This is a genomic window from Butyrivibrio sp. NC2002, assembly GCF_000702265.1.
Taxonomy (GTDB): Bacteria; Bacillota; Clostridia; order Lachnospirales; family Lachnospiraceae; genus Butyrivibrio.
Window position 1 is genome coordinate 373,146 of sequence record NZ_KL370881.1, and the last position, 57,671, is coordinate 430,816.

A 57,671-nucleotide genomic window follows, 5' to 3' on the forward strand; every position below is an offset into this window, starting at 1 on the left:
CTTGTGTTCTTCAAAAAGGTGATGAGCTATGCTAAGTTTTGGCAGATGATCGGACGTGGAACCAGGCTTTGTCCGGGACTTATCGACGGGGAAGACAAGAGTAAGTTTTACATTTTTGATTTCTGCGGTAACTTTGAGTTTTTCCGCATGAGCAAGGGAAAACCTACTGCTAATATGATTGCGCTTCAAGGAGCAATCTTTAACTTGCAGTTCGAGATTACATATAAGCTACAGGATCTGGAATATCAGGTGGATAAGTTTATAACGTATCGTAATGCGCTTGTAGAGATGATGACCGGTAAGGTACAGGAACTTCCACGTGAAAATTTTGCGGTAAGGCAGCACTTGAAATATGTTGACTTGTATTCTAACGAAGCAAATTATCAGACGTTGACATATGAAGATACATTGATCGTTCGTGAGGAACTTGCTCCGCTGATTCTTCCGAACGATGACGAGGCAAGTGCGGTTCGCTTTGACGCCCTTATGTACGGTATAGAACTTGCATACCTTGTTGGTAAGAAATACGGAAAAGCCCGCAGTGATTTGTTTAAGCGTGTTAGGGGTATTGCCAGCGTTGCAAACATACCGGAAATAAAGGTGCAGGCAGAACTAATCGATAAGATCCTTCATACGGATTATATCGATAACTGCGGCATAAACGAGTTTGAGGAAATCAGAGAAAAACTTCGTAATCTTATGAAGTATATTCCTCATAATAAGCTTCGTTATGATACGAACTTTGAGGATGATATCCTTGATGTTTCATGGAATGAGTCGGAGCTTGAGAATGATGATCTGAAGAATTACAAGGCAAAAGCTGAGTACTACATCCGTGAACATCAGGATAACGAGGCAATTAAAAAACTTAAGTCCAACATACCGTTATCCCACGATGATATTGAAGCATTGGAAAAAGTTCTCTGGTCTGAGCTTGGCACAAAGGAAGAATATGAGCAGGAGTACGGTTCTAAGCCTTTGGGTGAGCTCGTGCGTGAGATCGTTGGACTTGATATGAATGCAGCCAAGGCTGCTTTTTCAGAGTATTTGGATGGCGCCAACCTTGATAGCAGGCAGATATACTTTGTTAACCAGATAGTTGAGTATATCGTACATAACGGTATGATGAAGGATCTGTCCGTGCTTCAAGAATCTCCGTTTACGGATCAGGGAAGCGTGGTCGAGATATTTACAGATCTTAATATCTGGATGGGAATTCGGAAGATTATAGAAAGCATAAATGATAACGCAATAGTAGCGTAAGAATACAGAGCGGATTTGAATGGAAAAACGTACTGGTTTTTGCGAAAATTCTATTCCAGTACATTTGACTTTAATGAGAGATGATGCTAGCATAATATAAAGAATATTGATAGTAGGGCAGAAACAATCTGCCACGGTAAGGAAATCCATAATCCAAGAGGGTTATGGATTTTTTTGTTGAATAGGTAATTTCTCCGAAATTCCTATTCAACAAAAACGCTCCGCTAAGGATGCGCACTCGCGCACATGGTAATTGTTGCATAAATGCAACCGCGCTCGGCGCGAGCATGTTGCAAGCAACATGCTTTTTTAGAAAAGATAATTATAGGAAGGATTATATAATGGAGAACGAATTATTTGAAAAAGCACCAATACCGAAGGCATATATGAAGATGGCGCTACCGGTTGTAATGGGTATGATAGTAACACTGGTTTATAACCTTGTTGATACGTATTTTATAGCCCTTACAGGCAATACAAATCTTATTGCAGGAATATCTATCTGTGCGCCGCTTTTTACGCTCCTTTTGGCTATAGGAGACATATTTGGCCTGGGCGGAAGCTCTGTAATATCGAGACTTCTTGGAGCACACAATTTGGATGAGGCGAAAAAGAAAAGTGCCTTTTGCTTTTACACAGCTATTATAGTGGGTGTGATCTTTACAGTATTTATGCTCTTATTCAGTAGGCAGATATTAAATATTCTCGGAGCTACAGAGCAGACTTATGAATATGCAGCGCAGTATTACTTTTTTCTGATACTTGGCTCGGCCTTTGTTATTTTTTCGCTTGTTCCAACTAATCTACTCAGATCTGAAGGAATGGCAATGGAGGCCATGACAGGCTCTGTACTTGGTACTGTGGTGAATATCATACTGGACCCGGTATTTATCTTTGGACTGAGACTTGGGGCTGCGGGAGCCGCTATTGCGACAGTAATAGGATACATTAGTACCTGCGCTTTCTATGTTTATTGTATATGTAAAAAAAGTAAAGTTTTGTCACTTGATCTGAAGCTGTTTAGCTTTGATGCAGCTACTGTGGCGGGTGTTTTGTCTATAGGACTTCCTTCAAGCATCACTAATCTGATGCAGACAATAGGCATAACAGTGACGAACAGGTTCCTTCAGCCTTATGGTGATGAGAGTATAGCAATCATGGGAATTGTACTAAAGATTGTTAATATATCACTTCTTGTGATAATAGGTCTTAGTTTTGGTGGACAGCCCCTCATTGGATACAATTACGGAGCGGGATTAAAAGACAGATTTAAGAAGATAATCGGCTTCGGAATGGCTCTTACAGGTCTTACCGGTGTGGGATTTTTGGTAATACTGTCACTGTTTGCAAATGCAATTATTTCAAGATTTCTTACGGATCCGGAAATGATAAGTTCAGGGGTAACAATGCTGAGATTTCAGCTTCTTGGAGCACCGTTTATGGCTGTATGCCTTATAATCATCTGTACATTTCAGTCAACAGGAAAAGCTACAGGAGCCTTTATTCTCTCGGCCTGCAGACAGGGAATCGTATTTCTTCCTGTCATAGTGATATTGTCAAAAACTATGGGATATACAGGCGTAATAACTGCTCAGTTTGCATCAGATATAGTTACAACAGTTGTCGCCTTTATACTTTTGAGAATCTTTCTGTGGAACGATATTTTTGAAAAATGAAGAAATGACCATAGAAATAAAAAGGATGTCACTCCGGACTATGACCGGAGGACATCCTTGTATTTTTATTCTTTAGCGGCTTCTTTTAAGGTAGCTACTATTTCTTCTTCTGTGGCAAGGCTCATGACTTTTTCGGTAAGTGCATCAGCCTCTTGTTTGGTCCACTTGGAGATGATGCAGCGGGCGGTAAGTACGAGTACCGGATTTACGCTGTATTCGTCGAGACCAAAGGACATAAGAAGCGGTATCATAAGAGGATCGGCAGCGGCTTCTCCGCACATTCCTACGGGGATTCCTGCGGCTTTTCCGCACTCAATAATATGCTTGATGGAGCGAAGCACTGAGGGCTGATATGATGAATAGAGATAGGCTACTTTCGGATTACCTCTGTCTACGCTCATTGTGTACTGTGTAAGGTCGTTGGTTCCGATTGAGAAAAAGTCTGCTTCTTTTGCAAGAAGATCAGCGATCAGGGAAGCAGAAGCAGTCTCTATCATGCATCCAACTTCGATATCACTGTCATAGCCGATACCTTCGCTATCCAGATCTTTCTTTATTTCAGAAACAAGTTCTTTGACTTTCCTTACTTCGTCAACTGTAGTAACAAGAGGGATCATTATCTTTACTTTACCAAAAGCGCTGGCTCTGATGATCGCTCTAAGCTGTGTTTTATAGATGTCAGGATTACCAAGGCAATATCTGACAGCTCTGTATCCAAGGAAGGGGTTGTCTTCTTTTTCAAGACCTAGATAAGGTATATCCTTGTCGCCGCCAATATCAAGAGTTCTTATGATGACGGTCTTTCCTTCCATAGTCTCCACAGCCTCTTTATATGCCTCATATTGCTCATCTTCTGAAGGAAGACGGGTGTTGTCCATAAAGAGGAATTCGGAGCGGAAAAGGCCTATTCCTTCGCCGTCACAGGCAGCTGCTTTTTTGGCATCCTTGGGAGTTCCTATATTACAGAAGAGTTCCTTCTTATCGCCGTCAGCAGTTAATGTCTCTTTGCCGATAAATCCATCAAGTTCAGCCTGCTTGCGGATGAATTCTTCGCGCTTTAGCATGTACTTTGAGAGAACTTCTCCATCAGGATTGATATAAACATCGCCTTCAGTTCCGTCGATGATGGCAGTATCTTTATCTTTTACCTCATCAACGATTCCGGAAACAGAGAGAACAGCGGGAATTTCAAGTGCTCTGGCAAGGATTGCAGAGTGCGAAGTTTTGCCGCCAATCTCTGTGATTATTCCTGTAACATTCTCTTTGATGATCTGAGATGTCATTGAGGGAGTAAGGTCCTTGCAGACAAGGACAGTACCGGGTGCAACTTTGCTGATATCTACGTCTTCAATGCCAAGGAGCTTTTTTAATACGCTTACTTTGACATCTGCTATATCAGAGGCGCGCTGCTTCATCATTTCATCATCCATCTTGGAAAACATACCGATGAACATGTCGCATACAGCGGTGAGAGCAGCCTCAGCGCATTGACCCTGATCGATCATCTTATCCATTTCGCCGGACATGGCAGGATCCTGCATCATAACAGAATGGCCCATGAGGATTTCTGCTTCCTTGGGACCTATTCTATTTCTGATATCCTCAGCCATCGCATTTGTTTCTTCTACAAATTCGTCGATCGCTTTATGAAACCTTGCTTTTTCAGCTTCGGGATCATCTATTTTTTTAGCTTCAAAGGAGAGGTCATGTTCTATGATACGGCAAATACTTCCGATGCCGATTCCCCTTGATGCGGCTATTCCTTTATACATATGTTTTCCTCCAAGGTTGGGCAAATGGTGAAATTATTATTGTTGTGGCTTATACAATCGTAACGTATCAGTCGCCCATACCTGATTCAATGAACTCTGAAAGCTCAGCAAGTGCTTTCTCTTCATCAGGACCTTCGCATACGAGTTCAATCTCAGAACCACACTTGATGCATGCGCTCATAAGGAACATAACGCTCTTGCAGTCATAGCTATTACCGTTGAAATTGATCTTTACATTGCTCTCAAAAGGAGTTGCCTTCTGAGAAAGAAGACTTGCGGGTCTCATGTGCATACCCTGCTCGTTCTTAATTGTAATTGTCTTAGATACCATATTTTATTACCTCATTTCTTTTAAATACTTGCCGCAAATTGCGATTTATAAACCATTATGTGCCCGCCATTTTGCAGGCGGGCAACATATGTTTTAACAATAATTATTTTTCTACAGGCTTCTTGAGCATTCCGAGCATAACTGCTGTGATGATTGAACCAACGAGCCATGCAACGATGTAGAGAAGCGGATGACCTACTGTAGCGAATACGAAAATACCGCCATGAGGTGCCATAAGTGTACATTTGAATAATGCAGAGAGGAGTCCGGCTACACCTGAACCTACAAGTGTGCAGGGGATTACGTGAAGCGGATCTGCTGCTGCAAAAGGTATTGCACCTTCTGTGATAAATGAACTACCCATTACGATGTTTGAAAGCCATGAAGCTCTTTCAGCTTCTGTGAAGCGGTTAGGGAATATTTTGCAGGCAATCGCTATTCCTACAGGAGGAACCATACCTCCGACCATGATAGATGCCATTGCAATGTAGCATGCCTGTACGTTAGGATCTGTAGCCTGAGCACCTGCTTCCATAAGTGTAGCTGCTGTACCAAGCATACCTGTACCGAATACATAAGCTGCCTTGTTGATCGGGCCACCCATGTCGATAGCCATCATAGCTCCGAGGATAAGACCAAGGAGAGCAAGCATGTTGGCTGCACTGAGTGCTGAAAGCATAGCTGAAAGGCCTGTGTTGATAACACCGATGATAGGATTGAGTACAAAGCACATTGCTACGCCGATAATAAATACACCGCAAAGAGGATATATAAGTGTAGGCTTGATTCCTTCGAGTGACTTCGGGAATCCTGATGTTATCTTCTTAAGCCAGAGAACAACAGCACCTGCAAGGAAACCTGCTGCGATACCGCCAAGGAAACCTGATACTGTAGCACCTGTTCCCTGGAAAGCGAATTTTGCAATGAATCCCTGGAATCCGGAGAGTGATGAGAGGGCAGCTTCATCTGCACCCCATACGAATCCGGAAATTGCTGCGTTACCGTTAGCTGCAAGGAGACCACCTGCAAAACCTACTGCAAGACCGGGACGATCTGCGATTGATTCTGCGATATAACCTGCAAGTACGGGAACCATAAGTCCCATTGCAAGGCCTCCGACATATTTAAAGAAGGATGAAAGTGGTGTCATGCTACCGAAGTTTCCGCCACCTGTAGCACCGTAACCTGCAAGTGTATCGATAAGGAATGCAAGAGCAACCATGATACCACCACCGATTACGAAAGGAAGCATGTGTGAAACACCGTTCATCAGATGCTTGTAAAACTTACGACCAAGGCTCTCGTTATCATCAAAGCGGTCTGTTGTAGCTGTAGCGGCTCCTGAATGATGATAAACAGGAACATTACCTGAAACAGCTTTACTTATAAGATCAGATGCGTGATGGATGGCATCTGCTGTAGAAGCTTTTAATACTTTCTTGCCGTCAAAACGTGACATCTCGACGTTCTTGTCAGCTGCAATGATGATCACATCAGCTTCTGCGATTTCTGAACTTGTAAGAACATTTTTTGCACCGCCTGAACCATCGGTTTCAACCTTGATAGAGTAGTTCTGGTCCTTGGCAGTTTTATCAAGTGCTTCAGCTGCCATGTATGTATGTGCGATACCTGTAGGACAAGCTGTTACAGCGAGGATCTTAAATACATCCTTTGAAGGAGCAGGAGCTTTGCCTTCTGATTTGGCCTTATTTTTTTCATCCCTTTCTGATTCCTGTTTATCGATCAGTGAAAGGAATTCGTCAGGTGTCCCTGCTGCAAGAAGCTTTGAGCAAAAACTCTGATCCATAAGCATGGTCATGAGCTTTGAAAGAACTTCAAGGTGTGTGTCTGCAGCTCCGTCGGGCGCAGCGATCATGAACAGGAGATTACTGTCCTTCTTATCAAGAGACTTGTAATCTACACCATCCGGAACAGTGATTGCAACGAGGCCGGCCTGTTTAACGGCTGAAGACTTTGCATGCGGAACAGCTATCCCCATACCTACCGCAGTGGAGCCTTTTTTCTCTCTCTCCTCGATTGCCTTTTTGAATTCGTCTTTGTTTGCAAGGTTGCCAACCTTGTCATGAAGTGAAACCATGAGATCGATTGCTGCATTCTGATCAGCAAGCTTTACTCCCAGGTTGACCCCTTCGGGTTTGAGTAAATCTGTTATTTTCATATTTCTCCCTTTCCGTGCTTATAGCACTTGTTTTGGGATCAGAACCCCAATACATTAGTTTTTATATTTTCGAAACAGTTATTATTTGAGTGTTTCGTAAATACTGTTTATAAGCTCGCCTGTCGCGAGGTCATCTGAAAAAGCAGTAGCGCTTCCTGCAGCGGTACCCATGTTGAGGGCAACTCTATAATCCTTTGTCTTCATGTAGCCTGCGACAAAGCCTGCTACCATTGAATCTCCTGCGCCTACGGAGTTTTTTACAGTTCCCTTGGGAACGCCTACGCGGAAACACTCGCCAGTTTCTGTTACAAGCATTGCACCGTCTCCGGCCATGGAAATAAGAACATTTCTTGCACCCATTTCCTGGAGCTTTTTAGCATGAGCTTCAATCTCATCGTCTGTTTTAAGTACAGTATCGAACATCTCGCCAAGCTCGTGGTTGTTGGGTTTTATAAGGAAAGGATGATACTTAAGTACATTCTTAAGAAGATCCTTGGTTGCATCAACAACGAAAGTCACATCCTTGTCTTTTAGTCTGTCCAATATGATCTCATATACATCACTTGGGAGAGTACTCGGGATACTTCCTGCAAGGATAAGTACATCACCGGCTGTAAGTTTATCGAGCTTTTGAAGCAGCTCTTCAAAGGCTTCTTTGCTTATCTTGGGTCCCTGAGCATTTATCTCTGTCTCTTCATCAGATTTCAACTTAACATTGATTCTGGAAATTCCTTTCTTAAGCTTGATGAAATCAGCGATGATCCCTTTCTTCTGAACACTTTCAACTATTGCATCTCCCGTGAAACCGGCTGTAAAACCAAGTGCTGTGTTTTCAATTCCCAGATTCTTTAAAATCGTGGAAACATTGATTCCTTTTCCTCCGAAGAAACAATCCTCAGATACGGATCTATTGGTCATTCCGATATCGATGGGCTTGTCCATTCGGACTATGTAGTCGATTGCCGGATTGAAAGTTACAGTGTAAATCATTTTGTTCTCCCTTCTTTTAGACAAGTGAACGGTTTTATTTTTCGCTAACAGCTTTGATTATTGTCTGGTCGGAATATTTTTTGTCCGGGTTTTTATCGGTAATAATGCAGCAGCTTCTAAGGTCTGAAAAAGTAACGCTGCTTACTACACCGAATTTACTGCTGTCAGCAAGTATATAAGACAGGTAAGTATGCTTGATTGCTTCTGCCTTTACAAGTGCTTCATCTACGTCCGGAGTAGTGAATCCGGCTGTGATCGAGATGCCGTTTGTTCCCATAAAAGCTTTTGTGAAATGGAATTTACTAAGTGATTCCACGCACTCAGGACCTACAACAGCTTCGGTGACCGGCTTTATTCGTCCGCCTATGATCATGGTTGAGAGACCTCTCTCGAGCATTCGCTTGGCATGAACAATTCCGTTAGTAATGTATTTTGCTTTTTTGTTGGTTATATGGTCGATCAGGTGAAGTGTTGTAGTTCCTGAATCGATATAAACAAAATCATTATCATTGATAAGCGAAGCTGCATATTCGGAAATAATACTTTTTTCTGCTGTATTGTGAAGCGCTTTCTCTGCAACGGAAGGCTCAATGGTATTTACATCCTTGGCATTAAGTGAAGTTGCACCGCCAAAAACCTTGATGATCCTTCGTTCGTCGCTTAGCGCGATCAGATCACGCCTGATAGTAGCAGCTGATGTATCAAGAAAATCGACAAGTTCCTGAACAGTTACAGCTTTGTGCTCTTCTATATAAGATACGATTGCATTCCTGCGTTCTTCTGTGAGCATATTTGATTATCTCCCTCAAATGGCATATTATGTCTGGATTTATTAGCAATTTATTACCAATCTATGAAAAGAATATCATCACAAATAATCAAAGTCAATCACAAACGAGCAATATCAGGGTGAAAAAATACACAAATATAATCAAAATAATTAGCGAATAGTCATAAAAAGTCAAAAATGATAAAAGAAAATGCCAAATTCGATCACTCTTTGATCACCTGATCGAAATGAACAGACGTCCTTTCAAAAAGTTGTTCATAAAAAACTATTAAAATAGTAAAAAACACATAGAAAATAGCTTTTTATTTATAGTACATTTATAGTGGCTTTTTAAATGAGATTTCTGAAATCCGCATATATTGCTGATTTTTAGAGAATATGTTACAGGAGGTTTTAACAGATATGAGTGAACTTAACTGGGCAAGAGAAGCTCTTGATAAGGTTATAAAAAAAGAGAAAAAGGTGCTTGAAAGAAACAAGGGGAAAATTCCTTATACTGCAGTAGATCATGTTTTTGACGATAAGTCGGGGGACAATATCTGCTGGTGGACGAACGGTTTTTACGGCGGACTTCTCTGGCAATTATATAAGGAAACAGGGGATGCTGAGTATAAAGAATCTGCGGAAGTAATAGAAGAAAAGCTTGATGCTAACTTTCTTGATTACAACGGAATGGATCATGACAGCGGATTTAAATGGCTTTTGACAGCAGTTGCGGATTACAAATTTACAGGAAATAAGAAATCAAGAAACAGAGCGCTTCTTGCTGCAGCAAATCTTGCCGGAAGATATAACATAGAAGGTGAGTTTATAAGAGCGTGGAATGACTGGGGAGATGACAGGGATACCAGAGGCTGGGCGATTATCGACTGCATGATGAATCTTCCTCTTTTATATTGGGCAAGTAAGGAACTCGATGATCCCAGATTCAAGCATATTGCGGTAAAGCATGCAAATACAGCTATGGAATCATTTATTAGAGAGGATGGTTCTGCAAGACACATAGTTGAGTTCGACTTAAATGAGAAGAAGTTTGTGAGAGAATATGGCGGTCAGGGCTACGGCGAAGGCACAGCCTGGACTAGAGGACAGACCTGGGCTATATACGGCTTTGTCATGAGCTATATTCACACAGGGGATATAAGGTATCTTGAGGCATCGATGAGAGTTGCTGATTTCTTTGTTGACCATATTCCGGATACGAATCTTATACCGGTTGACTTTTTGCAGCCCGCTGAACCTGCCTATGAGGATTCAACTGCAGCAGCGATCGCAGGATGCGGACTTTTGCATCTTGCAGATGAACTTAAGAAATTAAAAGAAAAGCAGATAAAAACAGGTGAAAATGAGCAGGAGCTTTTGGATAAGCTTACTTCAAGCGCTCCTGTAAAATACAGTGAAGCAGCGCTCAGAATATTAAAAACTCTTACAGAATCAAGATGCGATTTTGATCCTGAACATGATGATCTTGTTATTAACTGCACGGCTGCTTACCATGATAAGGACCATCATTTCCCTATCATATATGGTGACTATTACTATATAGAAGCCCTTTTGTATGTGCTTGGAAAAGGCGAATATCTTTGGTGAAATGAGCGCAAAAAAATAAAAAGACGAGGAATGATTATGGGTGAAAAAAACGTATTTGTTGTAGAAGATCCTGACTATGATCTTAGCCCTTATACAGGTATGACAAGGCGCCATTTCGTAGATGCAGGAATATATTTGCTAAAAGGCTTATTTGAAAATCTAGGCAGCATCGATGATGCGCCGCTTGTTCCGAGAACTGAAACAGAGGTTACATATCCTCATCTTGGAGCATCCCCGGAGCAGATAGAAACTGAGAGAAAGGCTGAGATTTTTGAAGGGCTTACCAGAACATTTTTCATAGGATCGGTCCTTATCCACGATGATCCTGAGCTTGTGATAGGTGGCATAAAATTAAGGGACTACTACAAACTCCATATTTTAAGGGCACTTTCTGATAAAACAAGCAGAGAGTATATAGGAACTTTTGAGGAATTAAAGGAACTCGTTGGAAAAGATGATCCTACAAGGTGCTACCAGCAAACGGTAGAAACCTGCGCACTTGTTATCGGGCTATGGGCATGCAGGGATGAAATCTGGGATACTTATACCAAAGAAGAAAAGGATAAGATAGCGCTTTTTCTAAAGGGCTATGCGCATACAGCGACGGTGCCTCAGAACTGGCGCCTTTTCAATATGCTTGATATGGCTTTTCTTCACATGGAAGGATATGAGATAGATGAGCATGTAATGAGAGAGCATGCACAGGCAATCCTTCATTATTATGCAGGTGATGGCTGGTATCGCGACGGACAGAGCTTTGACTATTATTCGTGCTGGGCATTTAATATGTATGCTCCGATATGGAACGTTTGGTATGGCTATGAAAATGAGCCATATCTTGCAGGAAAATTCGAGGAAGCTTCTAATGAGCTCATGAAGACTTATCCCGATTTCTTTGACGGCGACGGATATACCATGATGTTTGGAAGAAGCTGCATCTACAGATTTGCTGCAACTTCAGCATTTGACGGTAATTTTCTACTTAAAAACAGTGTGATGGATCCGGGAAGAGCCAGAAGGATTACGGCAGGTTCTATCCTTCAGTTCCTTGAAAGAGATGATTTTCTTGAAAATATGGTACCAAGTCTAGGCTTTTACAGGCGGTTCATGCCGCTTGTTCAGGGATACTCCTGTGCTGAATCTGTCTATTGGCTGGGAAAGGCTTTTTTGTGTCTGCACCTTCCAAAAGATCACCCCTTCTGGACAGAAAAGGAAAATAACGGTGACTGGGGAAATGACAGCTTTTACCTGAAAAATCATCCAAAGGCAAAAGAGGAAGATAAATATATAAAGCATATCAATACCGAAGTAAAAAAGGTAAGTCTGGATGGCCCCGCGATCAGTATTTCTAATCATAAGGCCAACAGGTCAACTGTGATAAGAACCGGCAAGGTTGTGAAAAACACAGGTGATGAGCATGGTATGTGGAATTACAGCAAGATATCCTTCAATTCCAAGTATCCCTGGGAAGGCGGCCTTATCGATCCCGAAAGCGGTGAGAGAATAAAAGACATAGAGTCAATGCAATATGTTTTATATGATGAAATAGCTGATGAATATCAGAAAGCAAACGTGACCTTCTGGCACGGAGAAAAGGACAATGTTCTATACAGGCGTCAGTACTTCAATTACAGGCTAAGCGATGAAACTCATTGGATAAATGCTGTGAACCTTGCGGATATTCCTGTTTCATACGGAATACTTAGATTTGATAAGCTTAGACTTTTCAGACCGAAGATGAAAATAACCCTTGGTTCTTACGGATTTCCCGATAATGGAAAAACCACTGTTGAGAAGAAGGAAAAGAATGGAGCAAAGGCTATCATCCTTAAGGGCTATGATTCTCAGGGAAGAGAAAAACAACTTGCCATGACTGTGTTCTTTGGCTTTTCATCAATTGATGTTGTAAAGAGCAAAGGCTCTAACCCTGACTCCGATAATTCAATGATCATCTATGGAACATACAATAAGAACAATCTTTATGACAGTAGCGAAGACTACATGCTTATATCGCAGGTCATAACAAAAGAAAATCATGAAGATTTTTCTGATGAAGAGCTGTTTTGCATAAAGAAGCTTGAGTTTTCGGATGCGGATAAGACAGGAGCATACGGCGATATAAATGTAAAGCTCAGCCCTGCTGTTTGCGCTGTAAAAACTTACCGCATAAATTTTGAGCAAATTGAAGGAAAACTCATGCTTTGATTTTGCGTTACAAAACTTTTAGATTTTCGTTAAGGAAACTTTCTTTACACCTCACTTTTCATAGAATAAAATATAATTAGCTGTTTGCAGATTCATTCTGTATGCGGCTAATTAGTCAAAACACATCTTATTTTTATTCTGTCTATATTGGAAATGAGGGCTTATATGGAACAGGTACTTACAAATGATCAAGTTGATATCTTAGGTGAAATCGCAAATATCAGTATGGGCAATTCAGCAACCACATTGAGTATGATGGTAAACAGGAAGGTTGATATCACAACCCCGAACGTATCCATTGTAAAAAGAAGTGAAACCCTGGATGACTACGAGAGAACATGTATTTTTGTTCAGATTCATTATGTAAAAGGGCTGACCGGTAATAACGTCCTGATCCTGAAGGAACATGATGTAAAATGTATGACAGATCTGATGATGGGCGGCGACGGAACCAACACTTCAGGCGATATTTCAGACCTTCATTTGAGTGCTGCATCAGAAGCTATGAACCAGATGATGGGTGCAAGTGCTACTTCGCTTTCTATGATGCTGGGTGTTCCAACCGATATAAGTACTCCCGTTGTTAATCAGATTGATGTAGACAGTATTAAAATCTTTGAGAAGAGCTTTGAAACAGGCTATGACAGCTTTGTAAAAATTGCATTCAGGATCACTATCGCAGATCTTATCGATTCTGTGATGGTTCAGCTGTATCCTGTTCAGTTTGCAAGGGAGATGTGTCAAAAATTTGTTGCAAAGGATTAAGTTAGTGGAGAGGTATGAATAAGGCAGAAGTATTAGAGATCAGAAAACAGTTTACCCCGGACAGATGTACAATTGACCATATCTGCGGGTGTTATGTAGATTACGAAAAAAACAAAAGACTTACTTTCAGGAAAGCATTCGGAAGTATTCCGGAGGAAGAGATGTTTAAATACCTTGATATTTTCAAGCATACTCTTTCAGGCGTTTTTGGAAGAAGTCTTATTAATTTGGAATTTCCCATGGATCAGGAGGAAGAGGGCGGAACTCAGGAATTTCTTCTTCGTCTTCGCGATTCTCATCTTGAGGATGATGCCCTTGTTGATGAGTTCTATGACAAGATCATTGCCAATTATGTAAATCCAGAGAATTATTATATTATCCTGGTACATGCAATATATGATATTCCCGGTATCACAAACGATGGAATCGAAATGGAGGATGCATCAGAGAATATCTATGATTACATCCTGTGCAGTATCTGCCCGGTTGGCCTTTCCAAGGCAGCCCTTGGCTATAATGAAAAGACTAATGAGATCGAAGACAGATTCAGGGATTGGGTAGTTGACGGCCCTACGAAGGGATTCCTTTTTCCTGCATTCATCGACAGAAATACAGATATCCACAATATGCTCTACTTTACCAAAAAAGCAGATGATATCCAGCCTGAATTTATCGAGGCTCTCTTTGGCGGAAAATCACCGATGTCTGCCCCTGAGCAGAAGGATCTTTTCCAGACTCTTGTTCAGGAGACAATAGGAGACGGCGCAGATTATGACGTAATGCGCAACATCCATGATAATCTGAGCACCATGATAGAAGATCATGAAGATGACGATGAGCCGCTTGAACTTGGAAAAGAGGATGTAAGGCATCTGTTAAAGGACAGCGGTGTTCCCGATGAGCGCATGGATTATTATGAGCAGAACTTTGAGAAAAATGTGGGAGATGATGAGCAGAAATTCCTTGCATCAAACATTGCAAGTGTAAAGAAGTTTGATATTGAAACACCCAACGTTGTGATCAAGGTTAAACCTGACAGAACAGATCTTGTTGAATCAAGGATCATTGACGGAAGACAATGCCTCGTTATAGCTGTCGACGATCATGTTGAAGTAAACGGGATCAATGTCAGAACAATTCTCGCCAGAAAAGACGAGGAGTGATCGGAAAATAAAATTTGTTAGAGGGTTTTAACAAATTGGACACAAATAAATAGTATAGTAGATATTTGAACATAGGAGAGAGCGCAGAACCATAGGCGTTCTCTCATAATTTTTTAGAAAAGGGGATGTATATGATAAAAAAGATACTGAGGGAATTAAATGAATTTAAGCTCCCGAGTGTCCTTACACCGATATGTATGATCGGCGAAGTTATAGCCGAAATGATCATTCCTATCCTCATGGGAAATATTGTTGATAAGGGCATTAACGGAGGAAGCCTTGATTACATAATAAGAACAGGTCTTATTATGATCCTGGTTGCACTATTCGGACTCCTGGCAGGTTTGGGAGGCGCTTATTTCGGAGCAAAAGCTTCAACAGGTCTTGCGAGAAACTTAAGAAAAAAGATGTTTGATAACATTCAGACCTTCTCATTTTCAAATATCGATAAGTTTTCTTCTTCCGGTCTTGTGACCAGACTTACAACAGATGTTACAAATATTCAAAACTCATATCAGATGATACTTAGAATGGCGATGAGAGCTCCGGCTTCAATGATCATTGCGATGGTAATGTCATTTATAATAAGCCCCAGGCTTGCAAGCATTTATCTTCTGGCAGTATTTTTCCTTGCTTTGGTAATGCTTTTTATCATGAAAACAGCCGGCAAATATTTCAAGGAAGTATTTGAAAAATACGACAGACTAAATGAAAGTGTTCAGGAAAATGTATCAGCCATCCGTGTGGTAAAGGCATACGTTCGTGAAGAATACGAGAACAACAAATTTAAGATTGCGGCACTTAATATCTATGAGATGTTTGTAAAGGCAGAAAAGACGGTTACTCTTGTAAGCCCTATCATGATGGGTACGGTTTATGCATGTATCCTGCTCATAAGCTGGTTTGGTGCGCATATGATCGTCAGTAACGAACTTACAACAGGTGCAATGATGAGCCTTCTTACCTACTGCATGAACATCCTGATGAGTCTTATGATGCTTTCCATGATCTTTGTAATGATCACAATGTCAGAAGCCAGTGCCAGACGTATTGCGGAAGTAATTGATGAAAAGACAAGTCTTGGAAATCCCAAGAAGCCTGTCATGGAAGTAAAAGACGGAAGTATCAGATTCGACCATGCAAGCTTTTCATATAACAAAGACTCAAAGGATCCTGTTTTAAAGGATATTAACGTTGACATAAAAGCCGGTGAAACAGTAGGTATTATCGGAGGAACAGGTACGGGAAAATCTTCACTTGTAAATCTTATAAGCAGATTGTATGACGTAACTAGCGGAGCTGTGTATGTGGGCGGTGTCGATGTAAGAGAATACGACATGGATACTTTAAGGCAGCAGGTATCAGTTGTTCTTCAGAAGAATGTGCTCTTTAGCGGAACTATCTATGAGAACCTCAGATGGGGAGATGAAAATGCTACTGATGAAGAGGTTCAAAGAGCATGTAAACTGGCATGTGCTGATGAATTTATAGAAAAAATGCCTGATGGATATAACACCTATATCGAGCAGGGCGGTACAAATGTATCCGGTGGTCAGAGACAAAGACTTTGTATTGCCAGAGCACTTCTTAAAAAGCCAAAGATACTTATCCTTGATGACTCTACAAGTGCGGTTGATACTGCGACAGATGCTAAGATCAGAAAAGCTTTTGCAGAGGAGATTCCCGGAACGACCAAAATCATTATCGCTCAGAGAATTTCAAGCGTTCAGGACTGCGACAGAATAATCGTTATGGAGGATGGCCGTGTTAACGGATTTGGCAGTCACGAAGAGCTTCTTGAAAACAACCAGATTTACAGAGAAGTCTATGAATCGCAGGTTGGTGCAAGCGGAGATGCGGATTTTGACGAAAAGGAATAACACTGGAGGATAAATATATGGCAGAACAGGTAAAAGTAGTTAAAGGTCCCGGTGGCAGAGGCCAGAGAGGAATGCCGAGACCAAAAATAGAAAATCCCGGAAAGCTCTTTATGAGACTTATGAGCTATGTCTTCAGAAAATATGCGATCCACATGATCCTTGTAGTGATCTGCATAGTGCTTTCCGTTATCGCAAATGTTCAGGGAACAATGTTTACCAAGTCCCTCATCGATACTTATATTACACCTATGATAGGACAGACAAACCCTGATTACAGCCCTCTTGCACATGCTATCATGCGCGTTGTGCTTTTCTATGCACTTGGTGTTCTTGCTGCATTTGTTCAGGCAAGACTCATGATATATGTAGGGCAGGGAACACTTAAGGATTTAAGACAGGAACTGTTCACTCACATGGAATCACTTCCTATAAAGTATTTTGATACTCATGCTCACGGCGATATCATGTCAATCTATACAAACGATATTGATACCTTAAGACAGATGATCTCGCAGAGTATTCCGCAGCTTTTAAATAGTGCGATCACTATTGTGAGCGTATTTGTATCCATGATAGTACTTAGTGTGCCTCTTACTATTGTGACGGTCATCATGGTTGCGCTGATGCTTTTTGTATCAGCCAAGGCTACCGGAGCTTCGGGAAAGAACTTTGTTGCTCAGCAGAAGAATATCGGTGAACTTAACGGATACATCGAAGAGATGATGACAGGACAGAAGGTCGTAAAGGTCTTCTGCCATGAAGAAAAGGCTATCGAGAGATTTGATGAATTAAATGAAATGCTTTATCAGAGCGCATTTAAGGCAAATACTTACTCGAATATACTTGGTCCTATAAATACTCAGCTTGGTAACTTAAGTTATGTTGTCTGTGCTATCTTTGGTGGTGCACTTGCTCTTAACAGTTATTTCGGCTTTACTGTTGGCGGACTTGCAAGTTTCCTTACATTTAACAAGAGCTTTTCAATGCCTATAAACCAGGTATCAATGCAGTTTAACAGCATAATCATGGCACTTGCCGGCGCTGACCGTATCTTCAAGCTTCTTGATGAACAGCCCGAAACAGACGATGGATATGTAATGCTTGTTAATGCCAAGGAAGAAAATGGCGAAATAGTTGAATCCAATGAGTTTACAGGACACTGGGCATGGAAGCATTATCATAAGGCAGAAGGAACAACTACTTATCAGCCGATGGAAGGTGATGTTACTTTTAACGATGTAGACTTTGGCTATTCAGACGATAAGATGGTCCTTCACAACATAGTGCTTCATGCGCTTCCGGGACAGAAGGTAGCCCTTGTTGGATCAACCGGTGCAGGAAAAACCACTATAACCAACCTGATCAACAGATTCTATGATATTCAGGATGGTAAGATCAGATATGACAACATCAATATAAACAAGATAAAAAAGGAAGATTTAAGAAGATCCCTTGGCATGGTACTTCAGGATACTCACCTCTTTACCGGCACTGTTGCAGAGAATATCAGATATGGCAAACTTGATGCTACGGATGAAGAAGTTGTGGCAGCAGCCAAGCTTGCAAATGCTGATGGATTTATAAAAAGACTTCCGAACGGATATGATACGATGCTTACCGGAGACGGAGCAAATCTGTCACAGGGTCAAAGACAGCTTCTTGCTATCGCAAGAGCAGCGATAGCAAATCCCCCGGTCCTTATTTTGGATGAGGCTACAAGCTCTATTGATACCCGTACAGAGAAAATAGTCCAGGATGGAATGGACAAACTTATGCACGGAAGAACAACATTTGTCATTGCTCACAGATTATCTACTGTTAAAAACAGTGATTGTATTGTAGTTCTTGAACAGGGAAGGATTGTTGAAATGGGAACCCACGATGAGCTGATGGAACTCAAGAAGAGATATTATCAGCTTTACACAGGCAACAAGCCTGAAATGGTCAGTGCATGATCATGATCTGCCGGAAAGCTTATGAATGTTATTTGAGCACCGGCAGATTTTCATCAAGTTCAATTCCTTCAAGATGAGTTACGACCTGCCATTTGGTTATTCTAAAATACGGGTCGTAACTTTTTTGTGGGAAGAGTGGCGCTATTGCTATTTCAAGATTCTGAGTTTCGTTTATCGGTATGCTTTTTTCAAGCTCGAGTTCTCCTGCAAGTGTGAGATATTCCTTTTCGTTTTGAGTAGACGCGTGAATGCCTCTGAGTGCTTTGTCTATGGAAGCAACGTATCCGTTTCCCTCATGGCATGCGCTGTAAAAGGCATTCGATTTGACGAGGAGCTTCTGGCTAAGAATATAGTCTGCTCTGGAATTGATCATGGCGAGAGCTGCGAAGGACACAAGACTTAAGACCATGAAAATAAGAAGTATGGATGCAGCTCCGATATGAGTGCTGTAAGGAGTGTTTCTTTTCATGATATGTCTCCTTTGCCAATATAGTAATCTATGATGCTGGTTGATATGACACCATCTGTATTTTCATCAGGATATTCGTAAATGAGGTTTTTGTCTAAAACTTCAAGGATCGAGATTTCTCCAAGGGCTGCTGTTCCATCAAGTTTGCCGGAATATGCGGTATCTGAATAAACATCTGCAGCATTTTTCTTTGATACCCTCAATATCACCTCGTAAAATGCCTCATTTTGTAGATCTGAATCATTAGCCGGGTAGTTTATTATTTCCCAATCTTTGTCAAAAAACAGGATCAGGGTGGAATGGTTTTTGGGATCATTTTCGGAAGCCTTGATGATTGAATTCTCTGAATAATACGATGCTATTTTGCTTATATCTCCGCGGCAGCTGTAGAATATTTCCGATACATTCTGCGACCAGAGACAGGTGTTATTAACATTTATTGAACGATTGGACAGAAGATGGGCATTTACAAAAAGGCGCACACAAACAGCTCCCGATATTGCAAAAAACAATATCGCGATTATCAGTTCCATCAGGAATAAGCTGGATTTGTTGTGCTGCATTCTGTTCATGTTTCCCAGTCCCTATCCGAGGATCTCTTGGCTGCAATAAAGCTTACAGTGCCGGCATCCTCAAGTTCAATATCTATCTGGAGCGTATCATGTTCGAGCCTTATTACCTTAAAATCTTCTATTCTCATTATTTTCTGACCTGCTTCAAACAGCAGATCATCTTCGTATTCACCTGATAAAAGCTCCATGAGATATCCGTCGTAATAGTAAATAAATGTTTGGTAGTCCCTTCCTTCAAGATCGGAATGGAGTACGATAGCATCATGCTTATTTATTTTTTTTAGTTCTACGATGCCGGTGGAATCGCATTGCCTTAGTTTTTCAGTGATATAGGCAAAAGCTGTGCGGTTATCGTAGTTATTTTTCATTATGTCAGTACTTCTTTTATAGATACTTGCGCCGAGGGCAATAAGCATAAGAGCGCTCAGAGCAAATAGTAATAAAAGTGATATGACAAACAGCATATCTATCATATGCCGGGTCCGGTCCTGCTGTCTCATATATGACTCCTCTATTTAATCCGCAAAATGGTCACATCGGGATAAAGATTTGAAGCTATCGGTCTGTAATCGACAAAAAAGTAGTTTTCATCGTACACAAGGCCGTAATGGTCCTTTAAATAGTCAAGGCTTGGAGGATATGTCCCTTCCAGGCAATAACACTGTATAATATCGCGGTCAATCGCAGTTTCGAGGCTTTTTTGCTGCTTATCTATCGTACTTTTCTGAATACGCATGACTCCTATAAGGAATAATATAGCTATCAGAATAAATACCAGGATTACAACAGCCTGCATTATAGCTGAGAAAAATCTTTCAGTTTTCTTTTTGGATAATAAACCTGCCATATTTTTTCCTTACCCGATCGATGACATGATTCCCATAAGAGGGAGGATTACTGATAACAAAATGACGCCGACAATAAGTGAGAGCACGATGACAAGTGTGGGCTCAAGTATGGCAATAAAGCTGTACATCTTGCGCTGAGTCTCCTCGGCCTGGCGTCTGGCAATCTGTTTCATAATGGTATCCATGGAGCCTGACTGAAAACCTATGAGAACCATTCTGGAATAGAAGGTGTTGAGAATTCCTGTTTTGTGAAGCGCATCCGGGAAATTGTCACCATCAGCGATCAGGTTTCTGCAGGATGCAATTTTTTCTGAAAGCTCCGGAGATTCCACGAGGTTCTGGACAAGACGCAGACCTTCGTAGGTATCCATTCCACTTGATAAAGTCAGCACCATACCGTTTGCAAATCTTGCAGTTGCAACCTCCTCATATATTTTTCTGAGCGGAGGAATGTGCATAGCAAAACTCCTGAACATCTTTTTGCCTTTTGGAACCTGGGAGCAGAATATAGCAATAGCGAGCAGCAAGATGAGCAGAAGAATAAAAATAAAGGAGTACCTGTTAAGGACAGTTCCAAGCGTAAGAAGAGAAGAGGAAAAGCTGTTCATCTCAGTTCCCAGCTGCGCAAATACCTGCCCGAAAATAGGAAGAACCTTGGTTATCAGCACGATAATAACAACAAGCATCATACCTATCATGATGATAGGGTAGGAAATTGCGCTGTTGATATTCTGCCTTATAGTGGCTTCCTGCTCGTAGTAATCAGCAAGAGAATCCATTACCAGATCAAGGTTTCCGGATTCTTCGCCTATTGCCAGCATGTTGATAACGTATACCGGGAAAACTCCTGTCATTTGAAGAGCAATGTGGAATTGTTCACCCGATCCCAGTATCTGCCTGATGGTCTTAAGCATATCTTCGTCGCCTTCAAACTGGAAGTCCTGAAGCATGATATCGATTCCTTCAGCAGGGGTTATTCCGGCTTTTATCAGAACAGCCATCTGTCTGCAGAAAACAGATATTTCATAATTTGTCAGCTTTTTGTGTGCTTTTCCTGTCATATTATTTCCTCAACATTATTTTTTAAAACAATTAGTATACGTATTTTGTCTTGTAGTTTTCGCCATCGCCAATGAAGGATGCCAGTTTATCGGTATCGGTTGTGGATGCGAAGGTGGGATCCATGAGCGACCAGTCTTTGCCGTCAAATTGGATTATTCCGTTTACCCATCCGATGTCTTTTATGTAGGTGCTGATCCACGCATGGTAAGCAGTTCCTGCGTATCCAACTTCCATTCTGGTAGGTATGCTCTGTGACCTTAACATAGCAGACATCAGAACGGCATAGTCGAGACAGATTCCTGTTCGCGTATCGAGAACTTCGTCGATATCGGGAATGTAACCACTCTCTACAGACTGGGCTTCCTCATAGTCATAGCTCATTGTGGAGATCAGGTCGTTGTAAATAGCAGATACAACATCCAGATCGCTGTTGGCTGTATAGGATAAGTACTCTGCGTATTTTATAGCGGTATCATCTTTTTTGAAATCCACATATTGATTCGGATATAAAAAGGGTAAAAACTGATCCCTTAGCGTAACCTTTATTGATTTTGTAAATGCCGTTAAATACTGCGTCCCTGTAAGGTTTTCATATATGCAGATAAGATATTTACCGTCTCCTTCGGGAAGGGGGAACACTTCATCTTTTCCGCCTCCTGTAGCAAGGTTATAGGTGTAGGTAATATCAGTTGGACCGGTTATCTGCAGCTTTACCTTGTCCGATTCTCCGGTGTAGTGAACTATCACATATCCTTCAGAAGCATTTGAAGCATCAATTGATGCCACGTCATTAGAGAAAAAGGCACTCGTTCCGCGTTCTGGTACAAGGCAGTCCGGCTTATTGTCGCGGCTTCCTTTTTCAAGACCTGAAGTGTCAAAATTGATAGCCTGTGCTTTTTTATCACTCGTACCTGCAACTTCTGTGATCTGCCTGAAGTCTATTTTGACATCGGGCGCTATCAGCATGACCGGAAGAAGGGCAGTAAGTACAAGCATTGAGAGAGCGATTTTTATACCAAGACTTCCGGGGCTTTTCTCCTCATTCAGAATACCGATAAATCTGTCCGGAAGGACATCGGGCATCTCCTCATAGTGCTGGTCGTTCCTTAATAGAACGTCCTTTAAAATGCCTTCGGCTACGCTATCACCTATATGAAATTTATTGGTTTTGTTTTTGATAAATTTCATTTAAAAAGTTTGTCCTTGATCCTTGTGACGTCAGCCTGCATTTGTTTTGAGCTTAAGCAGGTTATTTCTTGCGCTTTCAAGCTTTTTTGTTACAACCTTTTTGGGAATGGCAAGAGCATTTGCAATTTCATCCTCCGAAAGGTTTCTGTAGTCATGGAGAAAGAAAATCTGCCTCTCTGAAAAGGAAAGAGCTTCGAGTGTTGCGGGATTTATCATCGAAGATATATCAAGCTCCTGCCTGTTTATCGCTATTTCCATACATTCATGGAAAGATATTCGCATAAGCCATTTTTCAAAGAGCGTGGGATCCTCAAGAGTTGTGATGTTTTTGTATGCATAATCATAGATTGCCATCATCACTTCGTGGGCTCTGTGCTCGTTTTGCAGAAAATGCATGCAATAATTAAATGTATCGTCGCATGTAAGGGAGTACAGCATGGAAAAAGCAGTAGTGTCATCGTTCCATGCAAGAACTACAAGTTTATTTATTTTTGCTGAGCTTTTTTTCATATGAGGCTCTCCAAAAAAGTGTTACATAAGTGTCAGCGGGTGTTCGTTAAATCGTCTGTACACACCTGTTATAAGTGTATAGAAATGATCTGCATATATATCATTGCTTAGTACGTATGAGTACATGATCCTCAATGGAATTGCGGGATTAAGTGTGTTGTGATTGCTTATCCTTCTCTGAAAATCAGATAGGAACATTTCTATCGATTGTTTGTTACTGTTTTCTATAACGACTATAAATTCGTTACCACTGTTTCTGCCGATAAGACCATAATAGCGGCCTACTGATTCAAGGATTTCGCAGAAATCGGAAATTGCCTTATCACCCATGTCACGTCCGAGCTTTTCATTTATTTCCTTAAGATTGCTGATCATAAAGAGAACGCAGCCAAGATTTTCCATTTTTTCCGGAGTGTTGTATTTGGAAGAAAATCTGTCAATGGAATATCTGTTGGGAAGACCGGTGAGAGTATCGAGGAAAGATAGCTCATCCAGATCCCTTGCCAGGTCATGATGCTTTTTTATCACATAAAAATCTATTGCCAGATGTGCAAATGAAACGATCAGGCAGATCCATGTAACAGTGCAGATCGCAAGAAGCAGAGGATTGACGCTTATCATTCCTCTTAGTGCAGGATTTAATGCAAGTATGGAAAAAAATATACCGGCAAGGATAATTATGATTGCCATGACTGTGAGCTTGAAAATATGAAGTTTTTTGGCAAAATTTTTTTTGTGGTTCATTTAAATGCTCCTATAAGTGCCCTAAAAAATCACATTTCTAATTAAATATTATACTTTAAACTTGGGGGTTAAAAATGTACCAATAATTAAGTAAAGATAAAAAGTTAAATAACAATTAGGATGTGTTATTATGTTATCTATAAGGGGGCTTTATTATATGTTACTGTATACTGTTTTTTCCTTGCTGGGAATAGGTATCGTACTGTTTTTGTATGATTACCTGGAAAAGGTGAGAAAAATAAAGAATCGTTTAAAAATCCTTGGAGTTCCACCGCAAAAGCAAAAGGGCGGACTATCCCATCTAAGAGAGATTTTGTACGACAAAGAAATGGAGTTGTCCGAGAAATCATTTCTTGTATCCGAAGAAAATGATATTTAACTGCATGGATAAAAGAGTCTGTTCTCCTACCATTACAGGTCAAAGAAAACAGGCTCTCTTTTTATGAACTGACAGTACCTATCAAAGCCGGCTGAGGAGGCGATCTCTACTGCTTTTTCGAATTCTCTTGATACATCCGTGCTCTTGTGTGCATCCGAACCAAATGTGATGATCTTGCCTCCCAGCTTTTTGTATCTGCACAGGATATCCTTGCAGGGATTTGGCTGAGAAAGAGAAGATGAGTACAGTGATTTTGTATTTACATCAAGCCCTTTGTTTTTGGATATAAGAAGAGAGAGGATTTCATCTATGATCTCTTTGTGATCTTCGTATCTGAAATTCTTATCTCCATTTGGCGCATAGCGGACTACGTAATCGAGATGTCCGTATACATCAAAGTCATCGAAGTCCTGTATGTTTTCAAGAGTTGTTTTGAAAAAGAAAGAAAAAGCTTCTTTTTCTGTGCGGTTTTCATAAAATTCGGGATAGTAGGGATCCTGACCGTGGCAAACGTGTGTTGAGGCAATTACAAAATCAAATGGATATTTTTTTACATAGTCTGCGTTAAAATCTACGATCTGTGGCTGGAGACCCAGTTCTACTCCAAATCTTACAGGAATCATGTCTTTGTACTCGTCTGCAAGTTTTTGATGCTCCGAAAAATAAGCATCTGTATCCAGTTCAAACTGTCCTTTTTTAATATCGGGAAGGTCGGGATAATCCATATCCATGTGCTCAGTAAAACACATAGCCGGAAGCTTTCTTGAAACTGCAGCTTCAATAACGTCTTTCATAGGTGAATCGCAGTCCCCTGAGTGGTGGGAGTGTATATGATAATCTGCCGGAAGCATTGTCATTGCATCATTCCTCCTGTTTCGCTAATAAAATGCTGCCACTTCGAAATGAAGCGGCAGCTAATTTTATCATTATTTTTATCTTTTTGGCTATTATGACTTGAAAAATGCCATATCGGAATTGAGTTTTTCTGCAATTTCTTTCAGGCTGTCTGCTGAACCGGCAAGTGTTGTAACTGTTGCTGAAAGTTCCTGCATGGATGCTCCTGTTTCTTCTGATGAAGCAGCATTTTCTTCAGAAATAGCGGACAATGCGCTCATGGTATCAACTACTGCATTCTTTGAGGAATCACAGGTTTCAGCGCCCTCTGAAATAAGGCCGACACCGCCGACTGTGCTACCTATATCGCCCAGCATACCGTTAACTGCATCGAGGGTTTCGCCAAGAGCAACCTGCTGATCCATATTGCCCTGTTTTACATCGGCAGCAGCGGAAACGGCTGCATTACTCTGCTCAAGAAGGATATCCATTTCTCTTCTGATATCGTCAGCCATCTGCTTGGAGTCATCAGCAAGTTTGCCGATTTCCTCAGCAACGACTGCAAATCCTTTTCCGGCTTCTCCGGCTCTTGCAGCCTCAATTGATGCATTGAGGGACAACAGATTGGTCTGCGTTGCGATGGATGCGATTCCTTCTACCTTGTCGTTGATATTAGTAACTGCTTCCTGAGTAGCTGAAATGGTGCTTGATATATCATCTATCTTTTGGGTCATTTCGGTAGAGGACTGCTGCAGTGATTCAAGGGATTTACTTGAGATCTCTGATGCTTCTTTCATCTTCTGTGCTATATCTGAAAGGTTATCTGTAGAAGACTGTACATCTGCAACAGCATCTCCAATCCTTCCAACGTTTTCGGAAGCACTCTGGATTTCATCAGCCTGCTGCGTTGCACCGGATGCAATTTCCTGGACTGCGTTTGAAACATCCTCTGCGGTCTGGGAAATCTGGTTAGCCATATCTGATAGTTCTTCTGAAGAAGTTCCAACAGAAGAAGCGGACTCTTTGATACTGGCTACGATTTCATCAAGCTTGTCAATAACGCCATTGGTATTGCGCACCATCTGACCAAATTCGTCTTTTCTTGTACTGAATTTGTCAACCTTTGAAAATCGTCCGTCTGCCAGTTTTGAAAGAGATTCATTAACTGCCTGAACCGGTCTTGTAAATGACAGAGCCATTTTTATAGAAATAAATGCTGCGATAATAAGCATGATAACGCCAACTGCAACAACCATAAGAGCAGAAGAGCGTGCGGCTGCATTGACTTTTTTAGTGTTGGTTGCAGTACAGATGGTCCAGTTGGAATCTGCATTTTTAACGTATGTAACGATTGCGCGGTAGCCTTTTCCTGTATCAGTTTCATAATGGCCTTCTGTAAGACCTGATGTCATGAATACTGATTTGCTTCTGTCATCTTCATTTTCAGGGGTAATCTCATATTGTGAGTGGGCAGCTACAAGACCTGTTGTATCACATATAAAAGCATCTTCACTTTCTTTGGCGAGAATAGTGTGGAAATCATTCAGGTTGTAGTTTCTTTGAGCTATGCCAAGAACATTTCCGGATTCATCCTTGATGGGGGCAGAAAAAGTAATCTGTCTTGTTCCTGTTGCTGTGGAAATGATCACATCAGAAATGGAGGTTTTTCCAGCCATTGCATCTTTAAAGTATTGTCTTTCACTTACGTCAACAGGGTCTTTTCCGTCTGTTCTTAGAACCTGTATTCCGTCAGGACCTGTTAAAACTATAAGACTGTTATCTGCCATCATTGCGTCTACTGATTTTAGATAATCTGTCTCAGCCTGCTTTAGTCCCTCGTCATTCATATCTTTCATGAAAGCAACTGTAGCAGGAGACATAGCGACTGTCTGCAAAGCTCTTAAGTTGTTGTCGATAACACCCTGCCACTCACTGTCCAGATACCAGGCTTCCCAGTTCATGGAAGTTAAGGCATCTTCAAGTGCTTTGGAAGTAGAGGTTTTATAGCTTACAGCTGAAGAAATGATCAGCGGAACAGCACATACAAGGAGCATAATGACTATAAGTTTTGTCTTAATGCTGTCTTTTGTACTTATTCCATTATTTTTGCTAGTTTCTTTGTCACTCATAAGAATTCCTCCATAAAAATAATTATCATAAAATATCGCCCAACTACATAAAACTGTGTAAAAATTATTATATCACTATTGGCAGTTCATGAACGATATATAAATATTAAATATACATAAAAACATCATTTACAATTTGTAAACACAGATATAATGTAGAAATTTAACTATATGAATTTTTGAGATTTTTATAAGAAAAAATAATCGTCAGGAAAAAAATAACTGATAAATTTAGGTTTTGAACTAAAGATTACTTGAAAAATCGTTAGAAGTTAGATAGAATAATATTGCTGTCAAATTTTTGACAATCAGTTGTAAAGAATTAGTAACAGCAAATAAATATTTTTAATCATTTTAGGAGGACTTAAAATGGCAGTAAAGGTAGCAATTAATGGTTTTGGCCGTATCGGTCGTCTTGCATTCAGACAGATGTTTGAGCACGAAGGAACAGAGATCGTAGCAATCAACGATCTTACAGCTCCTAAGATGCTTGCTCACCTTCTTAAGTATGACTCATCACAGGGCAAGTACAAATACGCTGATAAGGTATCTTATGGCGAAGATTCCATTACTGTAAACGGTAAGGAAATCAAGATCTACAAGGAAGCTGATGCTAATAACCTTCCTTGGGGCAAGCTCGGTGTAGACGTTGTTCTTGAGTGTACAGGTTTCTACACATCAAAGGACAAGGCTCAGGCTCACATCAATGCCGGTGCAAAGAAGGTTGTTATTTCTGCTCCTGCAGGAAATGATCTTCCTACTATCGTATATAATGTTAACCACGAGACACTTACAGCTGATGACAACATCATTTCAGCTGCATCATGCACAACAAACTGCCTTGCACCTATGGCTAAGGCTCTTAATGACTTCGCACCTATCCAGTCCGGTATCATGGCTACAATCCATGCTTACACAGGTGATCAGATGATCCTTGACGGACCTCAGAGAAAGGGTGACCTTAGAAGAGCTCGTGCAGGCGCTGTTAACATCGTTCCTAACTCAACAGGTGCTGCAAAGGCTATCGGCCTTGTTATTCCTGAACTCAACGGCAAGCTCATCGGCGCTGCTCAGAGAGTACCGGTTCCGACAGGTTCAACAACACTTCTTTTCGCAGTTGTTAAGTCTGACAAGGAACTTACAAAGGAAGCAATCAACGAGGCTATGAAGAAGGCTTCTGATCCTGAGACATTCGGTTACAACGAGGATGAGATCGTTTCATCTGATATCGTTGGAATGACATATGGTTCACTCTTCGATGCTACTCAGACAATGGTTACTAAGGTTGGCGATGGCCTCTATGAAGTTCAGGTTGTTTCATGGTATGACAACGAGAACTCATATACATCACAGATGGTTCGTACAATCAAGTACTTTGAGAAGTTCGTTAAATAAGAATCCGTCTGGTTCTTTTTGAACTGATGATTCGAACTTGCTTAATGAATCATTTTAAGAGAGATCTTATGCGAGGTCCGGTCCAAATGGACCGGACCTCATTTTTTATTCAATAAAATTATTCCAGGAGGAAAACAATATGGCACTTAATAAGAAATCAGTTGACGATTTCAGCGCAAAGGGCAGAAGAGTTCTTGTTCGTTGTGACTTCAACGTACCGCTTAAGAACGGCGAGATTACAGATGAAACTCGTATCAATGCAGCACTTCCTACAATAAAGAAACTTATGAATGATGGTGGCAAGGTTATTCTTTGCTCACATCTTGGTAAGGTTAAGAACGGCCCCAACGAGGGTGAGTCTCTTGCACCTGTTGCTAAGAGCCTTTCAGCTAAACTTGGCAAGGAAGTAAAATTCATCGCTGATTACAATGTTACAGGCGCTGATGCTACAGCAGCTGTAGAAGCTATGAACGAAGGTGATGTAATCCTTCTTCAGAATACACGTTTCCGTGGCAAGGAAGAGACAAAGCCTGAAGAGGCTGGTGAAGCTTTTGCAAAAGAGCTTGCTGATCTTGCTGACGATTATGTATGTGATGCTTTTGGTTCAGCTCACAGAGCACATGCTTCTGTAGCAGTTGTTACTAAGTATATTACAGAGAAGGGCGGCGTTAACGCTGTTGGATATCTTATGCAGAAGGAAATCGACTTCCTTGGAAATGCAGTTGAGAATCCTGTAAGACCTTTCGTTGCTATCCTTGGTGGTGCTAAGGTCGCTGATAAGCTTAACGTTATCAACACTCTTCTTGACAAGTGCGATACTCTTATCATCGGTGGTGGTATGGCTTACACATTCCTTAAGGCTAAGGGATACGAAGTAGGTAAGTCACTTCTTGATGATACTAAGGTTGAATACTGCAAAGAGATGATGGAGAAGGCAGAGAAGGCTGGTAAGCAGCTTCTTCTTCCTGTTGATACTGTATGTATCGATGAGTTCCCGAATCCTATCGACGATCCTTCAATCAAAACTACTATCGTTGATGCAGACAAGATTCCTGCAGACAAGGAAGGCGCTGATATAGGACCTAAGACAATCGCTCTTTACTCAGAGGCTGTTAAGTCAGCTAAGACTGTAGTATGGAACGGACCTATGGGTGTATTCGAGAACCCTGTTCTTGCTAATGGTACTAAGGAAGTTGCTAAGGCACTTTCTGAGACATCTGCTACAACAATCATCGGTGGTGGTGATAGTGCAGCAGCTGTTAATCAGCTTGGTTATGCTGACAAGATGAGCCACATCTCAACAGGTGGCGGCGCTTCTCTTGAGTTCCTTGAGGGCAAGAAGCTTCCCGGCGTTTATGCTGCTGATGATAAGGACTGAGCACTTTACTAAGGGTTTCCCTTATTCAGTGTAAACTATGTTCTGCCTCGCATCTTTGTATGCGAGAGCAGGACTTCCATAATAAAATGAAATAGGAGGCCAAAATAATGGCAAGAAGACGTATTATTGCCGGTAACTGGAAGATGAACAAGACTCCCAGCGAGGCAGTAGCTCTTTGCAATGAGCTTAAGGATTTAGTAAAGAATGATGCAGTAGATGTTGTATATTGCGTACCTGCAATCGACATCGTTCCTGTAGTAGAGGCTGTTAAGGGTACTAACGTACACGTTGGTGCTGAGAACTTCTATATTGTTGATAACGGCGCTTTCACAGGCGAGATTTCAGCTCCCATGCTTAAGGATGCCGGAGTTGAGTACATCATTATTGGCCACTCTGAGAGAAGAGATATCTTCGGCGAGAATGATATCCTTATCAACCAGAAGGTTAAGAAGGCATTTGCTTCAGGTCTTACACCTATCCTTTGCTGCGGCGAATCTCTTGCACTTCGTAAGGCTGATACTTACAAAGAGTGGATCGAGAGACAGATCACATGGGATCTTGACGGCGTAACAGCTGATCAGGTTAAGAAACTTGTTATTGCTTACGAGCCTATCTGGGCTATCGGCACAGGCGAAACAGCTACAGCTGATCAGGCAGAAGAGGTTTGCGGACTTATCCGTAGCCTTATTGCTAAGCTTTATGATCAGGCTACTGCTGACGAAGTTCGTATTCAGTACGGCGGATCAATGAACGCAGGCAATGCTGCAGAGCTCCTTTCAAAGCCCAACATCGATGGTGGCCTTATTGGTGGCGCTTCACTTAAGCCTGACTTTGGCAAAATCGTTAATGCTTAAATTCTTGTTTTTGTCAGAAAAACAAGGATCATGATGACTTCAAATGGCTGTCGCATAAAAAGCGGCAGTCATTTTTTCATAGAAAAATTCTCTTTTCGTAATTATGTTTTTATGCTATATTCTTATTGTTTTGTTTACATTGTTTTTAGGAGGAGAGAAAAAACATGTTGGAAAAACTATTTAAGTTAGAGGAACATAATACTACGGTAAAAACCGAGATTATTGCCGGAATTACCACGTTCCTTTCAATGGCCTACATTTTGGCTGTTAACCCCAGCATCCTGGGCACGGTAATGAATCCCAGTGGTGTATTTGTTGCCACAGCAATAGCTTCTGCAATTGCTACATTTTTCATGGCTTTTTTGGCTAACTATCCGATAGCTCTTTCAGCAGGACTTGGACTTAATGCATATTTTGCGTATACAGTATGTCTTGGAGAGCTTGCAAGTGAGGGAGAAAACGCGTTTAAGATATGCTTAACAGCGGTATTTGTAGAAGGCGTGATTTTCCTTCTCCTTTCAAGAGTAGGAATTCGTGAGAAGATCATTAACAGTATTCCGAGAAACCTTAAGTTTGGTATCTCAGCAGGTATCGGTCTTTTCATTGCATTTATAGGTCTTCGCGGTGCAAACGTAATCGTTCCTGATGAAGCAACAACTGTTGCTCTTGGTAACTTTGCAGAAGCTGACGTCGTACTCAGCCTTATCGGACTGATCATAATTGTTGTACTTGAGCACTTTAATATCACAGGCTCAGTTCTTATAGGTATCGTTGTAACATGGATACTTGGCATGATTGCTCAGTCAACAGGCTGGTATACAGCAACAAATGTATTCCCGGATTTTTCACAGGGGCTTCAGCTTGGAGGAATTGCAGATACAGCATTTAAATTCAACTTTGGATGGGCTGCATCACATCTTATTCAGTTCATTGCTATTGTATTCAGTTTCCTTTATGTAGATATCTTTGATACAGTTGGAACAGTAGTAGGTGTCGCTGATAAGGCCGGCCTTCTTGATGAGAATGGTGATATTCCTAATGTTGGTTCTGTATTCTTTTCAGATGCTGTAGGAACAACTGTTGGTGCATGTCTTGGTACTTCAACTGTAACAAGCTTTGTTGAGTCAGGTGCCGGCGTAGCTGCAGGTGGTCGTACAGGCCTTACAGCTTTTACAACCGGTGTAATGTTTGTAATATCATTGGTGCTTAGTCCTATCTTCCTTGCAATCCCTTCATTTGCAACAGCTCCTGCTCTTGTATATGTTGGTATGCTTATGGTTTCTAGTGCAAAGAACATAGAGTTTGACGGAGATATTGCTGATACTATCGGTGCATATCTCGCACTGCTTATGATGCCTCTTTCATATTCAATCGCAACAGGTATCATGTTTGCAGTACTTGCATGGGTAATTGTTAAGGTATTCATGGGTAAGATCAAAGATATTTCACCTGTAATGTGGGTTGTATTTGCTATGTTTGCATTCCGCATTTGGGCACTTATTACTAATTTCCAGTAATTTCGGAGATTTAAACAAGAATAGTTGATTAGTTAAACTTCCCGCATACCGGGTGCATGGCACTTAAAATGCGGGAAGTTTTTTCGGTTTAATACCATTGACACAAGGGGTTGTAATCACTAAGATAATAACGTATGCTATCTAAAGGATATAACATTTATCTGTCTTACGACTTACTTATAGAGGCGTGCCAATAAATTTCAGGAGGAATATCTCATGTCCAGAAAAGCGACGATCACACAAGAAGAGATAATAAATGCGGCATTTAAAATTACCAGGAAAGAGGGCTTTGATCAGATCACATCAAGAAGACTTGCAGGAGCTGCAGGTTGCTCTACTCAGCCTATTTTCAGAATCTATGAGAATATGGATGAATTAAAAAAAGATGTTTTTGACAGAGCTGTATCATATTTTGAGGATTATTGCAGACACAGCAAGAAAACACATGAGACACCTTTTGTAGATCTGGGGCTTAGCTATATTGCTTTTGCCCAGTCAAATGCAAATCTTTTTAAGCTTCTTTTTATATCTGCTGACAGCAAGGATAGCAAGAGCATGTATGATATCGTAAACGGCTCAGATGAGAATATTGTAAAAGAAGTGGCAAGAGCCAAGGAACAGGGTGTTCAGAATGCTGAGCAGCTTTTCATGAAGATGTGGATATTTATTCATGGAGCGGGATGCATGGCTGTAACAGGAGATTATGATTTGGAAGAGGCAGACTCTATAGCTATGCTTACATCTGCTTATGAAGCTTTCAGACAGGCATAAAGAATGAAAAGAATTGCGGTTATTGGCTGCGGTGCAGCCGGAATGATGGCAGCTATCTCTGCTGCGGAGAGTGGAGCAAACGTCATAATTTTTGAGAAAAATGAGAAACCAGGTAAGAAAATATACATTACCGGAAAAGGCAGATGTAATGTGACAAATGCCTGTGACATATCGGAGTATTTTGATAAGATACCACATGGCTCTAAGTTTTTATACAGTGCTCTTTACGGATACGATAATACCCGTGTGCAGGATTTTTTTGAGAGCAACGGATGCAGACTGAAAATAGAGCGTGGAGACAGAGTTTTTCCTGTGTCGGATCACTCTTCGGATATTATAAGCACACTTGTAAAAGTGCTTAAAAAGAAGGGCGTGGAGATCAGATATCAGGATGAAGTTACATGGATACAGGTTGATGCAGATGACCATGTAAAAGCGGTTGTTTCAAAAGATTCAGGAATTACCGAAGTTGATTCCGTGATAGTATGCACAGGCGGCTTGTCGTATCCATCCACCGGATCTACGGGAGACGGACTTAAAATAGCTAAAGAGCTGGGGATCAAGGTGACAAATACTTCGCCGTCTCTGGTTCCTTTTGAGATTGCTGAAGACTTTTGCAAAAAGCTTCAGGGTCTGTCATTAAAAAATGTTGCAGTTAAGCTTGAACAGTTAAAAGAAGAGAATCCGGAAGGCAAGAAAGCAAAGAATAAGACTGTTTATGACGGTTTTGGAGAAATGCTTTTTACGCATTTTGGTGTCAGTGGACCGCTTATTTTAACTGCAAGCTGTTACTATGAGGCTAAGGACAAAAAGGGAAATAAGAATTCATATATCCTGCGACTTGATCTAAAGCCGGCACTAACGCACGAACAGCTTGATAAGAGGCTGCAGAGAGAATTTGACCTCTCAAGAAACAGACAGTTTAAAAATTCCTTAAATGGTCTATTTCCGTCTAAGCTCATTCCGGTCATGATAGAGCTGTCGGGGATCGATCCTGAAAAACAGATTAACGCTATAACAAGAAAAGAAAGACAGGACTTCGTTAATCTTATAAAGGATATGAGGATGACCGTACAGGGACTTAGAGGATTTAACGAGGCAATAATCACAAGGGGCGGAATAGCCGTTGGTGAGATAAATCCTTCCACAATGGAGTCTAAAAAAATCAAGGGACTTTATTTTGCAGGAGAGATAATTGATGTAGATGCGCAGACAGGCGGCTTTAATTTACAGATAGCATGGTCAACAGGCCATCTGGCCGGCGAATGCAGCGCAGAAGAGTAAAATTATTGGAGAATGATTATGGCAAACAGCATAGCAATAGATGGACCTGCAGGAGCAGGAAAAAGTACGATCGCAAAAATAGTTTCAAAGAAGCTTGGATTTATATATATTGATACAGGCGCAATGTACAGAGCTATGGCAGTCCATCTGACAAGGCTCGGAGTAGATGGAAACGATTTTGCGGCAATTGAAGCAAATATTGACAGTGCAGATATTTCAATAGGTCATGAGAATGGAGAGCAGGTTGTTTATTTAAATGGCGAAAACGTCAATTCTCAGCTAAGGACCGAGGAAGTATCAAGCATGGCTTCTAAGAGCAGCGCAAATGCCAAGGTCAGGGAGAAACTTGTTGAACTTCAGAGAAAACAGGCTAAGACTACTGACGTTGTGATGGACGGAAGAGATATCGGAACCGTTGTGCTTCCTGATTCTAATTTAAAGGTTTATCTTACTGCAAGCAGCAGAGTGAGAGCAGAGCGCAGATATAAGGAAATGATTGAAAAGGGAGAGCAGTGTGATCTTGATACCATCGAGAAGGATATTATCGAGAGAGATCACAGAGACATGACAAGAGAAAATTCACCGCTTAAAAAGGCTGATGATGCTGTTGAGATCGACTCATCCTACATGACTATAGAAGAGGTTGCAGACAAGATAATCAGCCTCTACAACAATCTGTGATCATCTGCAGACATGTTTGTACCGGACGGATGTATAAAGACACAAACGCAAAATAAATGAGGAAAAATATGGATGTAATACTTGCAGAACACGCCGGATTTTGCTTTGGAGTGACAAGAGCTGTGGACGAAGTCTACAAACAGATTGACAAGGCATCCGGAAAAAAAATATACACCTATGGACCGATAATCCACAATGAAACTGTGGTTTCAGATCTGGAAAAAAAAGGAGTGAGAGTCGTAGAATCTCCTGAGGATCTAAAGACGATAGGTGATGGAATCCTGATAATCAGGTCTCATGGAATAAGAAAAGAGATCCATGAGAAAATAAAGGATATGGGTATCGAATATGTCGATGCAACATGCCCGTTTGTTAAAAGAATACATAATATAGTAGAAAAAGAAAGTGCTGAAGGGAAAACTATCATTGTTGTCGGAAGTGCTACTCATCCAGAGGTTGATGGCATAGTCAGTTACGTATCCGGACCGGTATATGTGATAGAGACTTTGGAGGAAGCGGAAAAAATCCAGTTTCCGGAGGGCACAGAGTTATATATAGTATCTCAGACGACATTTAATCAAAATAAATTTCAAGAAATCGTTGAAAAGTTTTCTAATTCGCGCTACAATGTTAATGTTGTGAACACTATTTGTAGTGCAACAGAAGAAAGGCAGACCGAAGCAGAGGATATTGCCGCCAGAGTTGATGCTATGATAGTGATAGGCGGAGCGCACAGTTCTAATTCAAGGAAACTGTATGAGATATGCAGTAAGAAGTGTGCCAATACATACTTTATTCAAACACTGGATGACTTGCATTTAGAACTGCCTAAAGCGGTTAAGCTAGTGGGAATTACCGCCGGGGCGTCCACCCCAAAGAACATTATCGAGGAGGTTCAGAATTATGTCAGAACAATCTTTTGAACAGATGCTCAATGAGTCGTTCAAAACAATTCATACGGGGGAGGTCGTAGAAGGCACTGTCATTGCTGTAAAGCCGGATGAGATTATTCTTAACATTGGCTACAAGTCAGATGGCATTCTCACAAAGAATGAGTATAGTAACGATAGCAGCATCGATCTTACTCAGGTTGTCAAGGAAGGTGACACAATGGATGTCAAAGTCCTTAAGACAAATGATGCAGACGGTCAGGTTATCCTTTCATACAAGCGTCTTGCCCTTGACAGAGGAAATAAGCGTATCGAGGAAGCATTCAACAATCAGGAAGTACTTACAGCTAAGGTTGTACAAGTTCTTGAAGGCGGACTTACAGTTGTAGTTGATGAAGTTAGAATCTTCATTCCTGCAAGTCTTGTTTCTGATACATACGAGAAGGATCTTTCCAAGTATGAAGGACAGGAAATCCAGTTCGTTGTAACTGAGTACAATCCTAAGAGAAGAAGATATATCGGTAACCGTAAGATGCTTATTACAGCAGAGAAGGCTGAGCAGGCTAAGAAGCTGTTTGAGACAATCGGTGTTGGCGATATCGTAGAAGGTACAGTTAAGAATGTTACAGATTTCGGCGCATTCATCGATCTTGGCGGTGCAGATGGACTCCTCCACATCTCAGAGATGTCATGGGGCCGTGTTGAGAATCCTAAGAAGACATTCAAGGTTGGCGATATTGTTAAGGTTCAGATCAAAGGTATCGACGGCAACAAGATCGCTCTTTCAAGAAAGTTTGATGATGAGAACCCTTGGAAGGATGCTGAAACAAAGTACGCTGTTGGTAACGAGGTAACAGGTAAGGTTGCCAGAATGACTGACTTTGGCGCATTTATCGAGCTTGAGCCCGGTATCGACGCACTTCTTCATGTTTCTCAGATCGCTAGAGAGCACATCGAGAAGCCTGCAGATGTTCTTAGCATCGGTCAGGAAGTTACAGCAAGAATCGTTGACTTCAACGAAGCAGATCGTAAGATCAGCCTTAGCATCAAGGCTCTTACAGCTCCCGAGAAGGAAGATGAGGCTGATGACAATGCAGATGTTGCAAGTGTAGACATCGACAAGGTTATCGCTGAGCAGGATGCTGAATAATTATTGAGATCTAGGGACTGTCACATGTATAGTGTGGCAGTCCTTTTTATGTCTAAAAATAATATGCATTTTGGATGGTCTTACCAATGCCTTACATTTACTTAATTAAGTTTATGTTTATTTTATTTTACATAAACTAGAGGGTTGGTTATACTTAAATCATAGTAGTAACTGTATGTTTTTTTATAAGCTTACTTTAAGAGGGGGTCTTGGAATGGCAGTTGATTATGAGTGGTTTAAGGGCGAGGTTTATAAGCTTACAAAGATTGATCTTAATGCTTACAAAGAAAAGCAGATGAAGCGTAGGATTGATACCCTTATTGGAAAGACAGAATGTAAAGGCTATGACGAATATATGGATCTAATTAAAAAGGATCAGACTGCTCGTGAGACCTTTATAACATACCTTACGATCAATGTTTCTGAGTTTTTCAGGAATATTGACCAGTGGAATCTGATGGATAAGCAGATGGTTCCGGAACTGATAAGTAAGTTTGGAAACAAGCTTAAGATCTGGAGTGCAGCGTGCTCTACAGGTGACGAACCCTATACAATAGTTATGCTTTTATCTAAGCATATGCCGCTTAATCAGATAAGTATTACAGCTTGGGATATTGATACTGTGGCGCTTGCAAAGGCAAGAGCCGGTGTGTATGATGCCAAGGAAGTTCAGGCAGTACCTGCTGATCTGAAATCAAAATATTTGAAGCAGGAAGGCGACAAATGGAGAGTTGCCGATGAGATAAAGCAGCGCGTTACATTTAAGCAGGCGGATCTTCTGCGTGAGCCTTATCCAAAGGATTATCATCTTATTGTTTGCAGAAACGTTCTTATTTATTTTACTGAAGAAGCAAAGGATGAGATATTCAGAAAGTATTATGATTCTCTTGCTCCGGGCGGAGTACTTTTTATCGGTAGTACAGAGCAGATCATAAATTATAAAGAAATTGGCTTTATCAGAAAGAGCTCATTCTATTATGAGAAGCCGGGGAAATAAATATAAAGAGTGAAAAAAGTAATTTGGGGGTAACATCATGAGAAAAACTGGGAAATGCGTAAAAGCAGCAATCATTGGGACAATCGTAATAATGGCAGGCAGCCTGTTTATACCCGGAAAGGGGGCACAGGCTGCCTCTTTACGTGGCAAAAGCAACGAGGAAAAAGTATTCTACTATCTGATATCAGATGGTGGATTCAGCAATGCTTCCGGATGTGGCGCTCTTGCCAATATTTCCAAGGAATCATCCTTTAATCCAAGTGCAGTTGGTGATAACGGAACAAGCTTTGGAATATGCCAGTGGCACAACGACAGGGCATCAAGACTTCGTGCATGGTGTGGTGATCATGATTATGATTGGCACAGCCTTGAGGGACAGCTTAATTATTTGAGCTATGAATTATCTACATATTATCCAAACACGCTATCTCTGATGAAGGGTGTTAAAAATTCCAAGAGCGGTGCCGGAAAAGCTGCATACTATTGGTGCAAGTACTACGAAGTGCCTGCAGATACTGAAACCAAAGCAAAAGAGCGAAGCAATCTTGCAAAAAGTAACTACTGGCCAAAATATAAGGATGCAAAAGTAGGACTTAATAAAGGTCAGACCTATATTGTTGATGATCTGAAATACAAGGCAACAGGTGATTTTACAGTAACATTTAAGGGAGTCGCGAACCCTGAATTAACTGAGGTTGATATCCCTTCAAAGATTGTAGTAAACGGGATTTCAGCTAAGATTACTCAGATTGCAAACAATGCCTGCGCAGATAATGAAATCATTACCGCAGTATCTATCGGCAAAAATGTTGAGAAGATTGGTAAGAAAGCATTTTACGGGTGCAGTAATCTAAGCAAAGTCGAAATCTATACAACAACGCTGAAAAGTGTAGGAAAGAAAGCCTTTAAAGAAATAGCAGATGGATCAAAGTTTGCTGTGAAAAAGAAGTGCAAAGCAAAATATAAAACAATGTTAAAGGGCAAGATTCCTTCAGATGCCAAGATTACAAAATTATAAATGTCCTTTAAGGAAGGGATAAGATATGCATAATAATATTTATGTGATATATACCGTAGTTCTGTTTTTGCTTGGAGTGGCATTTTATATACTGGGTGAATTCAACAGGGGTGCTAAGCCGGAACTGCCTGATCCGAATATGATAGGAAAAGAAGATCAGGAAGTGATTTCAGATGAGCCCGGAGTTTCAGAGATATCACCGGATGAAGTGGAAATGCCGGTTCCTGAGCCTGAAAGCGCTGCCCTTGAAGATATTTCCCTTGAGGAAGAAAAAACAGGGAATGAAGAAAGCGGTGGAGAAGAAGGCTCTGATACAGAAGAAGAGCCTGAGCCTCCTATCTATGACGGCTTTGAAGAGCAAAGAATACAAATGATAAAGGATAACTATGTTATCCAGGAGAGATATGACAGCCTCAAATGGATGACTTATATAGCATTTGTATTTTGGGTTATGGCGCTTATCTGTGGGATTTTATACATTCTTTCATAACAATTTGCATTAAAGATTTTACCTTTTTAACAGAAGTAAATAATAATCAAGACATAAAAAAGGTGGTCACGTTTTATAACGTGATCACCTTTTTGACAGTATTTAAATCAAATCTTTGCAGGAACCCAGGTAACTTCATAAATGCTTTCCATTATTTTTCTAAGTTCCTCTTTCATGGATTGGCAGGCGCTGTTTTCATCAGGAAAGAGCATTAGACCTACCTTCTTCTTTGAATCCATAAAGAAAAGCTCCCATGAGTCTCCCGCTTTTGTCAGGCAGATTCGGCCATTCTTTTTCTTTCCGATAGTGTAAAGCTTGGACGGTACAAGGTGTTCTTTGAGAAAGTGTTTGAGTTCTTTAGTATTCATTTTTCTCCTCCGTAAAGATATATATTCTAAAATATAGTTTTGATAAACTTTGTTATGTAGTATTAAATACTACATATACTTTATCACATTACTACATGAGATTCAAGTGTAGTGAAATTAGTAATTTTGTTACATAAATTTCATTTTTTCTGTATTTTTGTGTAACTATATTTCATAGATAGTTTAGAGCTTTTTCAATCTGAAAATGTGATAATTATTACAAACTAAATACTGATTGCGTTAAGCATGTAATGAAAATAGTTGACCGTCCTAAGAAAACTACCGCAAGCGGCATCTCTTAGGACCATATTCGAGGGGGGACATTTTATGAGGAGCGTGAAAAAAATTGTCTACATGTTTGCAATGGCAGGCATGCTCTGTTTGGTTACCCCTGGGATCATCACCAGGGCTTGCAGTACAGACGTAAGCCAGGTGCTTGGTTATATGAATCAGTTCAGAGCTGAGATAGGACTTGGTCCTCTTACTTTTAACGATTCACTTACGCAAGCTGCACATATTAGAGCAAAAGAATTGAAAACACGATTTTCGCATACCAGACCTGACGGTAGTGCATGGTACACGGCAGGTGCGAATTTGTGCGGTGAAAATCTGGCAAGAGCAGAAAATGAAGAACAAAGCAGGTCTCTGAATGTTGCCTATGCGTGGTATATTAGCCCGGGGCATAGTGCTAATCTCCTTAGCGGATATTTTACTCAAGTTGGTATATCCTACTACGAAGAAGCAGGATATACATATATAGCGTGTGAATTCAGATAAAATTTGTATAGATTTAAAAAATAGTTTGTGCTAAAATAAATTGTGCAATTGCTATTTATGGAGTTAGTATGCCCTAAATAGCGTAATAGTAGTGTACGAGGAGGAAAAAAATGTCTATAAAAAGATTATTAGCAATAGCTCTTACAGCAACTACATGTATGGGAGTTTTAGCAGGATGCGGCGGCAAAGGCCAGAGCACAGGAACTTCAGAAAGCGTTGATACAACAGAAAGTGCTGCAGAGGCTACAGAAGCAGGAAGTGACCTTCTTGCAAGCATTCAGGAAAAAGGCAAGATCGTATTTGCTATGGAAGGACAGTGGGCACCCTGGACTTATCATGATGAGGCAGGTGACCTTGTTGGATACGATACAGAGGTTGGAAAGGCCATTGCTGAAAAACTCGGTGTTGAAGCCGAATTTGTTGAAGGCGAGTGGGATGGACTTTTTGCAGGACTTGATGGCGGAAGATATGATGCTATTATTAATGGTGTTGAGATAACCGATGAGAGAAAAGAAAAATATGACTTCACAACACCTTATGCATACATACGCACTGCACTTGTTGTAGGTCAGGACAATTCAGAGATCAGCACATTTGAGGATCTTGCAGGTAAAAAGACAAGCAACTCTCTTGGTTCAACTTATGCAGATCTTGCTGCAAGCTACGGCGCAGATGTACAGAATGTCGATACATTATCCGAAACAATCGATATGGTTCTTTCAGGAAGAGTTGATGCAACTTTAAATGCTGAGGTATCTTTCTACGATTATCTTGGTGAACATCCTGATGCAGCTATTAAGATCGTTGCGCTTACTGATGATGCTTCTGAAGTATCAATACCTCTTAGAAAGGGAAGTGAAACCGAAAGCCTTAGAGATGCAATTAATAAGGCTATTGAAGAGCTTTCTGCCGATGGAACACTTACAGAATTATCAAACAAATATTTTGGAAGTGATATTTCACAGGCAAATGCTAACTGATACATTATGAGTGAAAGACTAATTGGAATACTAACAAGTTCATTTTTAAAAATACTTATACCCGGCATCAGAGTAACTGTGCCGCTTACGCTTCTGTCATTTGCACTTAGCTTTGTAATAGGATTGTTACTTGCTCTTGTGCAGGTGGCAGGGCTTAAATTTTTGAGTCTTATCGCAAGATTCTATATATGGATTTTCAGAGGAACACCTTTGATCGTGCAGCTCTTTATAGTGTTTTTCGGACTTCCGAGCGTAGGGATTACGCTGGATGCTTTCCCGGCTGCAGTAATAGCATTTGGAATGAACCTTGGGGCTTATAACGCTGAGATCTTTAGATCCGCGATACTGGCAGTTCCAAAGGGACAGACGGAAGCTGCATATATGATCGGGCTTAACTACCCTCAGACAATGGCGAGGATAATTCTGCCTCAATCGTTTCCAATCGCATTTCCTTCTCTTTTCAATAACCTGATAAGTCTTTTGAAGGATACATCTCTTGCGTCGAGTATTACGGTCATAGAACTATTTACCACAACGCAGCAGATAGCAGCAAGAACATACGAGCCGTTTGCGCTTTATCTTGAGGCGGCATTTATATATCTTGTTTTTTCAACTGCTCTTTCTGCCCTTCAGAGATGGCTTGAAAAGAAGCTCGTATGGGAGAGTAAGAGTGGAAAATCCGATAAGGGTTCCGGGATAAATAAGGCAATGATAGGGTAAGGGTTTTAAAAATGCTTGAAGTTCAGAATTTATACAAAGTTTTTACCGGTTCGGAGGTCTTGAACGGAATTGGTTTTAAGGTTGAAAAAGGAGAGGTTGTTGCCATAATCGGTCAATCAGGCTCAGGTAAGACAACACTTCTTCGTTGCATCAGCTTTCTTGAGAAGGCGGATAGCGGAAGAATCATTTTTGACGAATATGAAAACGATATAACCAAGGTTTCCAAAAAAGAAATTAAGAATCTCAGAATGCGAATGGGATTTGTATTTCAGGGATTCAATCTCTTTAGCAACATGACAGTTTTTGAAAATGTCATGGAAGGTCTTGTTACCGCAAGAAAAATGAATAAGGATGTTGCACGGGAAAAGACCATGAAAGTCCTTGATAAAGTCGGAATGAGCAGCTATGCTGACAGGTATCCCGGAGAGCTCTCAGGCGGACAACAGCAGAGAGTTGCGATAGCAAGAGCGATCGCGCCGGATCCCGAGGTGATATTATTTGATGAGCCCACCAGTGCGCTTGATCCTGAGCTTACCGGTGAAGTACTCGAAGTAATGAAAAAGCTTGCAAAAGAAGGCACGACGATGGTTGTTGTCACCCATGAAATGGGATTTGCAAGAGAGGTTGCTTCACGCGTGGTATTTATGGATAAGGGCGTTGTAGTAGAGGAAGGCACTGCAAAAGAGGTTATAGACAATCCGAAAGAGGAGAGGACAAGACAGTTCCTTAAAAAGGCCGGTAGTAAATTTGAATTATAAAAATCTTACCCACATCAATTTACTGTAAATGTAGTAATGATGTGGGTTTTCTTTTTGTTTACTTATTTTACTAAAATTTACCACTTGAAATTAAAAAGCATTCGGATTATAAGTAAAAATATGGTGTATAAACTTTGAATGACTAGAGGAGGAGAAATGAACATTAACGATTTTGCTAAAAGACCGCCTATGGGGTGGAACAGCTACGATTATTACGATACAAAGGTTACAGAGGACGAGGTTAAGGCAAATGCAGACTACCTTGCCAAGAACTTAAAGGACTCAGGCTATGAATATATAGTTGTTGATATTGAGTGGTATTCCAATGACGCCGGAAGAGTGAGAGACGTTTACCAGTACATTCCTTTCGGCGAGGATGAAATGGATGAATTTGGAAGGCTGCAGCCATCTCCTGTCAGATTCCCTTCATCTGCAGACGGAAGCGGATTCAAGCATCTTGCTGATTATGTGCACAGCCTTGGACTGAAATTCGGTATCCATATCATGAGAGGTATTGCGCGTCAGGCAGCTCACAACAGATGCCCTATACATGGGACAAACTACACAGCGGATCAGGTTGCTGATGCATGGTCAATATGCGGCTGGAACCCTGATATGTATGGAGTAAAGCCCACAGAAGCAGGACAGGCATATTATGACGATCTGATCAGGATGTATGCGGACTGGGGCGTTGACTTTATAAAGTGCGACGATATCTGCGACAGCTTCCTGTATCCTGACAACGGGCGCATCAGATTCAGCGGATATGAAGAAACTAAGATGATCCACAGAGCCATAGAAAAGTGCGGAAGAGAAATAGTTCTTTCTCTTTCACCGGGACCTGCACATGTGGACATAGATTTCTTTTACGAAGAAAATGCCAACATGTGGAGAATCACAGATGACTTCTGGGATGACTGGAAGCTCTTGAAGGAGATGTTCTGGAGATGTGAGACCTGGAACGGCAGAACATCAAAGGGCAATTACCCTGACTGCGACATGCTTCCTCTGGGACAACTTGGCTATGGATTTGGTGCGGAGAGAACTTCCAACTTTACTCCGGATGAAATAAAGACAATGATGAGTCTGTGGTCACTTTTTGGCTCACCGCTTATGATTGGTGCAGAACTTACCAAGCTTACAAGTGAGAACCTGTCATATCTGACAAACAAAGAGCTCTTAAAAGTGATGGATGGAAATCATACCGGACTTCAGGTCAGAAGAAGCGATGAAGAAGCTGTATGGAAAAATACAGATGATAAAGGAACAGAGCTGTATGTTGGACTGTTTAACCTTACCGATTCCGAGAGGGAAATCACCTGCAGCATAGATGAAATCTGCCTTGCCAAGACATCCGGACGTGATATGGGAGAGGATGTAACAAGGAAAATAATAGAACAGGCAAAGATAGTAAGTGATGTATGGGCACATTCCGGAAGAGAAGTGACAGCTAAAGACAGAGAGAGCATCACGGTTAGTGTTCCTGCACATGGCGTTGTTGTTTATCATTTTCAGTAAATAAAGGGTGTTTATGGATAAAAAAGTAATTAACTTAAATGACAATTGGAAATTCCACTATGGGGACTGCGAGCCTGCATGGTACAAGGGCTTTGATGACAGCGATGAAAATGAGTGGAAAAATGTCCTTATACCGCACGACTGGTCGGTCACCATGCCTTTTTCAAAGAAGTGCTCAAGCGGAACGGGCTACCTTGAAGGTGGAACAGGCTGGTACAGACTAAGGTTCAGGCTTCCTAAGGAGTATAGCGGAAAAAATATAAGACTATGCTTTGACGGAGTGTATAAGAACAGCTCAGTATGGTGCAATAGCTATTTCCTTGGGAAAAGACCCGGCGGATATATTCCTTTTTCTTACGATATAAGCGATATGGCAGTTTTCGGAGAAGAGGAAAATGAAGTCAGCGTAAGAGTTGTAAGGCAGGAGCTGGCTGATTCCAGATGGTTTACCGGTAATGGCATTACAAGAAAAGTATATCTTGTTGTCCAGGATGAGATACACCCAAAAGAACACGGCGTATTTTTTAAGACAGTTGATGTAGCTTCTGACAAGAAGAGTGCAACAATATCTGTAATGCATAAGATCGAAAAACCTTCAGAGGAAAAGCTTAAAAAGTATGAGAGAAGGACACTCATAGTCGAAAACAGATTTTTGGACATGGAAGGCAATCTGGCTTATGTCCTGAAAGACGAATTTGTTTTAAGGAAAGATGAGAGCTGGAAGGTCCTTCTTAAAGGCACTGTAAAGAATCCGCACTTATGGACGAGTGATGATCCCTATCTGTACAAAATGCAGACATGGTATCTTGTTGAAGATTCAAAAGAAGGCTACATATTTGCGGGCGAAGATATGGTCGGAATAAGGAAGGTGGTTTTTGATCCGGACAAAGGCCTGTCTGTAAACGGAGAAAGCGTAAAGCTAAAGGGCGTATGCGTTCACCACGACGGCGGATGCCTTGGCGCAGCCATGAAGGCAGAAGTGTGGCAGAGGAGACTTAAAAAGCTCAAGGAAGCCGGATGTAATGCCATCAGATGCAGCCATAATCCCCACATGGAAGAACTATACAGTTTGTGCGATCGCATGGGCTTTTACATGATGGACGAAGCTTTTGATGAATGGGAGAATGCAAAAAACAAGTGGTCAACCGGCCATAATGTATATCCTCCGAGGCATCAGGGATACTTTGAGGATTTCCCCATGTGGCATGAAGCCGATCTTAAGGCGATGATAGGGCGAGACAGAAATCATCCATCCGTAATTATGTACAGCATAGGAAATGAAGTTGACTATCCAAACGATCCATACTGCCATCCAATGTTTGATACTATGACCGGTAATAATGACAGCGGAAAGCCTGAAGCTGAGAGGATGTATGACAAGAATAAGCCCAACATGGAAAGACTTTCTAAAATCGCAGCAGAGCTTACAAGGATAGTAAAAAAAGCTGATGATTCAAGACCTGTTACTGTGGCAGCAGCTTTTCCTGAGCTGTCTACCAAAATAGGATTTATAGACGGACTTGACGTTGTCGGATACAACTACAAAGAGCATCTCTATGAAGAAGATCATAAGAGATTCCCTAAAAAGACATTCCTTGGAAGTGAAAACGGTCATGGATATAAAGAATGGAGAACAGTTACAGACAACGATTATATCTGCGGACAGTTCCTTTGGACGGGAATTGATTATCTTGGAGAAGCCCATGGATGGCCTGTTCACGGATCCACCGCCGGTATTCTTTCAACTGCAGGTCTTGAAAAACCTGATTTTTCAAGAAGAAAAACCTTCTGGTCCGATGAGCCTACAGTATGCATTATGACCAGAAGAGCTTCGGATGGTGATGAGAACTGGCTTCCGTGCAGTAATGCCTGGGACTACGAGGATGGCGAAGAAATATATGTAAAGGTATATGTTACAGACTCGCTCCTTCACGAAGGAAACGGAATACCGGGAGTTCAGCTATTTGTAAACGGCGATAAAAAGGCAGAAGAAAACAGCCGGACAAACGATAATGCGTTTGAATTTAGGATACCTTTTGAAAAGGGAACCCTGGAGGCAAAAACTGTAAATACAAAAGAAAACCTGTCTCAGAAAATTACAACTCCAAGCCACGAAAATACTCAGATATCATGTGAAGTGTGGAAGGACTTTGATATTATATCCGGAGATGATTTTGAAACAGCATCAAGACAAAAAGGATATATATACCAGATCCATGTACAGGCACAGGATAAAGATGGGAATATACTTAGAAGCGCAGTATCTGCAAAAGACTTTTTTGTAGACAGAAATGCCGATGAGTCCCTCTTTATGAATGAAAAGACCAAAAATCCGAAGTTTATGGATAAGCTTCCGGAAATAGATGTGGAAGTAACGGGCAGCGGAGAGTTCCTGGGAATAGATTCCGGTAATCTGGCAGATACAACAGCATTTACGGAAAAAAGAAGAAAACTATGGAATGGTGAAGCTGTGGTTTATGTAAGAAGAACGGGTGATGGAGAAATAAATCTGAAAATTTCCGGAAATGAAATTAATATTTAATAATGCAGATAATATCTTTTTAAATTTGCTTTTCTGCGGAAGGAAGTGAAATATGTTCACTTCCTTCTGTTTTTTTCTTCTTGACATGTGTATGAGTTTTCAAATAAGATGAAATTGCAACCGGTTTCAAATAAATACGAAAGCGTATAAAAAATATGGGTACATCTGATAACAAGGCCATAACCATATACGACATTGCCAAGGAAGCAGGGGTTTCTCCTGCTACCGTGTCACGCGTTATGACGAACAGTGCCAATGTTCGTGAGGAGAAAAGAAACCGAGTACAGAGTATAATTGAAAAATACAATTTCAAGCCCAATGCACTTGCCAAGGGACTATCCGATACTTCTACCAAGTCGATCGGCGTAATTGCAGCCGATGTCCGAAACCCTTTCTATGCGCAGCTTTTTGTGGCATGTGAGGCAGCTGCTCAGAAAGCGGGATATACTGTTTCTTTGTACAATTCGTTTGGTATAACCGAGAATGAGATTGAGCAGCTCGAACTGTTCGCGCATCAGAAGGTAGATGCAATAGTTCAGATCGGCGGACGTGTAGATGATACTGAAACAGACAAAAAGTATAAAGAAGCTGTCAAAAAGCTTCCGGCTAATGTCCCCCTTGTGGTAACCGGCAGACTATCCGAGGATATCGAAAGCCATAGTGTTGAGATCGATGCGGCAAGTGGTATGGACCTTGTGATGGAGCATCTTTTGGGGCTTGGACATACCAGAATAGCACTTGTTGGTGGTAGAACTGACGTAAGATCTACTACGGAGAAAATCCTTCTCTACAAGAAAATGCTCGCTGCTCATGACATCGAGGTTATCCCCGACTATATCGCAGGCGGTAGTTACTCGATTGAGAGCGGATATGAGTGCATGCAGAAGATATTAAAGCTTCCGAAGCTTCCTACTGCGGTTATTGCGATCAATGACTTTACGGCAGCCGGCGTCATCAGAGCAATTGAAGATAGCGGATACAGGATTCCGCAGGACTTTTCGGTTGCGAGCTTTGATAATACTTATATATCCGATGTAATGATACCTAAACTTACAAGTGTGGATTACAATTATGAAACATTCGGACAGTGCCTTATCGATACGGCTATAGCTGTTTCAAAGGGCGAAGATATGCCAAGGCATCAGACAGTTCAGCCTACTCTCATATCAAGAGAGAGCAGTGGACCCAGCAGAGCCTGAAATAACTAAAAAAATGAATGAAATGATATAAAAGAGAGTGATTTTTGAAAATGGTTTCAGAAATCACTCTCTTTCTATGTCCAAAATTGTACCAAATATTGCCAATCTTGTAATGCTCTTATAAAAATGCACCAAAAACGACAAGTGCAACTTGTGAGTATTCAACAATATTGAAACCGGTATCAGAAAATTCATTGACGTATGTGTGGCAATATGTTTAAATAATTATATGAAACCGGTTGCAAATTAACAATAATTACGAGATAAACATAAAAGGGATGTGAGCTTTATGGGGAATACTAATAATATTGCGGCAGCGCCGCGTAAAAAAAGAGGATTTTTTGAGAATATTGTAAGATACAGAACTTTGATTCTGATGTGTATACCGGCAATAGTGTTCTTTTTCTTATTCAGCTATATGCCGTTGCCGGGAATATGGGTTGCATTTGTAAAATATAACTATGGAAAAGGAATTTTCGGAAGTAAGTTCATAGGACTTCAGAACTTCGAATTCCTTGCAAGTTCAGGAAAACTTTTAACACTTACAAAGAACACAATTCTTTACAACCTGGCATTTATTCTTTTGGGAAACTTGCTTGCGATCATAATGGCTATACTTCTTAATGAGATGCAGGCAAAGCTTTTCAAGAAGATTTCGCAGACAATGATGTTTCTTCCTTACTTCATTTCACAGGTTCTTGTAGGAGTCCTGGTATTCAACCTTCTTAACTATGATACAGGTTTTGTAAACGGGATCCTCGACATACTTGGAATGGAGAAATGGCAGCCATACGCTGATCCTCATGTATGGCCGGTACTTCTGGTAGTTATTTACCTCTGGCAGCAGACAGGATACAACTCAGTTGTTTACTTCGCAGCAATCTGCGGTATCGATGCTGAGATAATCGAAGCTTCCAAGGTTGATGGTGCTAACGCATTCCAGAGAATAAGATATATCATTCTTCCGAGCCTTAAGCCTACAATCATTATTTTGTTATTGTTCGCTCTTGGCGGAATTGTAAAAGGTAACTTCGGTCTGTTCTATAACATAGTTGGTACGAACTCACTTCTCTACGATACAACAGATATAATTGAGACATTCGTATACAGAGCTACAATGACAGACTTTAACTTCTCCACAGCATCAGCAGTTGGTCTTTATCAGTCTATCGTAGGTTTTGTAATAGTTATGGTAGTTAACGGCGTTATCAAGAAGATCGACCCTGAGTATTCATTATTCTAATTATTTGGAGGAGCAGAAAAAATGGCAAAGACAAAAGATTTAGACATGATGGAAAGCGGAGCCAAGGTAAAAATTGGCGCAACCGATATGGTTGTCCGCGGGGTAGGTTACTTCGTAACTACATTTTACGCACTGGCTTGTATTTTTCCTTTCCTTATAATCTTGGCATCAAGCTTTACATCAGAGAGCTATATAAGAGTTCACGGTGTTCAGCTTATACCACATGAGTTTACTTTAAAAGCATATGAGATGGTAACAAAATCCGGACTTATCTGGAAATCATATGGACTTACAATTGCGATGACATTTGTTGGAACATTTGTAGGACTTTCAATCATCTCCATGACAGGTTATGCACTTCAGAGAAAGGACTTTCCTTTCAGAAATGCAATTTCATTCTACATTTACTTTACAAGTTTGTTCTCAGCAGGTCTTGCACCTTACTACCTGCTCATGACACAGACTTACCACTTAAAGGATAGCTACTTCGCAGTACTTCTTCCTTTGATGATGTCACCCTGGCTCATCATTTTGATGAAGAACTTCGTAAAGCAGATTCCTCACGAGATCACAGAGTCAGGTAAGATTGACGGCGCAGGTGATATGACAATTTTCATTCGCCTCGTACTTCCGATGCTTAAGCCTGCACTTGCAACAATCGGACTTTTCCTTGCACTTGGTTATTGGAATGAGTGGTATCAGTCATCACTTTTCCTTTCAAGTAAGGTAGATGTTAAGCCACTTCAGTACATGTTGTATGAAATCGTAAATAAGACACAGGCTCTTAAGAACTCAGTAGCCGGTCAGTACGTATCTCTTACAGATATCCCTACAGAGACTGTTAAGATGGCAAATGCAATGCTTGCAACCGGACCTATCGTACTTCTTTATCCTTTCGTTCAGAAGTACTTCATTGGTGGTATCACAGTTGGTGCTGTAAAAGGCTGAGCTGCGATAACCTGACGAGGTTTTTTCGAGTCTGGTTAGAGCGTGTTCCGGCGAGCGAAGCGAGAGCGGAACTTCCTTAGATGGCGAAGTATTTTTGAGCCTGGTTCGAACGCGTTCCGGCGAGCGAAGCGAGAGCGGAACTTACTTATTAGATCTCTACTCGAAATGAGTTCAGATATATACATTTATTCATTATTTCAATAGGAGGGCTTTTTAATGAAGAAAAAGGTATTGTCAGTTTTACTGAGTGCCACAATGGTATTCTCACTTGCAGCTTGCGGTGGAAATTCAGGAAGCGACCAGGCTACTGAGGCACCTGCAGCAGAAGCATCAGAGGAGACTACTGAGGCAGCGGAGGAGACAACAGAAGAGGCTACTGAGGAAACAGCTTCTGAAGACACCACAGAAGAAGATACTGCAGCAGCTGCAGATATCGACACATCTGAGCATGTAGTTATCAACTATATGACAACAGGTGACCGTCCGGAGGGTAAAGCAGCAGAGCGTCTTGATGAGATGCTTGCAAAGCTCAACGAGATCCTTACAGAGAAGGTAAATGCTGAGCTAGAAATCTACTACATTGAGTGGACAGATTATCTTTCAAACTACAACCTTACACTTGCACAGATGGATGGTTCTGTAGACCTTGTTGGTACAGCATCTGACTGGCTTGATGCTTGGCCGAATGCAAAGAATGGTGCATTCCTTCCTCTTTCAGAAGATATGCTTAAGACTTATGCTCCTAAGACATGGGCTAGCGTACCTGCTGATCATTGGGAAATGTGTAAGTATAATGGTGACATCTACCTTATGCCTGAAGACAACTATGCACAGTGGACAAACCACGGCTTCATCTATCGTCTTGACTGGGCTAAGGATGCAGGACTTGCAGACGGTGTTCACAGTTGGGAAGACCTTACAACATATTTCTCTTATGTAAAAGAAAATCATCCTGAACTCAAGGCTGTTTGGGATTCAGATGGAACACAGTACGCACAGATGGCTAACGGCTGGATTGCATCACACACTAACTTCGTAGCTATTGATGGTCTTGCTACAGGTGCTCTTTGGGGCGGCACAAAGGATGACCTCTACACAGTTGTAACACCTGTTATGACAGAGACAGATTCACTTGTTGAATATGCTAAGATGATGAAGGAGTGGGATGAGATTGGTGTATGGCCTACAGACGTTCTTAACAACACATCTTCACAGAACAGAGATGAGTACCGTGTAGGTCAGGTTGCAGCTGAGCAGCACCACACACAGACATGGACAGATCTTTGCTCTGCAACAGAAGCAAACACAATTTATGCTGATGATGAAAATGCTGAGTCAGGCTTCTTCTACTTCGGTGAAGAGACAGACAACGTTGTAGCACTTTCAATCACACACGGTGCAATGGCAGTTTCTGCAGCTTCTCAGAATCCTGAGAGAGCACTTATGGTTTATGACCTTATCAGAAACGATCCTGAGTGCTACAAGCTCTTCAACTATGGTATCGAAGGTGTATCTTACGAGATCAACGATGAAGGTCTTAGAACTACTCCTGAAGGATATGATTCTTCAACAGATAACATCAACGGTATGACAAACTACTGGTGGGGACGTAACGATGACATCGAAGTTAGAGATGCAAGCCGTAACTGGGATAAGATCGATGAGCTCTATGCTAAGTATGACTCTGTAAAGATTGACTATCCTTATGGACAGTTCGTTCCGGATGTAGATTCTATCCAGGCTAAGATTGATAACTGTAACGAAGTTTATACAAACTACATGAAGCAGATCTCATACGGTAAGTACACAGGTACTGCTGAGGAAATCGTAGCTGAGATGCAGGATGCTCTTGAGCAGGCAGGTATCGCTGATGTAGCTGCTGAGCTTCAGTCACAGATGGATGCTCTTTACAAATAATAAGGAGCGATCATTCCTTATATTTAAATGAGGATACTAAAAGGGAATACCGGTTTATATAGGCTGGTATTCCCTTTTTATGTGAAAAATTTGGTTTTTTATGAGGGATTACTGAAAGAAAACGGGGATTATATTTATGAGCAGATTTGAGATTAAAGATAAATTTTATCTGGATGGAGAGCCTATTAAAATTATTTCCGGGGCATTTCATTATTTTCGTACTGTTCCTGAATACTGGAGGGACAGATTATTAAAGTTGAAAGCAATGGGTGGAAACACCGTTGAGACATATATTCCATGGAACATGCATGAGCCTAAAAAAGGAGAGTTTACTTTTGAGGGCATGCTCGATATTGAGAAATTTATACAGACAGCTCAGGATTTGGGATTATACATTATCCTTCGTCCATCACCGTATATTTGTGCTGAGTGGGAATTTGGCGGTCTCCCGGCATGGCTATTAAAAGAAGACGGAATGAGACTCAGGGTTAATTATGAGCCTTTTATGAAGCATGTTAAAGATTACTATGATGTTCTTATGCCGATCATCACTAAGTATCAGATAGATAATGGCGGCAGAGTCATCCTTATGCAGATTGAAAATGAGTATGGCTACTACGCAAATGACAAGAGCTATATGGAGCGCATGAGAGACATGATGCGCGGATATGGTGTGACAGTTCCGTTTATAACAAGTGATGGACCTTTCCATGAAAATATAAGAGGAGGCATGCTTGAAGGAGCACATCCTACAGGCAATTTCGGCTCCAGAACAAAGGAAAGATTTGATGTCCTTAAGAATTACACAAATGGCGGACCTCTTATGTGCGCAGAATTCTGGGTTGGCTGGTTTGATCACTGGGGAAACGGCGGTCATATGAAAGGTAATCTCGAAGAGAGCGTAAAAGACCTTGATGATATGCTGGATATGGGAAATGTAAATATCTACATGTTTGAGGGCGGCACTAACTTTGGCTTCATGAATGGCAGTAACTACTATGATGAGCTTACACCTGATGTCACAAGCTATGACTATGATGCGATACTGACAGAAGATGGCTGCATCACTGAAAAGTACAGAAGATACAAGGAGGTAATATCAAAATATGTTGATATTCCTGAAGTGCCGGAGCTTTTAGAAAGTAAGATAGAGAGAGGCTCTTACGGAGAACTTAAGGTAGAAGATAAGGTCAGCCTGTTCTCTGTCCTTGACGATATAAGCACTAAAACAAGCAGTGTTTATCCTGTTAGTATGGAGAAGCTTGACCAAAGCTATGGCTATATTCTCTACCATTCAACTCTTGAAACAGAGGATGCTGTTGCCAAGATAAGACTTTGGGAAGCCGGAGACAGAGCAAATATCCTTGTTGATAAGAAACCGCTTATTACTCTGTATGACCTCGAGCTTGGAAAAGAAGCTGAAGTTATGAGTGATGAGGAGGTTCAGAAGGCATTACAGCTTCCTTTGGAAGAACAGATGAAGCTCTCACAGAGAGGAAAAGACATAGATATCCTCATGGAAAATATGGGACGCGTTAACTTTGGACCCAGGATGGAACACCAGAGAAAGGGTATCGGCCAGTGCGTTCAGATAAATGGTCACATGCACAACAACTGGGATATATATACACTTCCTCTTGATAATGTCGATAAAGTTGATTTTTCAAAGGATTATATCGAAAACACACCTGCCTTCCACAAGTTCTCATTTGAGGCTAAAGAGCAAAAGGATACCTTCCTCGATTTTGAGGGATGGGGCAAAGGCTGCGCATTTATCAATGGCTTCAACCTTGGAAGATACTGGGAGATCGGACCTCAGAAGAGACTCTACATTCCTGCTCCTCTTATCAAAGAAGGCAAAAATGAAATAATAATGTTTGAGACCGAAGGAAAATATAAAGACACAATCAGCCTTAAGGACGAACCTGATATAGGCTGAAAAGCATAAAATACTTAAACTTCCAACATCTTGAGGGGGCATGCACCCGCTCCAATATAAGATCTAAGGAGTTCAATTTCCTGACATACATAATGCAACAATTAGTGATTTTTTAGCAAAAAGTGTAATGCGAAGAGCTGAAAAAATAAGTATAATTAGTAGTGCAATTTATTTTTGATGCTAAAAGATGTTATCACTACATTTTATGTATGAAAACGGGAGGTTAGGTATGTTATATATAGGCGTGGATTTAGGCACATCTTCTGTTAAGCTTGTGCTTATGGACGAGACAGGTAAGATTCATGGAACTGTTACTAAGGAGTATCCGCTTTATTTTCCTCAGCCGGGCTGGTCTGAGCAGAAACCCGAGGACTGGTATGCACAGTCTGTAGAAGGCCTTAAGGAACTTCTTAAGGATGCTGATAAGTCACAGGTAGCAGGCATCAGCTTTGGCGGACAGATGCATGGTCTTGTAATTCTTGATGAGAACGACAATGTTATCCGTCCCGCTATTCTCTGGAATGACGGCAGAACTCAGAAGCAGGTTGATTACCTCAATAATGAGATCGGCAAGGAAACACTTTCAAAATACACAGCAAATATCGCATTTGCAGGCTTTACAGCACCCAAGATCCTCTGGGTTAAGGAGAATGAGCCTGAGAACTTTAAAAAGATAAAGAAGATAATGCTTCCTAAGGATTATCTTGCATACAAGCTTTCAGGAACCTTCTGCACAGATTATTCCGATGCATCCGGTATGCTTCTTCTTGATGTTAAGAATCGCAAGTGGTCTAAGGAAATGTGCGATATCTGCAGTATTACAGAGGATATGCTTCCTACACTTTATGACAGTTCTGATAAAGTCGGTGAACTAAAGCCTGAGCTTGCTAAGGAACTTGGACTTAAAGAAGGCGTTGTTATCGCAGCAGGTGCAGGCGATAATGCGGCAGCAGCAGTAGGTACAGGTACTGTAGGCAATAACAGATGCAATATCTCACTTGGTACAAGCGGAACTATCTTCATGTCATCAGACAGCTTTGCTGTTGACAGTAACAATGCACTTCACTCATTTGATCATGCAGACGGTCACTTCCATCTTATGGGATGCATGCTCAGCGCAGCCAGCTGCAACAAATGGTGGAATGATGAGATATTAAAGACCAAAGATTATGCTGCAGAGCAGGAGGGCATTAAGAAGCTCGGTGAAAACCATGTATTCTTCCTTCCTTATCTTATGGGTGAGAGATCTCCCTGGAACAATCCCAATGCCCGTGCAACATTCACAGGCATAACAATGGATACTACAAGAGAGGATATGACTCAGGCAGTTCTCGAAGGTGTTGCTTTTGCAACAAGAGATATGTACGAAGTTGCCAAGTCGATCGGAGTTAAGCCTGAGCGCACGATGATCTGCGGTGGTGGTGCAAAGAGCCCTCTTTGGAGAAAGATGATAGCTAACATCCTCAATATCACAGTAGATGTTCCTGCATGTGAAGAGGGACCCGGAATGGGTGGCGCTATGCTTGCTATGGTTGCCTGCGGTGCTTATGCAAGTGTTGAAGAGGCAGCAGCTGCTATCGTTAAGGTTTCTAAGACAGAGGAGCCTGATCCTGAACTTGTAAAGAAATATGAAGCAAAGTATCAGCAGTTTAAGCAGATTTATCCTGCACTCGCAGATACTTTTGACAAGATTATCTGATTTTTAAAGAAATTAATATAAATCAATTGACGAAAGGCAGTATATTGCTATAATGAAGTCGTAACAAAAAAACTAGCAGAGTAGAATTCGATGCGTTAAGTGCCATCCGGACAGGGACTGCCGGAAGGACGAAGGGCAACCGCGGTATCGGATTCGGTTCCCACTGTTGCATATAGAACGTGTTATGAATTCATACACCTCCTTGTGCATTATGTGGATGCGAAGGAGGTGTTTTTATGGAAAAAAATCTATCAGTAAACAATGACAAAAAGCTCAAGGTGAGCACATGGGTCAGATCCCTTAACGAATTCAAAAGTCTCAGAAATGTTGTATTTTGCGGAATGATGGCTGCCATTGCTATCATTCTTGGGTATGTTGCTACTATTAAAATAGGTAACTACATAAGGATCGGTTTTTCGGGTCTTCCCAATCAGGTAGTTGATTATCTGTTTGGACCTGCTATCGGAGCGATATTCGGAGCAAGCCTTGACGTCATCAAGTGGTTTTTGCAGCCTTCTGGTGATTTCTTCCCCGGATTTACAATAAGTGCTGCTCTTGGCGGAATTATTTACGGATTTGCTTTTTACAAAAAAAGCATAACTCTGGGCAGAGTATTTATAGCTCAGTTGATCGTAAAGGTTTTTGTGAACATCGGGCTTAACTCAATCTGGCTTAAGATGCTCTACGACCAGGCAATCATAGCACTACTTCCGGGAAGAATCCTGTCAAATGCAGTAATGCTCCCTATTGATACGTTTATCACTTATGTGATGCTGACTGCTGCAGCCAGGACTGTAAGGAAGATGATCGGCAATACTTGACGAAAAACAGTCACGGTGCTATATTTAGTCTAGTAACTTAAAATTATGCAGACTAGAAGTGGACTTTCGCGAGTCCACTTTTTTCATGCATATCCGGTCTGAGTGTGGAAAACAGAACCGGTCAGACAAATAGGGAAGGTTGTTTATGTCGAGAAAAGAAGAGATAGAAAGAAAAACAGAGGCACTCCTTGGTCCCATTGCTGAGAAAAACGAAGTTCGAATCTACGATGTAGAATATGTCAAAGAAGCCGGAGAATGGTATCTTAGAGCTTACATCGACAGGGATGGCGGAGTTGATATCAATAAATGTGTTGATGTCAGCCATGCACTTTCAGATGCACTCGATGAGCATGACTTTATAGAAGATGCCTATACTCTGGAGGTTTCAAGCCCCGGTCTTGGAAGACAGCTTAAAAAGGACAGACACTTCGAATACAGCCTCGGGCAGGACGTTGATGTAAAGCTTTACAAGCCGATCGACAAGGTAAAGGAATTTACCGGTAATCTCAAGGCATATGATGCT

Annotated in this window: 51 protein-coding genes and 1 riboswitch (2 of these 52 cut by a window edge); of the genes, 35 read left to right on the forward strand and 16 right to left on the reverse strand. The window is 41.1% G+C overall.

Going from position 1 to position 57,671, the window contains the following annotated elements:
• Positions 1–1,263: the 3' portion of a DEAD/DEAH box helicase family protein gene (locus T543_RS12625; RefSeq protein ID WP_035769013.1), read on the forward strand. 2,028 nt of this gene lie to the left of the window's left edge; 1,263 of the gene's 3,291 nt are visible here — the last part of the coding sequence; its start codon lies beyond the left edge, outside the window; the stop codon is at positions 1,261–1,263.
• A 341-nt stretch (positions 1,264–1,604) separates the two neighbouring features.
• Positions 1,605–2,939: an MATE family efflux transporter gene (locus T543_RS12630; RefSeq protein ID WP_035769014.1), complete on the forward strand. Its 1,335-nt coding sequence runs from the start codon at positions 1,605–1,607 to the stop codon at positions 2,937–2,939.
• Positions 2,940–3,004: 65 nt separating this feature from the next.
• Here the strand turns inward: T543_RS12630 and ptsP are convergent, their stop codons facing one another.
• From ptsP to T543_RS12655, 5 genes are all read right to left on the reverse strand, one after another.
• The gene (gene ptsP / locus T543_RS12635; RefSeq protein ID WP_035769016.1) at positions 3,005–4,711 is read right to left on the reverse strand and encodes a phosphoenolpyruvate--protein phosphotransferase; all 1,707 of its coding nucleotides are present in this window, start codon (positions 4,709–4,711) and stop codon (positions 3,005–3,007) included.
• Between the two features lie 67 nt (positions 4,712–4,778).
• The gene (locus tag T543_RS12640; protein WP_035769018.1) at positions 4,779–5,042 is read right to left on the reverse strand and encodes an HPr family phosphocarrier protein; all 264 of its coding nucleotides are present in this window, start codon (positions 5,040–5,042) and stop codon (positions 4,779–4,781) included.
• A 103-nt stretch (positions 5,043–5,145) separates the two neighbouring features.
• A complete protein-coding gene (locus T543_RS12645) occupies positions 5,146–7,221 on the reverse strand; it encodes a PTS fructose transporter subunit IIABC (protein ID WP_035769021.1) in 2,076 nt (691 codons plus the stop codon).
• Between the two features lie 81 nt (positions 7,222–7,302).
• Positions 7,303–8,211 carry a 1-phosphofructokinase gene (gene pfkB, locus T543_RS12650; protein ID WP_035769023.1) on the reverse strand — a complete coding sequence of 303 codons (909 nt, stop codon included), beginning with the start codon at positions 8,209–8,211 and terminating at the stop codon, positions 7,303–7,305.
• A gap of 34 nt (positions 8,212–8,245) precedes the next feature.
• On the reverse strand, positions 8,246–9,001 hold the full coding sequence (locus T543_RS12655) for a DeoR/GlpR family DNA-binding transcription regulator (RefSeq protein WP_035769024.1): 756 nt from the start codon (positions 8,999–9,001) through the stop codon (positions 8,246–8,248).
• A gap of 402 nt (positions 9,002–9,403) precedes the next feature.
• Between T543_RS12655 and T543_RS12660 the strand changes: the two genes are divergently transcribed.
• The 6 genes from T543_RS12660 to T543_RS12685 all read left to right on the forward strand — a co-directional run bounded on the left by T543_RS12660 (position 9,404) and on the right by T543_RS12685 (position 18,559).
• Positions 9,404–10,591, forward strand: a complete 1,188-nt coding sequence (locus T543_RS12660; protein ID WP_035769026.1) for a glycoside hydrolase family 88 protein — start codon at positions 9,404–9,406, stop codon at positions 10,589–10,591.
• A 36-nt stretch (positions 10,592–10,627) separates the two neighbouring features.
• Positions 10,628–12,796 (forward strand): DUF2264 domain-containing protein, encoded by a 2,169-nt coding sequence (locus T543_RS12665; protein ID WP_035769027.1) that lies wholly within the window; start codon positions 10,628–10,630, stop codon positions 12,794–12,796.
• Positions 12,797–12,961: 165 nt separating this feature from the next.
• A complete protein-coding gene (fliY, locus tag T543_RS12670) occupies positions 12,962–13,561 on the forward strand; it encodes a flagellar motor switch phosphatase FliY (RefSeq protein ID WP_035769029.1) in 600 nt (199 codons plus the stop codon).
• Positions 13,562–13,575: 14 nt separating this feature from the next.
• Positions 13,576–14,724 (forward strand): DUF4317 domain-containing protein, encoded by a 1,149-nt coding sequence (locus tag T543_RS12675; RefSeq protein WP_035769031.1) that lies wholly within the window; start codon positions 13,576–13,578, stop codon positions 14,722–14,724.
• Positions 14,725–14,855: 131 nt separating this feature from the next.
• Positions 14,856–16,604, forward strand: a complete 1,749-nt coding sequence (locus tag T543_RS12680; protein WP_035769033.1) for an ABC transporter ATP-binding protein — start codon at positions 14,856–14,858, stop codon at positions 16,602–16,604.
• A 17-nt stretch (positions 16,605–16,621) separates the two neighbouring features.
• Positions 16,622–18,559: an ABC transporter ATP-binding protein gene (locus T543_RS12685; protein WP_035769035.1), complete on the forward strand. Its 1,938-nt coding sequence runs from the start codon at positions 16,622–16,624 to the stop codon at positions 18,557–18,559.
• Positions 18,560–18,587: 28 nt separating this feature from the next.
• On the opposite strand, the gene T543_RS12690 is transcribed toward T543_RS12685, so the two are convergent.
• Genes T543_RS12690 through T543_RS12725 form a run of 8 tightly spaced genes read right to left on the reverse strand, consistent with a single transcriptional unit; the run spans position 18,588 to position 23,952 of the window.
• Complete coding sequence (locus tag T543_RS12690; protein WP_035769036.1) at positions 18,588–19,028, reverse strand: hypothetical protein; 441 nt, start codon at positions 19,026–19,028, stop codon at positions 18,588–18,590.
• Complete coding sequence (locus tag T543_RS12695) at positions 19,025–19,600, reverse strand: hypothetical protein (RefSeq protein ID WP_035769038.1); 576 nt, start codon at positions 19,598–19,600, stop codon at positions 19,025–19,027. The genes T543_RS12690 and T543_RS12695 overlap by 4 nt, the downstream gene beginning before the upstream one ends.
• The gene (locus tag T543_RS12700; protein WP_035769039.1) at positions 19,597–20,100 is read right to left on the reverse strand and encodes a DUF4860 domain-containing protein; all 504 of its coding nucleotides are present in this window, start codon (positions 20,098–20,100) and stop codon (positions 19,597–19,599) included. The genes T543_RS12695 and T543_RS12700 overlap by 4 nt, the downstream gene beginning before the upstream one ends.
• An 11-nt stretch (positions 20,101–20,111) precedes the next feature.
• Positions 20,112–20,447, reverse strand: coding sequence for a hypothetical protein (locus T543_RS12705; RefSeq protein WP_035769041.1), 336 nt, complete (start codon positions 20,445–20,447; stop codon positions 20,112–20,114).
• Between the two features lie 9 nt (positions 20,448–20,456).
• Positions 20,457–21,509, reverse strand: a complete 1,053-nt coding sequence (locus T543_RS12710; protein WP_035769043.1) for a type II secretion system F family protein — start codon at positions 21,507–21,509, stop codon at positions 20,457–20,459.
• Between the two features lie 31 nt (positions 21,510–21,540).
• On the reverse strand, positions 21,541–22,698 hold the full coding sequence (locus T543_RS12715) for a transglutaminase-like domain-containing protein (protein ID WP_242839518.1): 1,158 nt from the start codon (positions 22,696–22,698) through the stop codon (positions 21,541–21,543).
• Positions 22,699–22,728: 30 nt separating this feature from the next.
• Positions 22,729–23,208 carry an RNA polymerase sigma factor gene (locus tag T543_RS12720; protein WP_035769045.1) on the reverse strand — a complete coding sequence of 160 codons (480 nt, stop codon included), beginning with the start codon at positions 23,206–23,208 and terminating at the stop codon, positions 22,729–22,731.
• Positions 23,209–23,229: 21 nt separating this feature from the next.
• Entirely contained in the window at positions 23,230–23,952 is a 723-nt protein-coding gene (locus T543_RS12725) for a GGDEF domain-containing protein (protein ID WP_035769047.1), read from the reverse strand.
• A gap of 157 nt (positions 23,953–24,109) precedes the next feature.
• Here T543_RS12725 and T543_RS12730 point away from each other — a divergent pair, with 157 nt between their 5' ends.
• On the forward strand, positions 24,110–24,331 hold the full coding sequence (locus T543_RS12730; protein WP_035769049.1) for a hypothetical protein: 222 nt from the start codon (positions 24,110–24,112) through the stop codon (positions 24,329–24,331).
• Between the two features lie 32 nt (positions 24,332–24,363).
• Here the strand turns inward: T543_RS12730 and T543_RS12735 are convergent, their stop codons facing one another.
• Both T543_RS12735 and T543_RS12740 read right to left on the reverse strand, forming a co-directional pair.
• The gene (locus T543_RS12735) at positions 24,364–25,188 is read right to left on the reverse strand and encodes a histidinol-phosphatase HisJ family protein (protein ID WP_242839519.1); all 825 of its coding nucleotides are present in this window, start codon (positions 25,186–25,188) and stop codon (positions 24,364–24,366) included.
• 90 nt (positions 25,189–25,278) lie between these two features.
• Positions 25,279–27,294 (reverse strand): methyl-accepting chemotaxis protein, encoded by a 2,016-nt coding sequence (locus T543_RS12740; RefSeq protein ID WP_035769051.1) that lies wholly within the window; start codon positions 27,292–27,294, stop codon positions 25,279–25,281.
• A 369-nt stretch (positions 27,295–27,663) separates the two neighbouring features.
• Between T543_RS12740 and gap the strand changes: the two genes are divergently transcribed.
• The 12 genes from gap (at position 27,664) to T543_RS12800 (ending at position 39,719) form a co-directional block, all read left to right on the forward strand.
• The gene (gap, locus tag T543_RS12745; protein WP_035769054.1) at positions 27,664–28,689 is read left to right on the forward strand and encodes a type I glyceraldehyde-3-phosphate dehydrogenase; all 1,026 of its coding nucleotides are present in this window, start codon (positions 27,664–27,666) and stop codon (positions 28,687–28,689) included.
• A 139-nt stretch (positions 28,690–28,828) separates the two neighbouring features.
• A complete protein-coding gene (locus T543_RS12750; protein ID WP_035769056.1) occupies positions 28,829–30,067 on the forward strand; it encodes a phosphoglycerate kinase in 1,239 nt (412 codons plus the stop codon).
• Between the two features lie 107 nt (positions 30,068–30,174).
• Complete coding sequence (gene tpiA / locus T543_RS12755) at positions 30,175–30,921, forward strand: triose-phosphate isomerase (protein ID WP_035769059.1); 747 nt, start codon at positions 30,175–30,177, stop codon at positions 30,919–30,921.
• A gap of 164 nt (positions 30,922–31,085) precedes the next feature.
• Positions 31,086–32,438, forward strand: a complete 1,353-nt coding sequence (locus T543_RS12760; RefSeq protein ID WP_330370002.1) for an NCS2 family permease — start codon at positions 31,086–31,088, stop codon at positions 32,436–32,438.
• A 216-nt stretch (positions 32,439–32,654) separates the two neighbouring features.
• A complete protein-coding gene (locus T543_RS12765) occupies positions 32,655–33,209 on the forward strand; it encodes a TetR/AcrR family transcriptional regulator (protein ID WP_035769061.1) in 555 nt (184 codons plus the stop codon).
• A gap of 3 nt (positions 33,210–33,212) precedes the next feature.
• The gene (locus T543_RS12770; RefSeq protein WP_035769063.1) at positions 33,213–34,493 is read left to right on the forward strand and encodes a BaiN/RdsA family NAD(P)/FAD-dependent oxidoreductase; all 1,281 of its coding nucleotides are present in this window, start codon (positions 33,213–33,215) and stop codon (positions 34,491–34,493) included.
• 18 nt (positions 34,494–34,511) lie between these two features.
• The gene (cmk, locus tag T543_RS12775; protein ID WP_035769066.1) at positions 34,512–35,174 is read left to right on the forward strand and encodes a (d)CMP kinase; all 663 of its coding nucleotides are present in this window, start codon (positions 34,512–34,514) and stop codon (positions 35,172–35,174) included.
• A gap of 68 nt (positions 35,175–35,242) precedes the next feature.
• On the forward strand, positions 35,243–36,097 hold the full coding sequence (ispH, locus tag T543_RS12780; protein WP_035769068.1) for a 4-hydroxy-3-methylbut-2-enyl diphosphate reductase: 855 nt from the start codon (positions 35,243–35,245) through the stop codon (positions 36,095–36,097).
• Positions 36,078–37,214 (forward strand): 30S ribosomal protein S1, encoded by a 1,137-nt coding sequence (gene rpsA / locus T543_RS12785; RefSeq protein ID WP_035769070.1) that lies wholly within the window; start codon positions 36,078–36,080, stop codon positions 37,212–37,214. The genes ispH and rpsA overlap by 20 nt, the downstream gene beginning before the upstream one ends.
• A gap of 214 nt (positions 37,215–37,428) precedes the next feature.
• Positions 37,429–38,211: a CheR family methyltransferase gene (locus tag T543_RS12790; RefSeq protein WP_035769073.1), complete on the forward strand. Its 783-nt coding sequence runs from the start codon at positions 37,429–37,431 to the stop codon at positions 38,209–38,211.
• A gap of 37 nt (positions 38,212–38,248) precedes the next feature.
• Complete coding sequence (locus T543_RS12795; RefSeq protein WP_035769074.1) at positions 38,249–39,229, forward strand: phage tail tip lysozyme; 981 nt, start codon at positions 38,249–38,251, stop codon at positions 39,227–39,229.
• A 25-nt stretch (positions 39,230–39,254) separates the two neighbouring features.
• Positions 39,255–39,719, forward strand: coding sequence for a hypothetical protein (locus tag T543_RS12800; RefSeq protein ID WP_035769076.1), 465 nt, complete (start codon positions 39,255–39,257; stop codon positions 39,717–39,719).
• A 107-nt stretch (positions 39,720–39,826) separates the two neighbouring features.
• Here the strand turns inward: T543_RS12800 and T543_RS12805 are convergent, their stop codons facing one another.
• Positions 39,827–40,087 (reverse strand): hypothetical protein, encoded by a 261-nt coding sequence (locus T543_RS12805; protein ID WP_035769078.1) that lies wholly within the window; start codon positions 40,085–40,087, stop codon positions 39,827–39,829.
• A 327-nt stretch (positions 40,088–40,414) separates the two neighbouring features.
• Between T543_RS12805 and T543_RS15425 the strand changes: the two genes are divergently transcribed.
• From T543_RS15425 to rimP, 14 genes are all read left to right on the forward strand, one after another.
• Positions 40,415–40,864 carry a CAP domain-containing protein gene (locus T543_RS15425; RefSeq protein ID WP_051638771.1) on the forward strand — a complete coding sequence of 150 codons (450 nt, stop codon included), beginning with the start codon at positions 40,415–40,417 and terminating at the stop codon, positions 40,862–40,864.
• Between the two features lie 110 nt (positions 40,865–40,974).
• On the forward strand, positions 40,975–41,844 hold the full coding sequence (locus T543_RS12815; RefSeq protein WP_242839520.1) for a transporter substrate-binding domain-containing protein: 870 nt from the start codon (positions 40,975–40,977) through the stop codon (positions 41,842–41,844).
• A gap of 6 nt (positions 41,845–41,850) precedes the next feature.
• Complete coding sequence (locus T543_RS12820; protein ID WP_035769086.1) at positions 41,851–42,564, forward strand: amino acid ABC transporter permease; 714 nt, start codon at positions 41,851–41,853, stop codon at positions 42,562–42,564.
• Between the two features lie 11 nt (positions 42,565–42,575).
• Complete coding sequence (locus T543_RS12825) at positions 42,576–43,322, forward strand: amino acid ABC transporter ATP-binding protein (protein ID WP_035769088.1); 747 nt, start codon at positions 42,576–42,578, stop codon at positions 43,320–43,322.
• A gap of 156 nt (positions 43,323–43,478) precedes the next feature.
• Positions 43,479–44,840 (forward strand): glycoside hydrolase family 27 protein, encoded by a 1,362-nt coding sequence (locus T543_RS12830; protein ID WP_035769090.1) that lies wholly within the window; start codon positions 43,479–43,481, stop codon positions 44,838–44,840.
• Between the two features lie 13 nt (positions 44,841–44,853).
• Entirely contained in the window at positions 44,854–47,382 is a 2,529-nt protein-coding gene (locus T543_RS12835) for a glycoside hydrolase family 2 TIM barrel-domain containing protein (protein WP_035769092.1), read from the forward strand.
• Positions 47,383–47,537: 155 nt separating this feature from the next.
• A complete protein-coding gene (locus T543_RS12840) occupies positions 47,538–48,581 on the forward strand; it encodes a LacI family DNA-binding transcriptional regulator (RefSeq protein WP_035769094.1) in 1,044 nt (347 codons plus the stop codon).
• Between the two features lie 289 nt (positions 48,582–48,870).
• Positions 48,871–49,824 carry an ABC transporter permease gene (locus T543_RS12845; RefSeq protein WP_051638772.1) on the forward strand — a complete coding sequence of 318 codons (954 nt, stop codon included), beginning with the start codon at positions 48,871–48,873 and terminating at the stop codon, positions 49,822–49,824.
• A gap of 21 nt (positions 49,825–49,845) precedes the next feature.
• Positions 49,846–50,772 (forward strand): carbohydrate ABC transporter permease, encoded by a 927-nt coding sequence (locus T543_RS12850; protein WP_242839521.1) that lies wholly within the window; start codon positions 49,846–49,848, stop codon positions 50,770–50,772.
• Positions 50,773–50,988: 216 nt separating this feature from the next.
• A complete protein-coding gene (locus T543_RS12855) occupies positions 50,989–52,689 on the forward strand; it encodes an ABC transporter substrate-binding protein (protein ID WP_035769096.1) in 1,701 nt (566 codons plus the stop codon).
• Positions 52,690–52,825: 136 nt separating this feature from the next.
• Positions 52,826–54,628 (forward strand): glycoside hydrolase family 35 protein, encoded by a 1,803-nt coding sequence (locus T543_RS12860; RefSeq protein WP_035769099.1) that lies wholly within the window; start codon positions 52,826–52,828, stop codon positions 54,626–54,628.
• A gap of 229 nt (positions 54,629–54,857) precedes the next feature.
• Entirely contained in the window at positions 54,858–56,327 is a 1,470-nt protein-coding gene (gene xylB / locus T543_RS12865; protein ID WP_035769101.1) for a xylulokinase, read from the forward strand.
• A 74-nt stretch (positions 56,328–56,401) separates the two neighbouring features.
• Positions 56,402–56,495, forward strand: a riboswitch (THF riboswitch).
• A gap of 68 nt (positions 56,496–56,563) precedes the next feature.
• Positions 56,564–57,148, forward strand: coding sequence for a folate family ECF transporter S component (locus T543_RS12870; RefSeq protein ID WP_035769103.1), 585 nt, complete (start codon positions 56,564–56,566; stop codon positions 57,146–57,148).
• A gap of 145 nt (positions 57,149–57,293) precedes the next feature.
• Positions 57,294–57,671, forward strand: the 5' portion of a protein-coding gene (gene rimP, locus T543_RS12875; protein ID WP_035769105.1) for a ribosome maturation factor RimP. Its footprint extends 87 nt past the window's final position; the window shows 378 of its 465 coding nt (coding positions 1–378); it begins with the start codon at positions 57,294–57,296; its stop codon lies off the right edge, out of view.

Excerpts from the sequence above, each read along its gene's own strand:
- rpsA (WP_035769070.1), top strand. The coding sequence starts at position 36,078 with ATGTCAGAACAATCTTTTGAACAGATGCTCAATGAGTCGTTCAAAACA.
- T543_RS12850 (WP_242839521.1), top strand. The coding sequence starts at position 49,846 with ATGGCAAAGACAAAAGATTTAGACATGATGGAAAGCGGAGCCAAGGTA.
- T543_RS12795 (WP_035769074.1), top strand. The coding sequence starts at position 38,249 with ATGAGAAAAACTGGGAAATGCGTAAAAGCAGCAATCATTGGGACAATC.
- T543_RS15425 (WP_051638771.1), top strand. The coding sequence starts at position 40,415 with ATGAGGAGCGTGAAAAAAATTGTCTACATGTTTGCAATGGCAGGCATG.
- T543_RS12750 (WP_035769056.1), top strand. The coding sequence starts at position 28,829 with ATGGCACTTAATAAGAAATCAGTTGACGATTTCAGCGCAAAGGGCAGA.
- T543_RS12860 (WP_035769099.1), top strand. The coding sequence starts at position 52,826 with ATGAGCAGATTTGAGATTAAAGATAAATTTTATCTGGATGGAGAGCCT.
- T543_RS12740 (WP_035769051.1), bottom strand. The coding sequence starts at position 27,294 with ATGAGTGACAAAGAAACTAGCAAAAATAATGGAATAAGTACAAAAGAC.
- T543_RS12705 (WP_035769041.1), bottom strand. The coding sequence starts at position 20,447 with ATGGCAGGTTTATTATCCAAAAAGAAAACTGAAAGATTTTTCTCAGCT.
- T543_RS12655 (WP_035769024.1), bottom strand. The coding sequence starts at position 9,001 with ATGCTCACAGAAGAACGCAGGAATGCAATCGTATCTTATATAGAAGAG.
- T543_RS12640 (WP_035769018.1), bottom strand. The coding sequence starts at position 5,042 with ATGGTATCTAAGACAATTACAATTAAGAACGAGCAGGGTATGCACATG.
- T543_RS12840 (WP_035769094.1), top strand. The coding sequence starts at position 47,538 with ATGGGTACATCTGATAACAAGGCCATAACCATATACGACATTGCCAAG.
- cmk (WP_035769066.1), top strand. The coding sequence starts at position 34,512 with ATGGCAAACAGCATAGCAATAGATGGACCTGCAGGAGCAGGAAAAAGT.
- T543_RS12675 (WP_035769031.1), top strand. The coding sequence starts at position 13,576 with ATGAATAAGGCAGAAGTATTAGAGATCAGAAAACAGTTTACCCCGGAC.
- T543_RS12645 (WP_035769021.1), bottom strand. The coding sequence starts at position 7,221 with ATGAAAATAACAGATTTACTCAAACCCGAAGGGGTCAACCTGGGAGTA.
- T543_RS12870 (WP_035769103.1), top strand. The coding sequence starts at position 56,564 with ATGGAAAAAAATCTATCAGTAAACAATGACAAAAAGCTCAAGGTGAGC.
- T543_RS12695 (WP_035769038.1), bottom strand. The coding sequence starts at position 19,600 with ATGAACAGAATGCAGCACAACAAATCCAGCTTATTCCTGATGGAACTG.
- tpiA (WP_035769059.1), top strand. The coding sequence starts at position 30,175 with ATGGCAAGAAGACGTATTATTGCCGGTAACTGGAAGATGAACAAGACT.
- fliY (WP_035769029.1), top strand. The coding sequence starts at position 12,962 with ATGGAACAGGTACTTACAAATGATCAAGTTGATATCTTAGGTGAAATC.
- T543_RS12845 (WP_051638772.1), top strand. The coding sequence starts at position 48,871 with ATGGGGAATACTAATAATATTGCGGCAGCGCCGCGTAAAAAAAGAGGA.
- T543_RS12730 (WP_035769049.1), top strand. The coding sequence starts at position 24,110 with ATGTTACTGTATACTGTTTTTTCCTTGCTGGGAATAGGTATCGTACTG.
- xylB (WP_035769101.1), top strand. The coding sequence starts at position 54,858 with ATGTTATATATAGGCGTGGATTTAGGCACATCTTCTGTTAAGCTTGTG.
- ptsP (WP_035769016.1), bottom strand. The coding sequence starts at position 4,711 with ATGTATAAAGGAATAGCCGCATCAAGGGGAATCGGCATCGGAAGTATT.
- T543_RS12660 (WP_035769026.1), top strand. The coding sequence starts at position 9,404 with ATGAGTGAACTTAACTGGGCAAGAGAAGCTCTTGATAAGGTTATAAAA.
- pfkB (WP_035769023.1), bottom strand. The coding sequence starts at position 8,211 with ATGATTTACACTGTAACTTTCAATCCGGCAATCGACTACATAGTCCGA.
- T543_RS12815 (WP_242839520.1), top strand. The coding sequence starts at position 40,975 with ATGTCTATAAAAAGATTATTAGCAATAGCTCTTACAGCAACTACATGT.
- T543_RS12630 (WP_035769014.1), top strand. The coding sequence starts at position 1,605 with ATGGAGAACGAATTATTTGAAAAAGCACCAATACCGAAGGCATATATG.
- T543_RS12685 (WP_035769035.1), top strand. The coding sequence starts at position 16,622 with ATGGCAGAACAGGTAAAAGTAGTTAAAGGTCCCGGTGGCAGAGGCCAG.
- T543_RS12690 (WP_035769036.1), bottom strand. The coding sequence starts at position 19,028 with ATGAAAAGAAACACTCCTTACAGCACTCATATCGGAGCTGCATCCATA.
- T543_RS12770 (WP_035769063.1), top strand. The coding sequence starts at position 33,213 with ATGAAAAGAATTGCGGTTATTGGCTGCGGTGCAGCCGGAATGATGGCA.
- T543_RS12855 (WP_035769096.1), top strand. The coding sequence starts at position 50,989 with ATGAAGAAAAAGGTATTGTCAGTTTTACTGAGTGCCACAATGGTATTC.
- gap (WP_035769054.1), top strand. The coding sequence starts at position 27,664 with ATGGCAGTAAAGGTAGCAATTAATGGTTTTGGCCGTATCGGTCGTCTT.
- T543_RS12830 (WP_035769090.1), top strand. The coding sequence starts at position 43,479 with ATGAACATTAACGATTTTGCTAAAAGACCGCCTATGGGGTGGAACAGC.
- T543_RS12805 (WP_035769078.1), bottom strand. The coding sequence starts at position 40,087 with ATGAATACTAAAGAACTCAAACACTTTCTCAAAGAACACCTTGTACCG.
- T543_RS12680 (WP_035769033.1), top strand. The coding sequence starts at position 14,856 with ATGATAAAAAAGATACTGAGGGAATTAAATGAATTTAAGCTCCCGAGT.
- T543_RS12735 (WP_242839519.1), bottom strand. The coding sequence starts at position 25,188 with ATGACAATGCTTCCGGCAGATTATCATATACACTCCCACCACTCAGGG.
- ispH (WP_035769068.1), top strand. The coding sequence starts at position 35,243 with ATGGATGTAATACTTGCAGAACACGCCGGATTTTGCTTTGGAGTGACA.
- T543_RS12760 (WP_330370002.1), top strand. The coding sequence starts at position 31,086 with ATGTTGGAAAAACTATTTAAGTTAGAGGAACATAATACTACGGTAAAA.
- T543_RS12790 (WP_035769073.1), top strand. The coding sequence starts at position 37,429 with ATGGCAGTTGATTATGAGTGGTTTAAGGGCGAGGTTTATAAGCTTACA.
- T543_RS12820 (WP_035769086.1), top strand. The coding sequence starts at position 41,851 with ATGAGTGAAAGACTAATTGGAATACTAACAAGTTCATTTTTAAAAATA.
- T543_RS12725 (WP_035769047.1), bottom strand. The coding sequence starts at position 23,952 with ATGAACCACAAAAAAAATTTTGCCAAAAAACTTCATATTTTCAAGCTC.
- T543_RS12665 (WP_035769027.1), top strand. The coding sequence starts at position 10,628 with ATGGGTGAAAAAAACGTATTTGTTGTAGAAGATCCTGACTATGATCTT.
- T543_RS12825 (WP_035769088.1), top strand. The coding sequence starts at position 42,576 with ATGCTTGAAGTTCAGAATTTATACAAAGTTTTTACCGGTTCGGAGGTC.
- T543_RS12710 (WP_035769043.1), bottom strand. The coding sequence starts at position 21,509 with ATGACAGGAAAAGCACACAAAAAGCTGACAAATTATGAAATATCTGTT.
- T543_RS12800 (WP_035769076.1), top strand. The coding sequence starts at position 39,255 with ATGCATAATAATATTTATGTGATATATACCGTAGTTCTGTTTTTGCTT.
- T543_RS12700 (WP_035769039.1), bottom strand. The coding sequence starts at position 20,100 with ATGAGACAGCAGGACCGGACCCGGCATATGATAGATATGCTGTTTGTC.
- T543_RS12835 (WP_035769092.1), top strand. The coding sequence starts at position 44,854 with ATGGATAAAAAAGTAATTAACTTAAATGACAATTGGAAATTCCACTAT.
- T543_RS12765 (WP_035769061.1), top strand. The coding sequence starts at position 32,655 with ATGTCCAGAAAAGCGACGATCACACAAGAAGAGATAATAAATGCGGCA.
- T543_RS12715 (WP_242839518.1), bottom strand. The coding sequence starts at position 22,698 with ATGAAATTTATCAAAAACAAAACCAATAAATTTCATATAGGTGATAGC.
- T543_RS12720 (WP_035769045.1), bottom strand. The coding sequence starts at position 23,208 with ATGAAAAAAAGCTCAGCAAAAATAAATAAACTTGTAGTTCTTGCATGG.